This is a genomic window from Ramlibacter sp. G4-7 (assembly GCF_057784995.1).
The window spans coordinates 1-55,599 of record NZ_JBYNTT010000022.1 but is presented as its reverse complement, the minus strand read 5'-3'; the positions used below and the strand labels follow the sequence as shown (position 1 = coordinate 55,599).

Here is a 55,599-nt window from a genome sequence, read left to right as displayed (position 1 = left end):
CATGTCGCGCTCGCTCGCGACCGGCCTGTACCCGGACGCGACCGGCACCCACCAGGCCTTCGCCAACGAACGCCCCAATCCGGCCAACCCCTTGCAGATGGCGCGTCCGACCGCCGCCGTCGTGGCGGGCCTCGGCGAGGAAGGCAAGCTCAGCGCGGACAAGCTCGCCTTCACCGTGCGCCAGGCCGTGCTCGCGTACGCGCAGCGGCTGGCGGAGCAGCCAGGGCCGGCGCCGGCGACCTTCGAACTCAGCGCCACCCTGATCGGCAGCGGCGGCCTGCGCATCACGCCGGGCACGGCGGCGCAGTACGTCAGCCAGGGCGTGATCGACGCCAACGAGAAGCTGGCGGACACGGGCTGGCCGCGCGTGGTGCGGCTCACCTTCGTGGAGCTGTTCCTCGAGCGCGCCACGGAAGCCTGGCACGCACTGCGCCAGCAGCAGGCGGCCTGGGGCGGACGGCTGCTGCTGGAGGGCCAGGTGGAGGTCGAACAAGGCGGCATGCGGCGCTCGCTCGACGCCGGCTACCGCAGCACCACCTACGACTTCATCAGTGCGCTGTCGCAGCGCGACGCGCAAGGCAACATCTCCATCGCCTACGACCTCGACACCCGGCGGGCGCGCACCGAAGTGCGCGCACAGCACGCGCAGACGGCCCTGGTGCAGGAGCTGGTGGCCAGCGCGTCCAACCAGGCGAACACCGACCCGCTGATCGGCCGCACGCTGTTCAACCTGCTGGTGCCCGCGGAGATCGAGCCCTACCTGGCGGGGACCACGGAAATGGTGCTGGAGGTGGATGCGGGCACCGCCGTCATCCCCTGGGAGCTGCTCAAGTCCAACCCCGATGCGACCTTGGAGGACAGCCGACCCTGGGCCGTGCGCAGCCGCCTGATCCGCAAGCTGCGCACCGACGCCTTTCGCGAACGCGTGATGGACGCGACGCCGGACGACGCCGTGCTGGTCATCGGCGAGCCCGCCGCCCCGCCCGACTACCCGGCGCTCGATGGCGCGCGGGCCGAAGCGGAAGCGGTGATCGCGCACCTGGACGCGCAGCGCCCCCCGGTGGCGGTCAGTGCGCTGGTCGCGCGCAACGATGCGCGCACCGTCATCAACGAGCTGTTCGCGCGGTCCTACCGCATCATCCACGTCGCGGGCCACGGCGCGCCGGGCGCGGACGGCGGCGTCGTCCTGTCCGGCAACAGCTTCCTGGGCGCCAAGGAAGTGGCGGCGATGCGCACGGTGCCCGAGCTGGTCTTCCTCAACTGCTGCCACCTCGCGCACCGCGACGTGCAGGACCTGGGCCGGGCGCACGACCGGGCGCGCTTCGCCGCCAACATCGCCGAGAAGCTGATCGAGGTCGGCGTGCGCTGCGTCATCGCCGCCGGCTGGGCGGTGGAGGACGGGCCGGCGGAGATCTTCGCCACCCGCTTCTACGACGCGCTGCTGGCCGGGGCGCGCTTCATCGACGCGGTGGGCGCGGCCCGCGAGGCCGCGTGGAAGGCCAACCCCGGCGGCAACACCTGGGCTGCCTACCAGTGCTACGGCGATCCCACCTGGAGCTGGAGCCGCTCGCAGGAGGTGCGCAACGCCGGGCCGGCGCGCGAGGAAGGGCCCATTGCCTCGGCCTTCGGGCTGGAGCTGGCGCTGGAGAACATCGTGACGGAGGTCCGCTTCGGCTCGCGCACGCCGCAGGCGGCGCTGGACCGCATCCGCAGCCTGGAGGCCGAACACGGTGCGCACTGGGGCGCGCAGGGTGCGGTGGCCGAAGCCTTCGGCCTTGCGTACATGACGGCCGAGGCGGCCGAGCAGGCGCTGCTCTGGCTGGAGCGCGCCGTCGCCGCCGAAGACGCGGGCGCCACGCTGCGCGCCGCCGAACAGCTGGCCAACCTGCGCGCCCGCAGTGCCGAGAAATCGGACGACCCGCGCACGATCCGGCTGGGCATGCGCGAGTTGCGGCGGCTGGCCCAGGTGCATCCGACCCGCGAACGCCTGAGCCTCATCGGCTCGGCGTGCAAGCGGCTCGCCATGGTGGCCTGGCGCCGCGGCGAGGCCGAGGCGGCGGCGCAGGCCGCCTCCCAGGGCGCGCGCTGGTACCTGCAGGCGCAGGAGCGGGCCACCGCGGCCGGCGCGGTCGACGTGTTCTACCCGGCGCGCGCGGCCCTGATCTGCGAGATCGCCGCGGACATCATGGCGCGCCGCGCGCCCCGGGTGCCGCAGGAGCGGCTGGAGGCCGTCGAGCGCATGACGCGCACGGCCGCCGTCGCCGAGCCGGATTTCTGGTCGGTGGTCGGCATCGCCGAACTGCAGGTGCTCAAGGCGCTGGCCGGCGGCAGCCTGCTGGACAACCTGGACGGCGTGCTGGCGGAGCTGCGCGACCTGCAGGAACGGGTGCCGGCGCCCCACCACTGGGACTCGGTGCATGCGGAGGCGCGCTTCGTCCTGCAACCCTACCTGGCCCTGGACCTGGCCGAGGACGAGCGCGGCGCGGTCGGGGAGCTGCTGGACGTGCTGCGCGGATTTGCCGGCCGGACGCCCTAGTCGGCGCTCATTACCCGCACCGAAGTCATCAATAACCGCACTTCGCGCCCATCAATTACGCGCGAAGTTCGCAATACAGTAGCCGGCATGGAAAAACCCCGGGCCGTCCTGTTCGATGCCTACGGCACGCTGTTCGACGTGTACAGCGTGGGCCTGCTCGCCGAGCAGCTCTTCCCGGGCCAGGGCCAGGCCTTGTCCATCCTCTGGCGCGACAAGCAGATCGAGTACACCCGCCTGGTCACCACCTGCAACGATGGCGCCCACTACCGCCCGTTCTGGGAGCTCACACTCGCGGCACTGCGCCATGCCTGCAAGCGCCTGGGCCTCGCGCTGACCACCGAACGCGAACAGCAGCTGATGAACCAGTACCGGCACTTGTCGGCCTTTCCGGAGAACCGCGAGGTGCTGCAGGCCCTGAAAGCCAGGCGCGTGGCAACCGGCATCCTGAGCAACGGGGACCCCCAGATGCTGGGCATCGCCGTGCGCAGCGCGGGACTGGAGGATCTGCTCGATCACGTGCTGAGCGTGGACGCCGTGCGCAAGTACAAGACGCATCCCGCCGCCTACCGCCTGGGCACCGAGGCCACCGGCCTGGCGCCGGCACAGATCCTCTTCGTCAGCTGCAACGGCTGGGACGCGCTGGGCGCGACCTGGTTCGGCTACCGCACGCTGTGGGTCAACCGCTACCAGCTTCCCTTCGAGGAGCTTGGCACGCAACCGACCCGCACCGGCAGCACCTTGCGCGACGTGCTCGCCTTCTTCCCATCCTGAAAACTCCCGGAGAACAACCATGACCGAAAGAACGACCATCCACGGACTGCAGGTGGACACGCCGCTGAAGGGCTTCATCGACGAACAGGTGCTGCCCGCCGTCGGCGTCGACCGGGCGAAATTCTGGCAGGGCTTCGACCAGATCGTGCGCGAGTTGGCGCCCAAGAACGCGGCGCTGCTCGCCGAACGCGACCGGCTGCAGTCCGAGCTCGATGGCTGGCACAAGAAGAACCCCGGCCCCATCCGCGACATGGCGGCCTACCGCGGCTTCCTGGAGCAGATCGGCTACCTGGTGCCGCAGCCGCAGGGCGTGAAGGCGACCACGGCCAACGTCGATGCGGAACTCGCCCTGCAGGCCGGCCCGCAGCTCGTGGTGCCGATCCTGAATGCGCGTTATGCGCTCAATGCCGCCAACGCGCGCTGGGGCTCCCTGTACGACGCGCTCTATGGCACCGACGTGATCCCCGAGGACGGCGGCGCCGACAAGGGACCCGGCTACAACGAAGTGCGCGGTGCCAAGGTGATCGCCCGCGCGCGCCAGTTCCTGGACCAGGCCGCGCCGCTGGCGAGCGGCTCCCATGCCGACGCCACCGCCTACAAGGTCGAAGGCGGCCAGCTGAAAGTGGACCTCAAGGGCGGCAAGTCCTCCGGCCTGAAGGATCCCGCGAAGTTCGTCGGCTACCAGGGCGAGGCGAGCGCGCCGTCTTCCGTGCTGCTGAAGAACAACGGCCTGCACCTGGACGTCGTCGTCGACCGCGGCAACGCCATCGGCCGGACCGACGCGGCCGGCGTCGCGGACGTGGTCGTCGAAGCGGCGCTGTCCACCATCCTGGACCTGGAAGACTCCATCGCCGCCGTCGATGCGCAGGACAAGCTGCTGGCGTACCGCAACTGGCTGGGCATCCTGCAAGGCACGCTGACCGAGCAGGTGAACAAGGGTGGCAGGAGCTTCACGCGCGGGCTGAACAAGGACCGCGTCTACAAGGGTGCCGATGGCGGCGAAGTGCGGCTGCATGGCCGCTCGCTGCTGTTCCTGCGCAACGTGGGCCATCTCATGACCAACCCCGCCATCCTGTGGGACGGCGGCAAGGAGATTCCGGAAGGGATCATGGATGCGGTCATCACCACCGCGATCGCGATGGTCGACCTGCAGGGCAAGGGGGCGAACGGTGTGCGCAACTCGCGCACCGGCTCCGTCTACATCGTCAAGCCCAAGATGCACGGGCCGCAGGAAGTGGCCTTCGCCTCGGAACTGTTCTCGCGCGTGGAGCAGTTGCTGGGCCTGCCCGAGAACACGGTGAAGCTGGGCATCATGGACGAGGAGCGCCGCACCAGCGTGAACCTGCAGGCCTGCATCGCCGCGGCTGCCGCGCGGGTCGCCTTCATCAACACCGGCTTCCTCGATCGCACCGGCGACGAGATGCACACCGCCATGCACGCCGGGCCGATGATCCGCAAGGGCGACATGAAGTCCAGCGCCTGGATCCAGGCCTACGAGAAGAACAACGTGCTGGTGGGCCTGGCCTGCGGCCTGCGCGGGCGTGCGCAGATCGGCAAGGGCATGTGGGCCATGCCGGACCTGATGGCCGCGATGCTGGAACAGAAGATCGCGCACCCGAAGGCGGGCGCCAACACCGCGTGGGTGCCGTCGCCCACCGCTGCCACGCTGCACGCCTTGCACTACCACCAGGTCGATGTCGCCGCGGTGCAGCGGGAGCTGGAAAAGAGCGGCGACGGCGAACGCGCCAGCCTGCTGCAAGGCCTGCTCACGGTGCCGGTGGCCGCCGAGGCGAACTGGAGCGACGCGGAACGCCGCCAGGAAATCGAGAACAACGCCCAGGGCATCCTGGGCTACGTCGTGCGCTGGATCGACCAGGGCGTCGGCTGCTCCAAGGTGCCCGACATCCACAACGTGGGCCTGATGGAGGACCGGGCGACGCTGCGCATCTCCAGCCAGCACATCTGCAACTGGCTGCTGCACGGCGTCGTCAGCGAGCAGCAGGTGCGCGAGACCTTCCAGCGCATGGCCGCGGTCGTGGACAAGCAGAACGCGGGCGACCCGTCCTACCAGCCGATGGCCGGCAACTGGGAAACCTCCGCCGCCTACCGCGCCGCGCTGGACCTCGTGTTCAAGGGCAAGGAGCAGCCCAGTGGCTACACCGAGCCGCTGCTGCATGCCTGGCGGCTGAAGGTGAAAGCCGGCAAGCGTTGAACCGCGCAGGCCCCGGTGCCTGCAGGTCGTCGCCCGCCGGCGACCTTTCATCCTTGACACTTCGTAACAGCGGTGACGAAGGAGGCGCCCGTGAAGACTTGCTGGGCTGTTCTTCACGGGCCTGCCTAGACTCGGCCGCTCATGCTTGCCCCGTCCGCTCCCGCCCGCCAGTGCATGGACCTCGCCCTCGCGGCGGCGCCCGCGATGGTGGAGCGCTGCATCGACCGGGCGGTGACCATCCTGCAGGAGCAGGAGCGCCACTGCAGCGACGCGGCCGAGCGGCGCGAGCTCGCCGACGCCTGGCTGGAACTCACGCGCCGCCGCGCCGACTGGGCGCGCCGCCTTCCCGCACTGCTGCGGGAGGCGCAAACGACGGCCGCGGCCGTCAGCCCGGCGCTCGCGGGTGATGCGCAGGCGGACGAGCGCTCCGGCGACCTGAGCCTAGTGGACGAGGACGCGCTGGCGCAGGAGATCGAAAGCTCGCGCCTGCTGCAGCTCCTGGCGCCGCGCCTGGAGCAGCCGCTCGCGGAAGTCGATGTGCTCATGAGCACCGCCCTCGGGCTGGGCAGCGTTGAGCCCGAACGCAATCCCTTGCGGCCGCAGGTGTTCGCGCAGGCCCTGCGCTCCCTGATGCATCCCGCGCCGCAACCCGGCTGGCCCAGGCTCTGGAGCCAGCACCTGGCCGAACCCCTCGCGGGCGAAATCGCGGGCCTGTACCGCGAAGCGCTGAAGCTGCTGCGCGCGGCCCGCCTCACCGAAGCGAGCTACCGCGTGCTGCCTTCCGCATCCCAGCCGACCAAGCCTGCCGTCTGGGCGCCCGCACCCTCTTCTGCCGCCGCACCGGCAACTGCATCCGCAGGGGTCCCGGGTGGGCAGGACGGACGCGCCGGGGCGGCCGGCGTCCTCGAGCAGGCGCTCGGCACCACCGGCCCCCTGGGCGGAGCGGCGTGGGCCGACCTCTCGCACTACGCGCTGGCCGATGAACTGTTCCAGAACTTCCTGTTCTCGCGCGCGCAGCCTTCCTCGCAGCCGCTGGCGCCGGCCTTCTACGGCAAGGTGGACGCGCAGCTGCAGGGGATCGAGACGGCGCAGGAGGACTTCGCGCCTTTCGACGCGGAAGCAGTGCACCGCAACCGCGCCCTGCCGCCGGTGGAACGTGGCCACCGCGACGTCGGCACCGCGCGCGAACTGGAAGGCGCGACCTGGGGCCGCTGGGCGCCGGCGCGCGAGCGCGCCTTGCACCGCGCCCGGCTGAAGAAGCAGGCGCGCCAGGTCGGCCAGGTGCTGGGCCTGGAAGTGGTGCGCAAGCTGGTGGACCAGGTCGCCCGCGACCCGCGGCTGCTGGCGCCGGTGCGCGAGGCGATCGTGGCGATCGAGCCGGCGCTGGCGAAGCTGGCGCTGGTCACGCCGCGCTTCTTCGCCCACGAGGACCACGCCGGCCGCCGCCTGGTGGAACGCGTGGCCGAGCGCAGCTTCCGCTACAACGACGAATTCGCCAGCGAGTTCCAGGAGTTCTTCGCCGACGTCCGCACGACCTTCCGCGCGCTCAACGAACAGCACGTGGTGGACGACCAGCCTTTCGGCCAGGCGCTCGCCGAACTGGAGGACCGCTGGGCCGGCGAGGACCGCGTCGAGGAGCGCGGCCGCCAGGTCGCCGTCGACGCGCTGCACTTCGCCGAGGCGCGCGAGGCCGAAGCCGCGCAGATCGCCTGGAGCCTGTCGAAGCGATCCGACCTCGACGGCGTGCCGGCCGTCGTGCAGGACTTCCTCTATGGCCCGTGGGCGCTGGTGATGGCGCATGCGCGCCTGACCGACCCGCAGAAGCAGGTGGACCCGGGCGGCTGGAACACCGTCATCTCCGAGCTGCTGTGGAGCGTCAAGACCGAGCAGACGCTGCGCGACCCGGCGCGCCTGTTCAACACGGTGCCGGGCATGCTGGAGCGCCTGCGCGGCGGGATGAAACTGATCGGCCAGGAGCCGGCCCACCACGAGACCTTCTTCAACGCGCTGGAGAAACTGCACCGCCCCGTGCTCAAGCTGCGTGCACGCACGCGCCATGCGAGCCACACGGTGGCCGCCGAGCCCCAGCTCGATGCGGCGCTGCTGTCCACGCAACGGCAGCAACCCAAGGCCGCGGTGGGCGCGCCCTGGCTCACGCCGGGCGAACTGCAGGCCGCCGGTTTCGACGAGGAGCGCCCGAGCGCGCCCGTGCCGCTGGAAGATGCCGGTGGCCAGGACGGCGTCGATGTCGCGGCGGTGGTCGCCGGCCTGCAGCAAGGCTGCTGGGTGGACCTGCACGTGCGTGCCAAGTGGCGCCGCGCCAGCCTTACCTGGGTGAGCCAGCGCGCGACGCTCTTCCTGTTCCAGAGCCACGGCGGCGAGGTGCACACCATGACGCGCCGCAGCCTCGAGCGGCTCGTGCGCGAACGGCAGCTGCGCGCCGTGGAAGCCGGCGCCGTGGTGCCGCGCGCGATCGCCACGCTGTCGCAGCACGGGCAGCCTGCTGTCGGCACGCGCAAGGTCCAACGCGAGGACCACGCGACCGCCTGAACGCGCAACGCGGCCGCAGGGCGGCGCTACACTGCGCCCGTGCCGAACGAAGCCGCCCCCCTCGTGCCCACGCGCTGCCCGCTGTGCCGCGCAGCCAACCGCTGCGCGATGGAAGTGGAGCGCGAAACCGGCCAGGCGCAAGGCCCTTGCTGGTGCACGCAGGCGGACTTCGGCGCCGCACTGCTCGCGCGGGTTCCGGCGGTGGCGAAAGACCGCGCCTGCATCTGCCCGGACTGCGCGCGCGGCGCCGCCGCCGCGTGAGCGGCGCCAGCAGCATCGCCGAACTGAGCGCCCGCCACGGGCCGCGCTACCGCTGGCTGCTGATGCTGTCCGTCATGGTCGGCACGATGGCCTCGCTGATGTCGGCCACGGTGGTGAACGTCGCCATCCCCGGCATGAGCCACGCGTTCGGGCTCAACCAGGAACGCGCGCAATGGGTGTCCTCGGGCTTCATGGTGGCGATGACGGTGTCCATGCTCACGACGCCCTGGCTGCTCGCGCGCTTCGGCTACCGCCGCACCTACGACGGCACCATGGTGCTGCTGCTGCTCGGCGGCGTCGCGGGCGGGCTCGCGCCCTGGTTCCCGCTGGTGCTCGCCTCGCGCGTCGTCGAGGGCCTGGCCGCCGGCGTGGTCCAGCCGATCCCCGCAATCGTCATGATGCGCGCCTTCGCGCCCTCGGAGCAGGGGCGCGCCAGCGGCATGTTCGGCATGGGCGTGGTGCTCGCGCCGGCGCTGGGGCCCAGCATCGGCGGCATCCTGGTGGACCTGTGGGGCTGGCGCTCCATCTTCTTCATGGTCGTCCCTTTCTGCCTCGCATCGATCTGGCTGGCGCACCGCTACATCCCGGTGAACGCGCCGGGTGGCGGCGAAGCGGGCAAGCATGCCGCCGCCCTCGACTGGCGCGGGCTGCTGCTGGGCGCGAGCGGGACCCTGGCGCTGCTCAACGGCCTGCTGGAAATCCGTGGCGGCAACCGCTGGCTCGCCATCGGCCTGCTGCTGTTCGCCGTCGGGGCGTTCGTCGCCATGGCGGTCTGGCTGCGGCGCGCCAAGGCGCGAGGTCGGGATGCATTGCTCGACCCGGCGGTGTTCCGCCACCGCGCCTACGCGATCGGCAGCCTGGTCGCCTTCATCTACGGCATCGGGCTGTACGGTTCGACCTACCTGCTGCCGGTGTTCATGCAACTGGGCCTCGAACTGCCCGCATCGCACGTCGGGACCATCCTGCTGCCTTCGGGTTTCGTGCTCGCCGTCACCATCGGCATCGCCGGACGGCTGACGCGGCGCGTGCCCACGCACGTGATGGTGAGCGGCGGCCTCGCGCTGCTGGCCGCCTCGTTCGCGCTGATGCCCACCGTCAACCTGGGGACTGGCCTCACCTTGCTGGTCGCCTGGGCCATCCTGGGGCGCATCGGGCTCGGCTTCGTCCTGCCTTCGCTGAACCTGGGCGCCATGCGGCCGCTGGACAAGGGCGAGATCCCGCAAGGCGCCAGCCTCATCAACTTCCTGCGCATGCTGGGCGGCGCGGCAGGCGTGAGCCTGTGCGCGATCGTGCTGGAGTGGCGCCTGGCCGTGCACGGCGCCACCCTCTCAGGGCCGACCAGCACGCAGCGGCTCGCGGCGTTCAACGAGTCCTTTTTGATGCTCGCGGTGATCTGCGCGATCGCGATGGTGGCCGCCTGGCAGCTCAAGGGCCCCCCACAAGGCGATCCAAGTACCCAATAATCGGGTGATGTGCCAGCTGATGGGGATGAACTGCAACACGCCGACCGACGTGACGTTCAGCTTCGCCGGCTTCGCGCAGCGCGGCGGCCGCACCGACCACCACGCGGACGGCTGGGGCATCGCCTTCTTCGAGGGCAAGGGCCTGCGCCACTTCGTGGACCACCAGCCCGCCTGCGAATCGCCGGTCGCCGAGCTGATCCGCCGCTATCCCATCAAGAGCCGCAACGTCATCTCGCACATCCGCAAGGCGACGCAGGGCGAGGTCGCGCTGCAGAACTGCCATCCCTTCGTGCGCGAGCTGTGGGGGCGCTACTGGGTCTTCGCGCACAACGGCGACCTGCAGGGATTCGAGCCGCGCCTGCATGCGAACTTCCGGCCGGTCGGCACGACCGACAGCGAGCGGGCCTTCTGCTGGCTGATGCAGGAAATGTGGAAGTCCCACGCCGACACGCCCAGCGTCGAGGAGCTGACGCTCACGCTGCGCGAGCTGGCACCGCGCATCGCGAAACACGGTCGCTTCAACTTCCTGCTCTCCAGCGGCGACGCCCTGTGGGCCCACTGCTCCACCAACCTCTGGTACGTGGAGCGCAAGCACCCGTTCTCCCACGCGCAGCTCGCCGACGAAGACCTGAGCATCGACTTCTCCCAGCACACGACGCCCGGCGACAAGGTGGCCGTGGTGGTCACCTCGCCGCTGACGGTCAACGAGAACTGGACGCAGTTCCAGCCGGGCGAGCTGAAGGTGTTCGTGGACGGGGAGGTCCTTGCCACGTCATCCCGGCCTTGACCCGGATGCATGCGGCGGTCGACCGGCATCCCGCGGATTGCGGGCCAAGCCGGCAATGACGTTCAGATGACCGTGCGGTCCCGGTCGACCGCCTCCTCCAGCGCATCGATGAACATCGCCGGCACGTCGAAGCCGGTCTGGTTCGTGATCTCCTGGAAGCCCGTGGGACTGGTCACGTTGATTTCGGTGAGGCAGTCGCCGATCACGTCCAGGCCGATCAGCAGCAGCCCGCGCTCGGACAGCAGCGGCCCGATGGTTTCGGCGATCTCGCGGTCACGCTCGGAGATGGGCTGGGCGACGCCCTTGCCGCCGGCGGCCAGGTTGCCGCGGATCTCGCTGCCCTGCGGGATGCGCGCCAGGCAGAAGGGCGCCACCTTGCCGCCGATCACCAGCACGCGCTTGTCGCCCTGGGAGATCTCGGGCACGAAGCGCTGCACCATGAGGGTGGTGGCGCCGTGGCGGTTCAGAGTCTCGACGATGGATCCGAGATTCAGGCCGTCCGGGCCGACGCGGAAGATGCCCATGCCGCCCATGCCGTCCAGGGGCTTGAGGATGATCTCGCCGTGCTCCTCGTGGAAGCGGCGGACCTCGTCGCCCGAACGGGTCACCAGCGTGGGACTCACGAACTGGGGGAACTCCAGGATCGCCAGTTTCTCGGGATGGTCGCGCAGCGCCGCCGGCTTGTTGAACACCTTGGCGCCTTCGCGCTGCGCCTGCTCCAGCAGGTGCGTGGCGTAGAAGTACTCGGTGTCGAAGGGCGGATCCTTGCGCATCACGATCGCGTCGAAATCGCGCAGCGCGCGCCGCTCGCTGTGCCGCACCTGGAACCAGTCCTCCTCGGCCCCGGTGAGCGCGATCTCGCGCACCTGCGCATGGACCAGGTCGCCCGAACGCCAGCTCAGGTGCTGCGGCTCGCAGGCCCAGATGCGGTGCGCACGGCGCTGGGCCTCGCGCATCATGGAGAAGGTGGTGTCCTTGTAGGTCTTGAAGACCTCCAGCGGGTCGGCGACGAAGAGGATGTTCATTGCCCGCAACTGTTGCACAAAACGGCGGAATGCCTGCGGCGCGGCGGCGGGTCCCTCATTGTCGAGATGGATAAAATTGCCGCATGGATGCTGCCACCCTGAACCCCGTGCGCGAGCGCGTCGGCATCGTGCTCGCCTGCCAGGGCATGGGCGACTGCCTGTTCGCGCAGTCCGTGATCCGGGTGCTGGGAAAGACCTCGGACTACAGCTTCGACCTGTTCACGCACCACCCCGAGCTGTTCCGGTCCTGCCCGTACGTGGACGGCGTCTTCCCCATGGACGAAGCGCGCATCCAGGCCTATCCGCACAAGACGGCGACGCTGTTCGAGCTGGACAAGCTGCCGCACTGGCGCATGGACACCTTCGACTTCCTCAGCATCCCGCTCGGCCTGGGCGGCCTGAGCTTTCGCGAGAAGCAGCTGGAGTACTTCCCGAGCGAGCCGGACCAAGCGCAGGCCTTCGACGTGGTGCTGAACACCTCGAAGACCTGGGCCACGCGCAGCTGGCCGACCGAGTACTGGCAGCGCCTGGCCGACGAGCTGGTGGCCCGCAGCCTGAGCGTGGCGGTCGTCGGCAAGGACGTTCCGAGCCCCGCCGACAGGATGGTCAAGAGCTCGCCCGAGCTGCGCGGCGTGGTGAACCTCACCAACCGCCTGTCCCTGGACCAGACCTACTACACGCTGCGCAAGGCCGGCGTCTTCGTGACCGGGCAGAACGGCTTGTCCGTGCTCGCCGGCGCGACCGACACGCGCCTGGTGGTGCTGGGCATGTCGATCGAGTGGAGCAAGCGCGCCATCTACCGCCACGAGGACCCGCACTACAAGGTCAGCTACGTGAGCGGCACCTGCCAGACCTACTGCGGCCGGGCGTCGGACTGCCCGGTGCCCGAGCACCAGGGCGAGCTGCGCTGCGTGCCCGGCTACGAGGCGGTGCGCGACGCGGTGCAGGCAGCCATCGCGGCGGAAGATCTCTGAACGTCGCCGGCGCGGCGGCGCTCACGCGAGCGTGCGTCGCGCGATCCCTTCCAGCCAGGCGGCGACTTCCTGCGGGCGGGTGACCGGCAGCATGTGCCCGGCGCCGGAGATGAGCTCCAGGCTCGCGGACGGCAGCTTGCGCCGCAGCCCTTCGCCCTGGTTGCGCCAGTCGAGCACCCGGTCCCCGTCACCGAACATCACCCCCACGGGCAGGCGCAGTTCGCCGTAACGCTGCTGCTGGTAAGGCAGGTCGCCCTCCACCCCGAGCATGTCCTCGGACGCGGCGCAAAAAGCCGAGGGCCGCAGGCCCAGCAGCCCGCCTCCCCGCAGCGGAAAGTCGCGCGGCGCTGTTTCCGGCCCGAACATGAAGGCCAGCGCCCCGCGGCTGCTCAGGACGGCCAGCGGCACGGCGACCGTGTGCGCGATGAAGCGCCGCAGCCAGGTCCTGCGCAAGGCGAACAGCCGGAAGGGCTCGGGCACGTCGCGCGCCTGGTGCGTGAGGGGCGCGAGCAGGGCCAAGCCGGCGATCGCCCGCGGATCCTGCAGGGCGGCCGACAGCGCGATCGTGCCCCCCAGCGAATGGCCCACCAGCAGCGGCGGCTGCGGCAGTTGCAAGGCTCCGATGAAATCCAGCACCAGGCGGCCTTGCGCCGCGACGCCGGCCTTGCCTGCATCCACCCGCGGCGAGCGTCCCGAACCGGGGCGGTCGATCAGCACCAGCCGCCAGCGCTGCGCGAGCTCCGCCAGCGGGAGGTACTCGAAGTGCTTCATCTGGCCCGCCAGTCCGTGGACGAAGACGATGGCCGGCCCTTGCCCGAGCGAGCGGTAGTGGATGCGCTCGCCGTCGACCCCCACGAAGTCGCCCTCGGGCGGGAAGGCCTGCGTCACCTTGCGGGCCACGAAAGCGGTGAAGAGCGCGAAGCCGGCCAGCGCGACGAGCGCGACGAGCAGCAGCGTGATCAGCAAGTGCATGCCCTTCAGCGCACCGCTTCGCCCTGCCGGCCGAAGCGCAGGGCACCGTCGCGCAGGGGCGTGAACTTCAGGGACAGCAGGTCCAGCACGTAGTTCTGGTAGACGCGCCAGGGCTTGTGCGTGCCCTGGCGCGGCAAGGCGTCGGCGGCGCGCAGGATGTAGCCGGATTGCAGGTCCAGCGCCGGCCGGGTCTCGCCCGTCTCGCCTTCGTGCACCGGCATGGCGACGTCCAGCCGCTGGTCGCGCAGGTGGTTGAGCACGCGGCAGACCTGGCGCGCGATCAATTCCGCCTTGAGCGTCCAGGACGCATTGGTGTAGCCCATGGCCATGGCGAAATTCGGCACCCCCGCGAGCATCATGCCCTTGTACGACAGGGCCTGCGCCAGCTCCAGGGGGCGGCCGTCGACCGCGATGCGCGCGCCGCCGAACAGCTGCAGGCGCAGGCCGGTCGCGGTAACGACGATGTCGGCGGGCAGCTCCTCGCCCGAGGCGAGCTTCAGGCCGGAAGCCGTGAAGCGCTCGACCTGGTCGGTCACGATGGACGCACGGCCCGCGCGCAGCGCGGCGAACAGGTCCGCATCGGGAACGATGCACAGGCGCTGGTCCCAGGGCTGGTAGCGAGGCTGCAGGTGCCTGGCGTCCACGCCGCTGCTTCGCTGCGCCTGCCGCACCAACCACGCGCCCGTGGCTTGCGGACGGCGGCGCGCGAGCTGGTAGATCGCGCTCGCGAGGAGGATGTTCTTCCAGCGGATCAGGCGATACGCGAAGCGGCGCGGCAGCATGCGCTGCAAGGCGCGCCCGATCGCGTCGCGTCCCGGGATCGCCAGGATGTAGCTGGGCGAACGCTGCAGCATGGTCACGTGCGCGGCCTGCTGCGCCAGCGCCGGGATCAGCGTCACCGCGGTGGCGCCGCTGCCGATCACGACGATGCGCTTGCCCGCGACCTCCAGCCCCTGCGGCCAGTGCTGCGGATGCACCACGCGGCCCGCGTAACTGTCGCGGCCCGGGATCTCCGGCGCATGGCCGCGCGCGTAGTCGTAGTAGCCGCTGCAGAAGAAGAGGAAACGGCAGCGCAGCGTGCGCGGCTGGCCGCCGGCGTCGACCTGCACCGTCCAGCGCGCCTCGCTGCTGCTCCAATCCGCGGCGGTCACGCGGTGGCCAAAGCGCATCGCCGGCAGCAGGCCCTCCTCGCGCGCCGTGTCGTGCACGTAGTCGCGGATGGCCGCGCCCTGCGCGATCACGGCATCGCTCGTCCAGGGCCGGAAGGTGAAGCCCAGGGTGAACATGTCGGAATCCGAGCGCACGCCGGGATAGCGGAACAGGTCCCAGGTGCCGCCGATCGCCGCGCGGCCCTCCAGGATCACGAAGCTGCGGTCGGGGCATTGCGTGCGCAGGTAGTGGCCGGCGGCGATGCCGGAGATGCCGGCGCCGACCACGACCACATCGACGTCGTGCAGTTCCATCTCAACGCTCCGCGGCCAGCTGCCGCCAGCGCCGCACGAGCAGGGGCTGGTAGTTGGCGCCGAGCACGCGCTCCATCGCGTGCAGCGCATGCGCGTCCGGGCCTATGAGGATGCGGCGCGCGTTGCGGCGCACGCCCGCGAGGATGCGCTGCGCCGCCTGCGCCGGGGTGGTGACCTGCAGCAGGCGCTCGGAGCGCCGGCGAAAACCCGCCGCGTCGAGCCCCGCTGCTCGCAGCAGACCGTCGTCGACGCGCATGGACTGCGCGATGCGCGTGGAGATGCCGCCCGGATGCACGCAGCTGGCGCTCACGGGCGCGCCGGCCAGTTCCAGCTCCATGCGCAAGGCCTCGGTGTAGCCGCGCACGGCGAACTTGCTGGCGTTGTAGGCGGCCTGCGTGGGCATGGCGACGATGCCGGCGATGCTCGAGATGTTCACGATGTGCCCGTCGCCGCTGGCATGCAGGTGCGGCAGGAAGGCCTGCGTGCCGTGCACGACGCCCCAGAAATTGATCCCCATGATCCACCGGAAATCTTCGATGCCGACGCTGGAAGCGGCTGCCGCCAGCGCGACACCGGCGTTGTTGATCACGAGGTTGACCTGCGGATGCGCAGCCCTGCACTCGGCGGCCCAGGCGAACACCGCGTCCCGCTGCCTCACATCGAGGATGGCCGTGGTGCAGGCAGCGCCCAGCGCCCGCGCTTCGGCGGCTGTCCGCGCCAGCCCCTCCGCGTCGATGTCGCCCAGTGCCAGCCGCGCGCCGTCGGCGGCCAGTTGCAGGGCGAGCGCCCGGCCGATGCCCGAGCCCGCGCCCGTGATGGCGGCCACCTTGCCGCGGAAATCTTCCATGCGTCTCCTCCTGCGTCCCGGCGTGAACAATGACGCCCGCCCGCCACCGGTCGGCGCCGGGCGGCATGGAGATTTGTAATTATTTGTATGACGATGTGAACACTCTTTGGAGGAGTTCTCATGTCGCACACCAAGCTTTCCGCTCTCGCCCTGGCGCTGGCCTGCCTCGCAGCCCCCGCCGTGGCCGCCGACTACGACTTCGACGGCGCGCTTCAGTCCTATCGCAGCGGCCGCATGTCGGAAGCCTATGGCCGCATGCTGACGCTGGGCCTCAAGGGTGACCCGGACGCCGCCCGCATCGCTTTGTTCCTGGGCGAGCAAGGCCCCATGGTCTACGGCGCGCTCTGGGAACTGACGGACACCGACGCCCAGCAACTGCGCAAGGTCTCCATGCGCCCGTCGCTGCGCCCGCAGCCGCAGCCGGACCCCGCCGGCTACGACGCCACCGGCATCGGCCAGTGGCCGGTGCGCAGCGAAGCCCTCGCCGGCAAGTGAGCGCAGGAGTCTGGGCGGCAGGCAAACGGGCCCGCCTCCAGACTGCTTAGATCTCGACCTTGCTGCCCAACTCCACCACGGAGTTGTTCGGCAGGTTGAGGAAGTCCGCGGCAGCGCTGGCGTTGTGGTGCATCTGCGCGAACAGCTTCTCGCGCCACTGCGCCATGCCGCCCCCGATGGTGGGCACCACCACGTCGCGCGAGAGGAAGTAGCTGGTGGTCATGGGGTCGAGCTCGCAGCCGCGCGTGCGCACATGCTCCAGTGCGCGCGGCACGTCCGGGTCGTTCTTGAATCCGTAGTGCAGCGTGACCTGCCAGCAGTCGTGCCCCAGCGACTCGATTTCGGCGCGCTTGTCCAGGCCGACCCAGGGCACCGGATGGTTGCGCACCGTCACGAACAGGTTGTGGTCGTGCAGCACCTTGTTGTGCTTCAGGTTGTGCAGCATGGCATTGGGCACCGTGCCGGGTTCCGCGGTCAGGAAGACCGCCGTGCCGGGCACGCGCAGCGGCGGCGCGGTGAACACCGATTCCAGGAAGCTTCGCAGGTCGATGGCGTCGGTGCGCAACTTCTCGTTCAGGATGTCGCGGCCGCGCTTCCACGTCATCATCAGCGTGAAGACCATGCCGCCGATCATCAGCGGGAACCAGCCGCCATCGACCAGCTTGAGCAGGTTGGAGGCGAAGAAGGTGATGTCGACGACGAAGAACCAGCCCGTGGCGACGATGCACAGCCACAGCGGGTACTTCCAGCCGTAGCGGATGACGAAGAAGGTCAGCGTCGTCGTGATCAGCATGTCCAGGGTCACGGCGATGCCATAGGCCGAAGCCAGGTTGCTGGAGGAGCGGAACATCACCACGGCGATGACGATGGCGACGAACAGCCCCCAGTTCACCGCCGGCAGGTAGATCTGGCCGGTATCGCGCACGCTGGTGTGCTGCACGTTCAGGCGTGGCAGGTAGCCGAGCTGCACCGCCTGCTTGGTCACGCTGAAGGCGCCGGTGATCAGGGCCTGCGAGGCGATGACCGTGGCCGCGGTCGCCAGGACCACCAGGGGCACCAGGGCCCAGTCCGGCGCCATCATGTAGAACGGATTCTTCACCGCCTCGGGCCGCGCCAGCAGCAGCGCGCCCTGGCCGAAGTAGTTGAGGGTCAGGCAGGGCATCACCACGCTGAACCAGGCCAGCCGGATCGGCTTCTTGCCGAAGTGGCCGAGGTCGGCATAGAGCGCCTCGGCGCCGGTGACGCACAACACCACCGCGCCCAGGATGATGAAGGTCACGCCCGGGTTCGCCCACATGAAGCGCATCGCGTAGAGCGGGCTGATGGCCTTGAGGATCTCCGGATGCTTGACGATCTCCGAGACGCCCAGCGCGGCGATGGTGAAGAACCACACCAGCGTGATCGGGCCGAAGAACTTGCCGATGCCGCCGGTGCCGCGCTTCTGGACCAGGAACAGGCAAAGCAGCACGATCAGGGTGAGCGGAATCACCCAGTCCTCGAAGTTCGGCGACACGACCTTCAGGCCCTCGACCGCGGACAGCACCGAAATCGCCGGCGTGATGACGCCGTCGCCGTAGAACAGCGAGGTGCCGAAGATGCCCACCGCGAGCAGCACCGGGCGCAGCTTCGGCTTGTCCTTCACCGCCTGCGAGGCCAGCGCCAGCATGGCGATCAGGCCGCCCTCGCCGTTGTTGTCGGCCCGCAGGACCAGCACCACGTACTTGATGGAGACGATGACGGTCAGCGTCCAGAAGAAGATGGACAGGATGCCGTACACGTTGTTCGGGGTGAACGGCACGTGCCCGCCTCCGAACACCTCCTTCACGGCGTACAGGACGCTGGTGCCGATGTCACCGTAGACGACACCGATGGCGCCGAGGGTCAGCGCGGCAAGCGACGATTTCGAGTTCTGCACGAACAGCCCCGTCCCGGACAGGGTCCGGCGGGGTCTTGAACTTGGGGAGCGTTATTGTGCGCCCGCGCGGCCGGCTTGCCGGGCCGATGTTGCGGTGCAGCAACCGAGCCGGCGCGCCGTCAGTCGTAGACCTCGGCTTCGGGGTCCGTGGCTTCGAGCTCGTAGCTCGCCGCCAGCATGGCGAGGCGGCCGATCACGCCATACATATAGAAGCGGTTGGGCGCACTCGCTCCCGGCTTCTGGCCGGGTTGAGGTAAGCGCGTACTCTCCGCGAAAGCGAGCGGTACGAAGCTGGAGCCCGGCGCATTGAGGTTTTCGTCCGTGCCGCGCTCGGCGTGGATGCGGTAGAAGCCGCCCACCACGTAGCGGTCCATCAGATACACGACGGGCTCGGCCACGGCCTCGTTGATGCGTTCGGCCGTGAGCACGCCTTCCTGGATGATCACGTCGGTGATGGCCTGCCCGGTCTTGACCACCGGCGGCTTGTTCTTCGGCCGCTGGCGGATGGCATCGAGGTCCTTCACGTCGCGCACGGTCATGATGCCCATGCCGGAGGTCCCGTTGTCGGCCTTGACGACGACGAAGGGCTTCTCGTTGATGCCGTATTCCTTGTACTTCTTGCGGATCTTGGACAGCAGCGCGTCGACGTTGGAGCGCAGGCACTCCATCCCTTCCTGCTTGTGGAAATCGAGCTCGCCGCAGCGGTTGAACATCGGGTTCACCAGCCAGGGATCGATGCCCAGCATCTTGCCGAAGCGCTTGGCCACCTCCTCGTAGCTCTGGAAGTGGCGGCTCTTGCGCCGCACGGACCAGCCGGCGTGCAGCGGCGGCAGCAGGTACTGCTCGTGCAGGTCCTCCAGGATGCCGGGCGCGCCGGCCGTGAGGTCGTTGTTCAGGAGGATGGTGCAGGGGTCGAAGTTCTTCAGGCCCAGGCGCCGCTTGCTGCGCACCACCGGCTCCAGCGTGATCCTGTCGCCGCCGGGCAGCTCGATGGGCGTGGCCTTCTTGATGGCGGGATCGATGGAGCCGATCTTCACGTTGAGCCCCGCCATGCGGAAGATCTTCTGCAGCTGGGCGATGTTGCTCAGGTAGAAGGTGTTCCTCGTGTTCTCCGGTATGACCAGCAGGTTCTTGGCCTCCGGGCAGATCTTCTCGATCGCCGCCATCGCCGCCTGCACCGCCAGCGGCAGCATGTCGTTGGTCAGGTTGTTCCAGCCGCCGGGATACAGGTTGGTGTCCACCGGCGCCAGCTTGAAGCCGGCATTGCGGATGTCCACCGAGCAGTAGAACGGGGGCGTGTGCTCCATCCACTCCAGGCGGAACCAGCGCTCCACCGCCGGCATCGATTCCAGGATGCGCTGCTCGAGTTCGTTGATCGGGCCGGTCAGGGCCGTGATGAGATGCGGAACCATGCGGCCCTCTTGTTGTTGTGGGGGATCAGGTCCGCACTTCGCCGTTGCCCAGGACGATCCATTTCAGGGAGGTGAGGCCTTCGATGCCCACGGGGCCGCGGGCGTGGAACTTGTCGGTGCTGATGCCGATCTCCGCGCCCAGGCCGTATTCGAAGCCGTCGGCGAAGCGCGTGCTGGCATTGACCATCACGCTTGCCGAATCCACCTCGCGCAGGAAGCGCTGCGCGTGCAGGTGGTCGCGGGTGACGATGGCGTCGGTGTGGTGCGAGGAATAGCGGTTGATGTGGGCGATGGCCTCGTCCACGCCGGCCACCAGCTTGACGCTGATGATGGGCGCGAGGTACTCCTCGGACCAGTCCTGCTCGGTCGCGTCCTTCAGGTCGGCGCCGCGCACCTGCGCCAGGATGGCCCTGGCCTCCGGGTCGCAACGCATCTCCACGCCCTTGGCGGCGAAGATCGCGCCGATCTCGGGCAGGAAGGCCTTGGCCACGCCGCGCGCCACCAGCAGGCTTTCGCTGGCGTTGCAAGGGCTGTACTTCTGCGTCTTGGCGTTGTCCGCGAGGCTCACCGCCATCGCGACGTCGCAGGGATCGTCGACGTAGACATGGCAGTTGCCGTCGAGGTGCTTGATCACCGGCACCTTCGCTTCGCGCGAGATGCGCTCGATCAGGCCCTTGCCGCCGCGCGGGATGACCACGTCCACGTACTCGGGCATCGTGATCAGCTGGCCCACGGCCTCGCGGTCGGTGGTCTGCACCAGTTGCACCGCCTCCGCCGGCAGGCCGGCTTCGACCAGCGCCTGCTGCACCAGGCGCGCGAGCGCCTTGTTCGACTCGATCGCCTCCGAGCCGCCGCGCAGGATGCACGCATTGCCGCTCTTGATCGACAGGCTCGCGGCCTCGATCGTCACGTTCGGCCGGCTCTCGAAGATCATGCCGAAGACGCCCAGCGGCACGCGCATCTGGCCCACGCGGATCCCGCTGGGCTGCTGCTTCATGCCGAGCACCTCGCCGATGATGTCGGGCATCGTGGCGAGCTGCTCGCAGCCGACCGCGAGCGTCTCGATGGTCCTGGGCGTGAGCTTCAGGCGGTCGACCATCGGAGCGGACAGGCCGGCGGCGGTCGCGCGCGCGATGTCCTGGGCGTTGGCGGCCTGCAGCGCGTCACCGCTCGCGCGCAGCAGGGCGGCCAGCCCGCGCAACACCTGGCTCTTCTCGGCGGCCGACGCCGCGGCCATGCGAGCAGAAGCCGCCCGGGCCTGCAGCCCGAGGCCATGCATGTGCTCGGCGATATTCACGGCATTCATCTGTTCATTATCCGCGCGCCGGATGGGGCCTGCCGGAACACTCCAGGCACAGCCCCAGCGCGAGTTGGCGGAGGGCTTGCCAGCCGTCGGTTGGCCAGCCGGGCGCCTTCAGCCCCTTCACGATCCCGTCCACTACATGGGCGCCATGCAGCAGGTTTTCCAGTGCCGTGGTGGACAACCGGGGCAGGACGCGCTCGAACAGCTTTTCCTTCAGGCCCCAGACGCGCTGCTCGCGCAGCGCCATGGGCAGCGGCCGGCCCTCCGCCATGGCATCTTTCACGCGCTTGAGGGCGCGGATGTCCTCGGCCAGCGTGTAGTGCACCAGCACCTCCGCCTCGCCCTCGGCCTGCAGGCCGTCCAGCATGCGCTGCACGCGGGCCACCTGCCCGGCGAGCACCGCTTCCGAGAGCTTGAACACGTCGTAGCGGGCCACGTTCAGCACCGCGCTTTCGACCTGGTCGAAGCGCAGCTCGCCGGCGGGATAGAGCAGCGCCAGCTTCTGGATCTCCTGGTGGGCGGCCAGCAGGTTGCCCTCGACGCGGTCGGCGAAGAACTGCAGGGTACGCTGGCCCTCCTCGCCCGCGAGCACGCGCTGGTTGTTGCGGGCCAGGCGCTGGGAGATCCATTGCGGCAGCGCACTGCGCTCCACCGGCTGCACCTCGATGGCCACGCCGCCGTTCTCGAGCGCGGCGAACCAGGCCGATTTCTTCGTCTGGAAGTCCAGGCGCGGCAGCAGGACCAGCGTCAGGGTGCTGTCGTTGCCCTGCGCACCCTCGGCGACCTGCTGCAAGGCGGTGCTGCCGTCCTTGCCCGGCTTGCCCGAGGGAATGCGGATCTCCACGATCTGCTTGTCCGCGAACAGGCTGAGCGAACCGCCCGCGGCCAGGACCGCGCTCCAGTCGAAGTGGGCGCCGGCCACCGTGTGCACGGTGCGCTCGGTATGGCCCTGGGCGCGTGCCGCCGCGCGGATCGCGTCCGCGGCCTCCTGCACCAGCAGCGGCTCGTCGCCGTGCAGTGTGTACAGCGGCCGCAGGCCGCGTTCGAGGTGTTGGCTGAGTTGGGCAGGGGCAAGCTGCATGCCGGGAGTTTACCGGCCGCCCCCGTCAGGCCCGGGCCAGTCCGAGCTCCCGGTGTCGCTCCACCGCCACCTTGCGGAAGATCTCCACCGCCTTGTCCATCAAGGCGTGGGTGATGGTCAGGGGCGGCGCGAAGCGGATCACGGTGTCGTGCGTCTCCTTGGACAGCACGCCGGCCGCGGCCAGGCGCAAGACCAGGTCGCGCGCCGTGGTGCAGGACGGATCGATCTCCACGCCGATCCACAGTCCGCGGCCGCGCACGTCGCGGATCAGCGGCTTCACTTCCTCCTGCACCTCGCGCAGGCGCTTGAACAGGTACTCGCCCTTGGCCGCGCAATTGGCGACCAGGCCTTCCTCTTCCAGCACCTTCAGCCCTTCCAGGGCCACGGCCGCGGCCAGCGCATTGCCGCCGAAGGTGGAGCCGTGGCTGTTCGGCACGAAGACCTGCATCACCTTGTCGTCGGCGCAAAAGGCGCTCACCGGCAGCAGCCCCCCGCCCAGGGCCTTGCCCAGGATCAGCGCGTCGGGCCGGATGCCCTCGTGTTCGAAAGCGAACCAGGTGCCAGTGCGCCCCAGGCCCGCCTGCACTTCGTCGTCGATCAGCAGCACCTGGTTGGCGGTGCACCACGCGCGCAAGTCCCGGAAGAAGCCCGGCGGCGGCACCACCACGCCCGCCTCTCCCTGGATCGGCTCGATCAGCACGGCGCAGGTGTTGGCCGTGGCGGCGGCCTTGACGCTGGCCATGTCACCGTAGTCGAAATGCTGGAAGCCGCCGCAGAAGGGGCCGAAGCCCGCGCGGTACTCCTCCTCGCTGGAGAAGCCGATGATCGTGCTGGTGCGCCCGTGGAAGTTGCCGCGCGCGACCAGGATGCGCTGCTCGCCGTCCGGGATGCCCTTGACGCGGTGGCCCCAGCGGCGCGCGCACTTGATCGCGGTCTCCACCGCCTCGGCGCCGGTGTTCATGGGCAGGACGCGCTCGAAGCCCGTCACCTGGCTGAGTTTCTCCAGCAGGGGCCCGAGCGTGGTGCTGTAGTAGGCGCGGGACATCACCGCCACCTTCTCCATCTGGCGCTGCGCCGCCGCGACGATGCGCGGATGCAGGTGGCCGTGGCTCACCGACGAGTACGCGCTCATCATGTCGATGTATTCGCGCCCGTCCACGTCCCACACCAGGCAGTCCTTCGCGTGGTCGACCACCACCGGCACGGGAGCGTAGTTGCGCGCGCCGTAGTGCCCTTCCTTGACGATGTGCGACTGGGTGGACGAGGTTCCGGTGGCATCCATGGCGAAGCTCCCACGTGTAGCCCCAAGATGGGGCTGTCGGCTGCGCATCGCAAGTGCGCAAGCACGACAACAGCCGAAAGGTTCGCACCGCCGGACCGGCGGAGGTGTAGGACCGCGTCGCCGGCCCGGGGCTGGCGCGACAGTCCGCCTGTGGCGCCCCGTCCGACAGGCGCGCCCGGCCGCGCCCGGTCAGGCCTGCAGCGTGCGCAGGGCCGCCAGGCGCCGCATGAGCTGCCGCACCAGGTCGCTCTGCATGTCGCGGTACATCAGCGACTCCTCGGCTTCCTTGGCCAGGGCGGCGGATTCGTTGAAGGAAATGTCCCGGTGCTGTTCCAGCTCGGTTTCCGGAATCAGCTCCTGGCCCTGCGCGTTGCGCACGCGGAAGCGGATGCGGCTGCGCAGCTGGAATTCGGTCACCTGGCCGGTGGAGTTCAGCCCCACCACGGTCTTTTCGCGCAGTTCCTGCAGCAGGTCGAACACGACCTGGCTGGCGGCCGCGGGCGCCGCCGGGGCGGAAGCGGCGCCGCCGGCGGGCGTGGCGGCGGCAGCCGTCGCCAGCACGCGCACCTTGCCGTCCGAGGCGATCGAGCGCCGCAGTTCGGCCGCGAGCGGCGAGCTCTCCGGCGCGTTCAGCACGAGCGTGTCGAAGGCGAAGTCGGGCGCCTTGCGCAGATGGAAACCGCAGCCGGCCAGCAGGCTGGCGCCGAGGAGCGGAAAGACGTCCCTGCGCTTCATACGACCACGTTCACCAGGCGACCGGGCACGACGATCACCTTCTTGGGCGCCGCGCCGCCGCTGAACTTGGTGAAGCCTTCGCTGGCCAGGGCGATCTTCTCGATTTCGGCCTTGCCCGCGTCCGCGCGCACCAGGATCGAGCCGCGCAGCTTGCCGTTGACCTGCAGCATGAGCTCGACCTCGTCCTGCTTGAGCGCCCCTTCGTCGACCTTCGGCCAGGGTGCGTCGAGCAGATCGCCGTTCACGGCGGCATAGCCCAGCTCCTTCCACAGCCCGCAGGCGATGTGCGGCGTCACGGGATACAGCACGCGCAGCAGCAGGCCGAAGCCCTCGCGCAGCGCGGCCTGCGCCCCCGGCTCGCCCTCGCCCTTGAAGTCCTCCAGCGCGTTGAGCATCTTCATCGCGCCCGAGACCACGGTGTTGTACTGCATGCGCTGGTAGTCGTAGTCCACCTGGCGCAGCGCGGTGTGCAACTCGCGCCGCAGCGCCTGCGCCTGCTTGCCGTAGCTGGCGGCCTTCACCTCGCCGCCGGCGCCCAGCTTCGCGCCGAAGTTCCAGACGCGGCGCAGGAAGCGGTAGCTGCCTTCCAGGGCGGCGTCGTTCCACTCCAGCGTCGCCTCGGGCGGCGCCGTGAACATCGTGTACAGGCGGGCGGTGTCGGCGCCGTAGCGCTCGATGAGCTCCTGCGGATCGACGCCGTTGTTCTTGGACTTGGACATGGTGGTCCAGCCCTCGTAGGTCACCGGCTGGCCGTCGGCCTTCGCCGTGGCGGAGATCACCTTGGCGTGTTCGTCGCGCTGGATGTCCAGTTCGTGCGTCCAGAAATACTGCTTGCCGGTGGCGGTGCGCGAGAACGCTTCGTTGAGCACCATCCCTTGCGTCAGCAGCCGGGTGAACGGCTCGTCGATCTTCACCAGGCCCAGGTCGCGCATCACCTTGGTCCAGAAGCGCGCGTACAGCAGGTGCAGGATCGCGTGCTCGATGCCGCCGATGTACTGGTCCATCGGCATCCAGTACTGCGTGCCGCTAGCGACCATCTTCTCGTCGTTCCTCGGGTCGCAATAGCGCATGAAGTACCAGGACGAGTCCACGAAGGTGTCCATGGTGTCCGTCTCGCGGCGCGCGTCGCTGCCGCACACGGGGCACTTGCAGGCGAGGAAGTCCTCGCGCTTGTTCAGCGGGTTGCCGCTGCCGTCCGGCACGCAGTCCTGCGGCAGGACGACCGGCAGGTCCTTCTCCGGCACCGGCACGGCGCCGTGCACGTCGCAGTGGATGATCGGGATCGGCGTGCCCCAGTAGCGCTGGCGGCTGATGCCCCAGTCGCGCAGGCGCCAGGTGGTCTTCATCTCGCCCAGGCCCTTTTGCTGCAGGTGGTGCGCCACCGCCTTGACCGCCTCCTGGTACCGGAAGCCGCTGAAGATGTCGGAGTTGATCGTGACCCCGTTCTCCTTGTCGGCGTACCAGTCCTGCCAGTGCCGGTAGTCGTAGTCCTGGCCGTCGACGTGCACCACCTGCACGATCGGCAGGCCGTACTTCAGGGCGAAGGCGAAGTCGCGCTCGTCGTGGCCCGGCACGCCCATCACGGCGCCGTCGCCGTAGCCCATGAGCACGTAGTTGCCGACCCAGACCTCCACCGGCTCGTGGGTGAGCGGATGCATCACCTTCAAGCCCGTGGGCATGCCTTCCTTTTCGCGCAGCGCCAGTTCGGCTTCCGTGGTGCCGCCCTTCTTGCACTCCTCGATGAACTGCGCGAGCTTGGGATTCGACTGCGCCGCGTGCGTCGCCAGCGGGTGCTCGGGCGCGACCGCGCAGAACGTCACGCCCATGATCGTGTCCGCGCGCGTGGTGAACACGTACATGCGGCCGTCGCCGATCGGCTTGCCGTCCTGGCCGCGGATGTCGTGCGTGAAGGCGAAACGCACGCCCTCGCTGCGGCCGATCCAGTTCTCCTGCATCAGCTTCACGCGCTCAGGCCAGCCGTCCAGGTCCTTCTGCACGTACTCCAGCAGCTCCTGGGCGTAGTCGGTGATCTTCAGGTAGTAGCCCGGGATCTCGCGCTTTTCGACCACCGCGCCGGTGCGCCAGCCCTTGCCGTCGATCACCTGCTCGTTGGCCAGCACGGTCATGTCCACCGGGTCCCAGTTCACGACCTGGGTCTTGCGGTAGGCGATGCCCTTTTCCAGCATCTTCAGGAACAGCCACTGGTTCCACTTGTAGTAGCTCGGATCGCAGGTGGCGATCTCGCGCGACCAGTCGATGGCCAGGCCCATGGCCTGCATCTGGCCCTTCATGTACGCGATGTTCTCGTACGTCCACTTCGCGGGCGGCACCTTGTTCTTCAGCGCCGCGTTCTCCGCCGGCAGGCCGAAGGCGTCCCAGCCCATGGGCATCAGGACGTTGTAGCCGTTCATGCGCAGGTAGCGCGTCAACATGTCGTTGATCGTGTAGTTGCGCACGTGCCCCATGTGGAGCTTGCCCGAGGGGTAGGGCAGCATCGAGCAGGCATAGAACTTCTTGCGGCCCGCCTCCTCCGTCACGCGGTACGCGTCGCGCGCCGTCCACTCGGCCTGGGCGGCCTTTTCCACCGCCAGGTGGTTGTACTTGTCTTCCATGATCGCGAAATTGTAGGGGCGACCCCCTGCCCCGCCTTATTTGGAGGGTTCTGCGACGAACCCGATGCGGGACAGCCCCGCCCTGTGGGCAATGCCCATGACCTCCACCACCTTGCCGTACGGGACGCCCTGGTCGGCCCGCAGCTGGATCTCGGTGTCCGGATTCTGTTTCGCCGCGGCGGCGAGATGGGTAGCGAGTTGTTCCGGCGTGGCCGGCTTGTCGTTGAGGAAGACCTGCCCCGCCTTGTCCACCACCACGGTGACGAACTTCGGTGCATCGCCCGGTTGCGTGCCTTCGGCCCGGGGCAGGTCCAGCCGGATCGAGCTGGCGAGCAGGGGCGCGGTGATGATGAAGATGACCACCAGCACCAGCATCACGTCCACCAGGGGCGTGACGTTGATCTCGCTCATCGGCGGCTCGCCCTGGGTGCGTTCCAGCCGGCCGAAGGGCATGGCTACTCCGCCTCGACGGGCTGGCGGGCGCCGTGGGTCAGCAGTTCGCGCAGGTCGAAGGCGAAGCCTTCCAGGTCCGCCTCGATGCGGCCGATCAGGCGGCCGAAGATGTTGTAGCCCAGGACGGCGGGGATCGCCACCGCGAGCCCGGCGGCGGTCATGACCAGGGCCTCGCCCACGGGCCCCGACACCTTGTCGATCGTGATCTGGCCGGCGTTGGCGATGCCGGTGAGCGCGTGATAGATGCCCCAGACGGTCCCCAGCAGGCCCACGAATGGTGCAGTGGAGCCGACGGTGGCCAGCAGCACCTGCCCGAACTGCAGCTTGCCGAGCACGGCATGCAGGGCGTTGCGCAGCAGGCGCGTGAGCTGCTGCGAGCGGTCGCCGGCGGCAGCCAGCGAGCCGGAGGCGGTTTCCTCGCTGGCGACGATCAGCGGCAGCACGAGCGCCTCGCGGTCGAAGGCCTGCACCTTGCTGCGTGCTTCGGGCAGCGATCCGGCCTGCCAGAAGGCGGCCGTGCTGCGGGCGACACCGATGCGGGCGCGCTGCAGCATCCAGACCTTCCACAGGATCACGACCCAGCTCGCGACCGACATGGCGAACAGCAGGATCGCCACCGCCTGGGTGACGGCGTCGCCCTGGCGGAACAGGTCCGTGAAGCTCATGCGGCCCGCCGCCGGAGGCGGGCGCGCCTCCCTCGGGGAGGCAGGACGGGTGCGACGCAGCGACCGTGGGGGGTCATCGCCTCAACGCAGGCCGAGGACGTCGAACATGTCGAACAGCCCCTTCTGCTGGCCGGCGAGGAAGCGCACCGCCCGCAGGCTGCCCTGGGCGTAGGTCGCGCGGCTGGCGGAACGGTGGACGATCTCGATGCGCTCGCCGGTGCCGGCGAAGAGCACCGTGTGGTCGCCGACGATGTCGCCGCCGCGGATGGCGGAGAAACCGATGGTGGACGGGTCGCGCTCGCCGGTGTGCCCGTGGCGCTCGTACACCGCGCAGTCCTTCAGGTCGCGGCCGAGCGCCTGCGCGATCACCTCGCCCATCTTGAGCGCGGTGCCCGAGGGCGCATCCACCTTGTGCCGGTGGTGCGCCTCGATCACCTCGATGTCGTAGCCCGTGGCCAGCGCCTTGGCGGCCATCTCCAGCAGCTTCATGGTGACGTTCACGCCCACGCTCATGTTGGGCGCCATCACGATGGCGATGTCCTTGGCGGCCTCGGCGATCTGCGCCTTCTGCGCGTCGGTGAAACCGGTCGTGCCGATCACCGCCTTCACGCCGTGCTCGCGGCAGACCCGCAGGTGCGCCAGCGTGCCTTCGGGCCGGGTGAAGTCGATCAGGACCTGCGCGTGCGCCAGCCCCGCGGCGATCTCGGCGGTCACGGGCACGCCGCTGGCGTGTCCCAGGAAGGCGGCGGCGTCGTTGCCGATCGCGGGGCTGGAGGCCATGTCCAGCGCGCCGGCGAGGCGGCAGTCCTCGGAAGCGCGGATCGCCTCGATCAGCATGTGGCCCATGCGCCCGGAGGCGCCGGCCACCGCCACCTGGTGCTGGGTGCTGCCCGCGGGCGGCGGCTGCACCGCGCCGCTCACGGCGACCGTCCGCAAAGCCTGTGTGCTCTTGCCCATGGCGCCCTCAACGCGGCGCCGACTCGAGCGGCGGGTAGCTGGTGGGCGCCGCGGCCGCGGCGGCGGGGGCTGCCGCCGCGGGGGACGTGGACGCTGCCGCGGCTGCCGCCGCCTGGTTCTTGGACTGGAAGGCCTTGAGCTCCTCCTCGGTCGCCTCCAGGCGCGGCACCTTGCCGACCTTGCGCGTGGTGTCCAGGGTGGTCACGAACTCGGACTCGCTGGGCATGGTGTCGCCTTCGACGCGGTCCATCGCGTCGTCCTTGAAGAAGACGGCCAGGTGGCGCTTCTGCGCGTCGGTGCCGCGGCGCTTGAGCGTGAACACATAGTCCCAGCGGTCGCCGTGGAACAGGCTGGTGACCAGCGGCGTGCCCAGGACGTTGCGGACCTGCTCGCGGCTCATGCCCTTCTGCAGCGCGTCGACCTGCTCGCGCGAGATGAAGTTGCCCTGCACCACTTCCACCCTGTACGGCGTGATGGAGTTGAGCAGACTGTGCGAATAACCATCCACGGTGCTGCAGCCGCCGAGGGCGGCAAGCAACGCGGCGGCGGCCAGGACGCGGTGCCTCTGGCTCAGGGGCATGGCAGGCATGGGAGGGGCAGGCGATATGATCGGGCCATTGTAGCGGCAGCACCATGGCGAACATCGACGAACTCAAGAGCACCGGACTCAAGGCCACGCTGCCGCGGCTGAAGATCCTCGACGTCTTCCACAAGGGCGAGCAGCGCCACATGACGGCCGAAGACGTCTTCCGCGTGCTGCTGGAAGAACGCACCGACATCGGCCTGGCCACCGTCTACCGCGTTCTCACGCAGTTCGAGCAGGCCGGCATCCTGAGCCGCAGCCACTTCGAGAGCGGCAAGGCGGTCTACGAACTGAACGAAGGCCAGCACCACGACCACCTCGTGTGCCTGGACTGCGGGCGGGTCGAGGAGTTCTACGACGCCGAGATCGAGCGGCGCCAGAACGACGTGGCCAAGCTCAAGGGCTTCGAGATCGCCGACCACGCCCTGAGCCTGTACGCCCACTGCACCAAGGTCGGCTGCCCGAACCGGCCGAAGTAAACGTCTTGCCCGCAGAGGCCCGGAGGGGCTGCACTAGCTGCCCTTTTCCATCGCGCGGCGGTGGCGCTCGACGAACTCCTGGTAGGTGTCCACGCCGCGCAGCTGCAGGATCGTGTTGCGGACCGCCGCTTCCACCAGCACGGCCATGTTGCGGCCGGCGACCACCGGGATGACGGCCTTGCGCACGGGCACGCCCAGCACGTCCTGCGTGAGCGGCTCGTAGGGCAGGCGCTCGTACTCGCGCTCCATGGTCTCGCGCCGTACCAGGTGCACGATCAGGCGCAGGCGCATCTTGCGCCGCACCGCCGTCTCGCCGAAGATCGCGCGGATGTCGAGCAGGCCGATGCCGCGCACCTCCAGCAGGTTCTGCAGCAGCTCGGGACAGCGGCCCTCGATGGTCGTCTGGTTCACGCGGTAAAGATCCACCGCGTCGTCGGCCACCAGGCCGCTGCTGCGGGTGATCAGCTCCAGCCCCAGCTCGCTCTTGCCCAGGCCCGACTCGCCCGTGATCAGCACGCCCAGCCCCAGGATGTCCATGAACACGCCGTGCATGGACGTGCGTTCGGCGAAGTGCTTGGACAGGTAGGCCCGCAGCACGTCGATCACGAAGGCCGAGGGCTCGGCGGTCGAGAACATGGGGATCTGCGCCCGCTCGCACATGGACAGCAGCGCGTCGGGCGCCTGCTGGCCATCGGTGAGCACCAGCACCGGCGGCTCCAGCGTCACGATGCGGGAGATGCGGCGCGCGCAGTCTTCCTGGGTGGCGTTCGTGAGGTAGGCCACCTCGCGCTCGCCCAGGATCTGCACCCGGTAAGGGTGGATGTAATTGAGGTAGCCGACCAGGTCGGCGCCGGAGCGCGCCTTGCGCACCGCCACCTCGTCGAAGCGCCGCTCGGAAGCGCCCAGGCCCGCGACCCATTCCCACTTGAGCTGGGCCCGGTGGTCCTCGAACAGGACGTCGGCGCTGACGACGGTGGGTTTCAAACGCGCGCGCGCCTTACTGCGGCTGGGCGGACTGCCAGTCGGCGATCAGCTGGTGCAGCTGCCTGGCGTCGGCACTGTGGCGGATCTTCTCGCGCAGGGGCGCGTCGCTCAGCAGCTCGGCGATCTCGGACAGGATTTCCAGGTGCTTCTGCGTCGCCGCCTCGGGCACCAGCAGGAAGATCAGGAGGTTGACCGGCTGCTCGTCGGGGGCGTCGAAGCCGATCGGGCTGCCCAGCTGGAACAGGGCCGCCATGGGCGACTTCAGGCCCTTGATGCGGCCGTGCGGGATGGCGACGCCGTGGCCGAGGCCGGTGGAGCCCAGGCGCTCGCGGGCGAACAGGCTGTCGGTGATGAGCGCGCGGGACAGGCCGTGCAGGTTCTCGAACAGCAGGCCGGCTTCCTCGAACGCGCGCTTCTTGCTCGTGGCGTCGACGCCGACCAGGACCTGGGCGGGCGGCAGGATGGACGCGAGGCGGTTCATGGTTAGGTGGGCGGATTATGCACTCGTGACCGTGCACTGCCCCCAAACGGCCGACCTGCCTGAGCCGATGACGAAAAAGGCCCGCAAGGGGCCCCGTTGTCGTTTGCTTTACATCACCCGTTTCGGGGCGTCGCAGTGGTGGTCCTGCATGCGCGTCTTGTGGCGGCCCACCTGGCGATCCAGCTTGTCGACCAGTTCGTCCAGGGCGGCATAGAGGTCGTGATGGGCGCTCTCGGCAAAGAGGTCGTTGCCCTTCACGTGGATCCTGCACTCCGCGCGCTGCCTTCGTTCCTTTTCCTTCTGCTTTTCGACGGTGAGAAGTACCTTGATGTCCACGACCTGTTCAAAGTGACGGGTGATGCGATCGAGCTTGGTGGTCACGTAATTCCGGAGAGCGGGGGTAACTTCGAGGTGGTGACCGCTGATCGTCAGGTTCATGGAGCCTCCTGGTGGATGGAAACACGGGCGCCGTTGGCGGCGCGGGGGAAGGAAGTCGCTGTCGGTGTCTGCGACCCACTATGCCCGCCGCCTGCGACGAAGTCCATGGATATCCCTCAAGGCTCAGGCGCGAATTGCAAGCGGGATGGGGCACGCGCAAGGACCTGTGACGCCAGGCATTGCGCATGCGCATGCGGGCGGTTCCACCAGGAGACCAGAAATGCAAACGGCCCTCGAAAGGGCCGTGCAAGCACGAGCAGCGGCCGCGGGGGCCGCTGTCGCGAGAGAGGATCAGGACATGCGGATCAACGCACGCGCCAGAGCGCGGCGGCGTCGAGGCGGTTCCACTGGCCGGCCGCCTTGGGGTGCGCCTGCGCGCCCGGGCGCTCCAGGTTGCCGTGCTCGACACGTTCGGCCTGCGGTTTGTCGCGGGGCGTGTCGTTGAAGCGGTTGGTGGACTTGGGTTCCTTGTACATGATGGCTCCGTGCGAGGGCGGCTCAGCTGCCGCTGTCGCTGCTGGGGGTGCGCTTCGTTTCCTGCGAGGAGGGCGTCCGTTCCACGTACATCTGTGCGATGAACGGCCAGGCGTGGCCGCTGCGGGGACGGTGGCCGGCCAAGGTGCTGTCCTTGGCGTCGGCCGCGGCGGGACGCCAGTTCGAGCGGCTGGCATTGGGGTCGGTCGCTAGCTGGATCATCTCGGCTCCTTGCGGGGTCTATACCGGGCGGGGACCCGGGGGGATGAAGCCAATGTAGGGCGAGCTCCTGAGCTGTGGTGTCGGACGTTCTGGCCCAGCCGTGTAGGATTTGTCCTGCGATTGCGCCTCAACAGTGGCAGGCCTCTTGACCGACCAACGGAAAACACTGGACGTTTGGCCATACCCGGGCCGCCGGACGCCGCTGGGCGGGGGCTCGCGCGGCATAATCCTGGGCTTCCCAACCCCCGGGAGAGCGCTCCTTGGAAACCTACCCTAGTCGGTAGCTTTCAACGCCCGTGCCGCGGCGCGTTGGAAGCCCCCCAGCCACCGCCAGACCACAACACGAACGCACGGGACGGGAGCCATGCTCAACATCTTCACGCTCGCCAACGGCCGGCTCGTCCAGGAAGAGATCGAGTCGCTGGAGGAGCTCTCGCGCTTCCAGCCGATCTGGGTCGACCTCGAGGCGCCCACGATCGAGGAGAAGCGCTGGATCAAGCAGTACTACGGCCTGTCCATCCCGGAAGACGCGATGGACGAGGACATCGAGGAGTCCGCGCGCTTCTATGAAGAGGACAACGGCGACCTCCACATCCGCAGCGACTTCCTGATCGCCGGAGCCGGCGACGAACCGCGCGCCGTGCGGGTCGCCTTCATCCTCAACCTGATGAACAGCAGCCTCAAGAGCCATGGCGTGCTGTTCTCCATCCACGACGAGGACGTGCCGGTGTTTCGGCTGCTGCGCCTGCGTGCGCGGCGCGCGCCCGGCCTGATCGAGGATGCGAAGGAGGTGCTGCTCAAGCTCTTCGATGCGGACGCCGAATATTCGGCCGACACGCTGGAAGGCATCTACGACGAGCTCGAGGCGGTGAGCAAGCAGGTACTTTCCGGCGAGGTCACGGACACGCTGGCCGGCGAGTCGCTGGAGGCGATCGCGCGGCAGGAGGACATGAACGGGCGCATCCGCCGCAACGTGATGGACACGCGCCGGGCGGTGAGCTTCATGATGCGCAGCCGCATGCTGACCGCCGAGCAGTTCGAGGAGGCGCGGCAGATCCTGCGCGACATCGAATCGCTGGACAACCACACGGCCTTCCTGTTCGACAAGATCAACTTCCTGATGGACGCCACGGTCGGCTTCATCAACATCAACCAGAACCGCACCATCAAGATCTTCTCGGTGGCGAGCGTCGCGCTGCTGCCGCCGACCCTGGTCGCGAGCCTGTACGGCATGAACCTGCAGTTCCCCGAGCTGCAGGCGCTGGGCCGTGGCGCCTACCCCTACGTGCTGGTGCTGATGATCGCCAGCGCCCTGGTGCCCATGTGGTACTTCCACAAGCGCGGCTGGCTGCGCTAGCCGGCCCGGTCGTATGATGCGGCCCGCCATGGCCTTCGCCGCCTTCCGCTCCGCGCACCGCAGCCGCCGCTTGGGCTGGCTGCTCGCGTTCGCGCTGTGGCTGCCGGTGGCGCAATGGGCATCGGCGTCGCATGCGCTGCTGCACCTGCACGCGAGCGTGAAGGAACAGCGCGACCCGGCATCCCTGGCCGCCAGCGCCTGCGACCTGTGCGTGGTCGCGGCTGCCCTGGGCAGCGGGGCGCCGGCGCCGGTCACCGCCGCGCCGGCGGCCATCGGGCTGCCCCACGCCACGCCCTCCTTCGCCCCCCGCGCGCACCACATCGGCGCGCCCGCGCGTTTCTACGCCAGCCGCGCGCCCCCGTCCTCGCACGCCTGAAACCCGTTGCCGCGCGCCACGCGCGCGCGGCGCCCGCTTTCTTTCGTGCAGGAGGTCCTCATGGGCCGTGGATTGCGCCAGGCAGGATGGATCCTGTGCCTGGCTGCGGGGAGCGCGCTGGCGCAGCCCGCCCCTTCTTCTTCCGACACCCAGGCGCTGCGGCGCGAGCTGGACGCCATGCGCGCCGAGTACGAGCAGCGCATTCGCGCCCTCGAGCAGCGGCTGCAGGCGGCCGAACGGGCCGTCGCGACACCGGCCGCATCCGCGGTGCCGGCGTCGCCAGGACCCGTGCCTGCACCGGCGCCCGCGCAGGCCGTCGCGGTCACGCCGGCGCCTGTCCCGGCGCCCGCCAGCGGTGGCGGCTTCCAGCCGGCCCTCTCGCTGATCCTGTCCGGCGGCTATTTCAACAGCTCCCAGGATCCGGCGAACTACCGCATCCGCGGCTTCCCCCTGCCGCCGGACGCGGAGATCGGGCCGGGCGTGCGCGGCTTCAGCCTGGCCGAGTCGGAGCTGGGCATCGCCGCGAACATCGACCCGTGGTTCCGTGGCGCAGCCTCCATCGCCTTCGCCCCCGACAACAGCGTGTCGGTGGAGGAAGCCTTCGTCGAGACCACCTCGCTCGGCAAGGGGCTCACGCTGCGCGCCGGCCGCTTCTTCTCCGGCATCGGCTACCTCAATTCGCAGCACGCGCATGTCTGGGACTTCGCCGATGCGCCGCTCGCCTACCAGGCCATGCTGGGCGGCCAGTACGCGGACGACGGCGTGCGGCTGACCTGGCTGGCCCCGACCGACCGCTACCTGGAGCTGGGCGCCGAACTCGGGCGGGGCCGCAGCTTCCCCGGTAGCGACAGCTCGCGCAACGGCCGCGGCATGCTCTCGCTCTCCGCGCACACCGGCGGCGACATCGGCGAGAGCCACAGCTGGCGCGCCGGCCTGTCCTGGCTGGACACCCGGGCGCAGGACCAGGAACTGCTCGCCTCCGATCCGGCCGGCGCCGACCTGCCCACCTTTTTCAGCGGCACGACCCGCGCCTGGATCGCGGACGCGGTGTGGAAGTGGGCACCGGGGGGCAACGCCACGCGCACCAGTTTCCAGCTGCAGGGGGAATACATCCAGAGCCGGCGCGAAGGCAGCCTGCGCGTCGGCGCGTTGCCGGATGCGGGCGATTACCGCGTCACGCAATCGGGCTGGTACCTGCAAGGCGTCTACCAGTTCATGCCGCGCTGGCGCGTGGGCCTGCGCACGGAGCGTCTTTCCCCCGGAACGCCGGACTACGGCAGCAACACCGGGCTGGTCGCGGTGGACGGCGGCTCGCCCGGCAAGAACACGCTGATGCTGGACTGGAACCCGAGCGAGTTCTCGCGCGTGCGCTTCCAGGTGGCGCGCGACCGCGCCCGTCCCGCCGGCCTGACCGACACCCAATGGCTGCTGCAGTACCAGATGAGCCTGGGCGCGCATGGCGCGCACCGCTATTGAAGGAGACGATCATGAAGTTCCCGCATCCATCCCTGTTCGCCGCCGCCCTCGCCCTGGGGGCCCTGGCTGCCCCGGCACAGGCGGCCGTGCGCATCTTCGCCTGCGAACCCGAGTGGGCCGCGCTGGCGCAGGAGCTGGGCGGCAAGCTGGTCGAGGCCAGTTCCGCGACCACCGCCCTGCAGGACCCGCACCAGGTCCAGGCGCGCCCCAGCCTGATCGCGCGCATGCGCTCGGCCGACCTGCTGGTGTGCACGGGCGCCGAACTGGAGGTGGGCTGGCTGCCGGTGCTGCAGCAGCAGTCGGGCAACGAGAAAGTCCAGGCGGGGCAACCCGGCTCCTTCGCGGCGGCGGACTTCGTCCGCAAGCTCGAAGTCCCCGGCTCGGTCGACCGCTCCCAGGGCGACGTCCATGCCGCGGGCAACCCGCACATCCAGACCGATCCGCGCAACGTCGCGGCGGTCGCCCTGCAACTGACGGCGCGCCTGCAGCAGGTGGACGCGGCCAACGCGGCGCAATATGCGCAGCAAGGCGCCGCCTTCCAGCAGAAGTGGCAGCAGGCGATGGCGCGCTGGAACACCCAGGCCGCGCCGCTGCGCGGCCTGGCCGTGGTCTCGCAGCACAAGGCCTTCGCCTATCTCTACGACTGGCTGGGCCTCAAGGAGGTCGCCGTGCTGGAGCCCAAGCCCGGCGTGGAGCCGAGTGCCGCGCACCTGCAGGCGGTGCTCGCCACGCTGAAGGCCTCGCCGGCGCGCATGGTCGTCTACGCGGCCTACCAGAGCCCCCGCGCCGCCGAATGGCTGTCGACCAACGCCGGCATCCCCGCGGTGAAGGTCCCGTTCACGGTCGGCGGCAGCGATGCGGCCAAGGACCTCGTCGGGCTCTACGACGACACGCTCGCGCGCCTGCTGGCCGGCCTGAACGCGAAATGAACTGGGGCGCGATCGACCTGGCCATCCTCGGCCCCGCGCTCGTGGCGGGCCTGCTCGTGCTCGCCAGCCACGTGCCGCTGGGCATGCAGGTGCTGGACCGCGGCATCGTCTTCATCGACCTGGCGATCGCGCAGATCGCGGGCCTGGGGGTGATCGCGGCCGACGCGCTGGGCCTGCCGGAACACGGCGTCGCGGTGCAGGCCGCCGCGCTCGCCGCAGCCCTGCTCGGGGCGGCGCTGCTCACGTGGACCGAGCGCAAGGCGCCCGCGCAGCAGGAGGCGCTGATCGGGGTCCTGTTCGTGCTCGCCGCCTCCGTCGGGCTGCTGCTGCTCGCGGGCAACCCGCACGGCGGCGAACACCTGAAGGACCTGCTCGTGGGCCAGATCCTGTGGGTGGCCACGCCGCAGCTGCTGGCGCTCGCCGCGGTGAGCGCCCTGCTCGTTCTTGCCCTCGCGCTCGGCTGGACCCGCCGCCTGCGCTTCGGCTTCTACGCCGCCTTCGCCCTGGCCGTGACCGCCTCGGTGCAGCTGGTGGGCGTGTACCTGGTCTTCACCAGCCTGATCGTGCCCGCGCTCGCCTCGCTGCGCTGGCAGGGCCGCGGCCGCCTGGCCGTCGGCTACGGGGTGGGCGCCCTGGGGTATGCGATCGGCCTGGCCCTGTCCGCGGTCTGGGACCTGCCTTCCGGCCCCACCGTCGTCTGCGCACTCGCGGTCGTCGCCTTGCTGACGGCGCAGTTCGCCGGACCGCGTGCCTGAAGGCATGATGCGTGCGGCCGCCCGCGGCGGCGGCATCGGAGGGGCATGAAGGCGAGCAGATCGGCGCGGCTTGGCGCCGCCATCCTGGTGACCTGCGCCTGCGGCAGCGCGCAGGCCGCCGGCGGCCACCACGCGGTCGACGATGCCGCGATCCTGTCGCGGGGCGAGTGCGAAGGCGAGACCTGGTTCAGCGGCGAGGCCGGCGGCCGGCGGTTGCTGCACGCAGGCACGAATTGCCGCGTGGGGCCGGTCGAACTCGGCGCGGCGGGCGAGTACGCACGCGGCGACGGCCCATCGGCCACCGCCTGGAATCTCGAGGTGAAGTGGGCGCGCAAGGTCGCGCAGGGCTTCAGCGTGGGGCTGGACCTGCAGCCCCAGTGGAGCGCGCACCAGCATCCACGCTACGCGGGCACCCGCTTCGCCGCGCTGGCGACCTGGAGCGCCTCGCCGGCCTGGGCGCTGCACGCCAACGCCGGCCGGGATTTCCTGCGCGGGGACCGCGACCTGGCCAACGGCGGGCTTGCGGTCGAATGGACGGCCATCCCGCGCTGGTCCTTCGTCGCCGAGCGTTACCTCGAGTCCGGCACGCACTACGTGCGCGGGGGCGCCCGCTGGGCGGCGGGGCGATCGTGGAGCGTGGACCTGAGCCATGCCCACAGCCTGGCCGGCCCCTTGCCCTCCTTCTGGACGCTGGGCCTCACCATCGACATCGACGACGACTGATCAGGCTGCCTGCAGGAAGGCCTGGACGATGGCCGCGGAGTGGCGGCTCGCCACCTGGTCGATGAAGCTGAGGAAGTCGCCGTGCGCCGCGTCATCGGCACGGTCGGACACGGTGCGCACCGCCGCGAAGGGCACGCCGTAGTCGCGGCACACCTGCGCGAACGCGGCACCTTCCATCTCGACGGCGAGCGCCTCCGGCAAGGCCCGCTGCAAGGCCAGGCTCTCGGCGAGGCTGGACACGAAACGGTCGCCGCTGACGACCAGGCCGCGGTGCACGTGCGTGCCGTGCAGCGCCTGGCGCACGGCGGCGGCCAGCTTCGCGGTGAGCCCGGGATCCGTGGCGAAGCGGTCCGTGCCATACAGCGGCACCTCGTAGCGCGGGAAGATCGGGGAGGCGTCGAGGTCGTGCTGCAGGAAGGCGTCGGCAATCACCACGTCGCCGCGGTTCACCTCCGGCGCGACGCCTCCCGCCACCCCCGTGAACAGGATGCGGTCGACGCGAAAGCGTTCGATGAGGGCCGTGGCCGTGGTCGCCGCCGCCACCTTGCCGATGCGCGAGAGCACGGCGACGACCTCCTGCCCGTGCAGGTGCCCGACCCAGAACTCGCGGCCGGCCGCCACCTGCTTGTGCTCGTCCGGCAAGAGCGCGAGGACGGCCGAGAGTTCCTCGTGCATGGCGGAGACGATGGCGGTGCGCATGCGTCGATTGTTCGTCATTCCCGCGGAGGCGGGAACCCGGGCCGCCCAAAAAAGAAGCGGCCCGGAAGGGCCGCTCGCGCCGGGCCCCTGCCTGCGCGGGGGCGGCGGTGGACTACTTGATGTCCACGCCGTAGAAGTTGTGCCGGCCGAAGGGCGACAGCTTGAAGTCCACTACTTCCTTGCGCACCGGCTTGAGCTGCACGGCATGGGCGATGGTGAACCAGGGCGCCTGCTCCTTGAAGATCACCTGCGCCTTCTTGTACAGCGCGTCGCGGTCCGCCGGCTTGGTGACCTGCTTGGCCTTCTGGATCAGCTCTTCGAACTGCGGGTTGCAGAACTTGGCAACGTTGGACCCGTTGGTCTTGGCCGACTCGCACCCGAGCAGCACGGCCAGGAAGTTGTCCGGGTCGCCGTTGTCGCCGGTCCAGCCCAGCATGCCCATCTGGTGCTCGCCCGCCTGCATGCGCTTGCGGTACTCGCCCCACTCGAAGGTCTTGATCTCCGCCTTGATGCCCACCTTGGCCAGGTCGGCCTGCATCAGTTCAGCGATGCGCTTGGCATTGGGGTTGTAGGGGCGCTGCACCGGCATGGCCCAGAGGTCGGTGGTGAAACCGTCCTTGAAGCCGGCCTGCGCCAGCAGCTTCTTCGCGCCTTCCGGATCGTAGGGGTCGTCCTTGATCGTGTCGTTGTACGCCGACATCGAGGGCGGCAGCGGGTTCTTGGCAGCGATGCCGGTGCCCAGGTACACGCCGTCCAGGATGGCCTTCTTGTTGATCGCCATGTTAACGGCCTTGCGCACGCGGGCATCGTCGAACGGCTTCTTGGTGACGTTGTAGGCCAGGTAGCCGACGTTCAGGCCCGGCTGCTCCAGCACCTGGACGTTCGGGTCCTTGCGGATCGCTTCCAGGTCGGCCGGGTTCGGGTAGGGCATGACATGGCACTCACCCTTTTGCAGCTTGGCCCAGCGCACCGAAGCGTCCGGCGTGATCGCGTACACGAGGTCGTCGATCTTGGCCTTGCCGCCCCAGTACTGCGGGAAGGCCTTGTAGCGGATCACGGCGTCCTTCTGGTACTGCACCAGGTAGAACGGGCCGGTGCCGATCGGCTCCTGGTCGAGCTTCTCCGGCGTGCCGGCCTTGAGCATGGCGATCGCGTATTCCTTGGACTGGATCGCCGCGTAGGGCATCGCCAGGTTGGCCAGGAACGGCGCCTCGGGCGTGTTCAGCGTGATGCGGACGGTGTAGTCGTCCACCTTGTCCACGCTCTTCAGCGTCTTGGGCATGCCCATGTCGTTGAAGTACGAGTGGTTGCTGCTGGTGACCTTGAAGTAGGGGTCGGATTCCTTCCACTGCCGCTCGAAGGCGAACACGACGTCATCGGCGTTGAAGTCGCGGGAAGGCTTGAAAGAGCGGTGGCTGTGCCACTTGACGCCCTTGCGCAGGTGGAAGGTGTAGGTCAGGCCGTCCGGCGAGATCTCCCACTTTTCCGCCAGGCCCGGCACGACCTTGGTGCCGCCGCGCTCGAATTCGACGATGCGGTTGTAGATCGGCTCGTTGCCGTCGAACGAGGTCCCGGTGGTGTTGACGCCGGGATAGAAATTTTCCGGGCTGCCTTCGGAACAGAACACCAGCGTCTTGGCGCCGGCGCCGGTCGCGGCCGCCAGGGCCAGTGCCGCCACCGCGAAGTGCTTGCGGATCGTGATGCGCTTCATAGCGAACTCCTGTTGTCGTGGGTCCGGCTCAGCCGGGAAGGCTTGCATTATGGTCAACCGCCTCTTCGGGGAAACCCTTGGCGAAGAAGTCGTCCGCGAAGTGACAGGCCACCAGCCGGCCGTCCACGGGCCGGGGCAGCGGCCGCTCGCGACGGCAGACCTCCTGCGCGTAAGGACACCGGCTGGAGAACACGCAGCCCGCGGGCGGATGCAGCGGTGAGGGCAGTTCGCCCTGCAGCACGATGCGCTTGCGGCTGCGCGGGCCGATGCCGGGCGTGGACGCCAGCAGCGCATGCGTGTAGGGATGCAGCGGCTGCGCGAAGATGCGCGGCTTGGGGCCCTGCTCCATCACGTGCCCCAGGTACATCACCAGCACGTCGTGCGCGATGTGGCGCACGACGGCCAGGTCGTGCGAGATGAACAGGTAGGCGAGCCGGAACTGCTGCTGCAGGTCCGCCAGCAGGTTGAGCACCTGCGCCTGGATCGACACGTCCAGCGCCGACACCGGCTCGTCGGCCACCACCAGCTTGGGGCCGGGCATCAGCGCCCGCGCGATCGCGATGCGCTGCCGCTGGCCGCCCGAGAACATGTGCGGATAGCGGTTGGCGTACTCGGGGCGCAGGCCGACCTGTTGCAGCATGGCGCGCGCGCGCTCGGCGCGCTCGGCGGGTTGGAGCTCGGTGTTGATCTCCAGCGGCGCCTCCAGCACCGCGGAGATCTTCTTGCGCGGGTTGAGCGAACCGTACGGATTCTGGAACACCAGCTGCACCGCCTGGCGCAGGCGCCGGCGGTCGGCGGCGGGCGTGTGCACCGCGTCCGTTCCGTCCAGCACCAGGGAGCCCTCGGTGGGCTTCTCGATCAGGGCCACCATGCGGGCGAGCGTGGACTTGCCGCAGCCGGATTCGCCGACCACCGCCAGCGTCTTGCCTTCTTCCAGGGTGAAGGAGACGCCGCCGACGGCCTGCAGCTGCGCCGGCTCGCGGAACATGCCGCGGCGGATGGGGTAGACCTTGCGCAGGCCCTTCGCTTCGACGACGACCCGGCTCATGCCGCCGCCTCCACGCCCAGCGGCCCGTCCTGCGCGATGCGTTGCTGCCGCGAGGGGTCGCCCAGCGGATAGTGGCAGCGCACCTGGCCGCCCTTCCACGCGCGCAGCGGCGGCCGCACCGCTTGCGAGTGCGCCGTGGCATAGGCGCAGCGCGGCGCGAACAAGCAGCCGCCCGGACGGTCGAACACGCCGGGCACCACGCCGGGGATGGTGGCGAGCCGGTGGCCGGCCTCGCCCTGCTCCGGCAGCGCCGCCAGGAGCGCCTCGGTGTACGGGTGCTGCGGGCTGGCGAACAGCGTGTCCACCCGCTGCTGCTCCATCACCTGCCCGGCGTACATCACGGCGATGCGCTGGGCCATCTCGCTGACCACCCCCATGTTGTGCGTGATCAGCACCAGGGCCATGCCGCGCTCCTGCTGGAGATTGCGCAACAGGTCCAGGATCTGCGCCTGGATGGTGACGTCCAGCGCGGTGGTCGGCTCGTCCGCGATCAGCAGGCGCGGGTTGCAGGAGATGGCCATCGCGATCATCACGCGCTGGTTCATGCCGCCCGAGAGCTGGTGCGGGTAGTCGTTCATGCGCTGGGCCGCGGCGGGGATGCCGACTTGTTCCAGCAGCTCGATGGCATGCCGCTGGGCGTTGCGCTTGTCCAGCGGCGAGTGCTGGACAAGCGCTTCCACCAGCTGGTAGCCGATGGTGAAGCAGGGGTTCAGGCTGGTGGTCGGCTCCTGGAAGATCATGGCCATGTCCTTGCCCACCAGGCGCCGCCGCTCCTTGTCGGAGATGCCCAGCAGGTCGTGGCCCAGGAAGCGCAGCGTCTTCGCCCGCACCCGCCCGGGATAAGCGATGAGCCCCATCAGGGCCATCATGGTCACGCTCTTGCCCGAGCCCGACTCGCCCACGATCCCCAGCACCTCCCCCTGCTCCACCGTGAGGCTCACGCCATCGACGGCATGCATGACGCTGCCCTGCGTGGGGAAGTCGACGTGGAGGTCTTCGATTTCCAGGAGAGGTGTGGTCATGCGGAAAGGCTGTTTCTCATCGCTTCAACTTCGGGTCCAACGCGTCCCGCAGTCCATCGCCCAGCAGGTTGAAGGCCAGCACGGCGGCCAGGATCATCAGGCCGGGGAAGGTGACGACCCACCAGGCGCGCAGGACGAACTCGCGCGCGTCGGCGAGCATGGTGCCCCACTCGGGGGAGGGCGGCTGGGCGCCCAGGCCCAAGAAGCCGAGCGCGGCGGCGTCCAGGATGGCGGTGGACACGCCCAGCGAGGCCTGCACGATCAGCGGCGCCGCGCAATTGGGCAGCACCTCGCTGAACATGAGGCGCAGCGTGCCGGCGCCGCCCACGCGCGCGGCGGTCACGTAGTCGCGCGAGATCTCGGCGATGACGGAGGCGCGCGTGATGCGCACGTAGTGCGGCAGCACCACGACGGCGACGGCCAGCATCGCGTTCACCAACCCGGGGCCCAGGATCGCCACGATCACGATCGCCAGCAGCAGGCTGGGCAGCGTCAGGACGATGTCCATCAGCCGCATGATCGCGATCTCGGTCACGCCGCGCGCGAAGCCGGCGATCAGGCCCAGCGCGATGCCCGCCGCCACCGAGATCATGACGACCGCGATGCCGATGGACAGCGACAGGCGCGAGCCCCAGATCAGCCGCGAGAGGATGTCGCGGCCGATCGCGTCCGTGCCCAGCGGGTACTGCCAGCTGCCGCCCTGCTGCCAAGCCGGCGGCTTGAGGAAGACGGCGCTGTTGGTCAGGTCCGGCGCGTGCGGCGCGACCCAGGGCGCGAACAGCGCGAGCAGCAGCAGGAAGCCGACCACCACCAGCCCCGCGACCGCGCCGCGGTTGGCCGAGAACGAGATCCAGAACTCGCGCCAGGGGCCGGGTGGCGCCTGGTTCACCGGCGCGGAGGGGGGAAGCACGGCGGCCATCTCAATGCCCTCCTTGCCGGATGCGGGGGTTGATGAAGCCGTAGGTCAGGTCCACCAGCAGGTTCACGGTCATGACCACGACCCCCAGCAGCAGCATGCCGCCCTGCAGCACGGGATAGTCGCGCCGGTTGATCGCCTCGATCAGCCACTTGCCGACGCCGGGCCAGGAAAAGATGGTCTCGGTCAGGATGGCGCCGGTGAAGAGCACGCCGACCTGCAGGCCGATCACCGTGACCACGGGGATCAGCGCATTGCGCAGCGCGTGCACGCCGATCACGCGCAGCGGCGGCAGGCCCTTGGCGCGCGCGGTGCGGATGTAGTCCTCGCCCAGCACCTCCAGCATGGCGGAGCGCGTCATCCGCGCGACCACGGCCAGCGGGTTGGTGCCGAGCACGATGGTGGGCAGGATCAGGTGCTGGAGCGCCGACCAGAAGGCGCCCTTGTCGTCGGACAGCAGCGAGTCGATCAGCAGGAAGCCGGTCTTCGGCTCGATGAAGTACTGCACCGCGAGCCGTCCCGACACCGGAGTCAGCCCCAGCTGCACCGAGAACAGCAGGATCAGCAGCAGCCCCCACCAGAAGATCGGCATGGAGTAGCCGGTGAGCGAGGTGGCCATGACGCCGTGGTCGAACACCGAATTGCGCCGCACGGCCGCCACGATGCCGGCCGGGATGCCCAGCAGCAGCGCGAACAGGATGGCGCACAGGGCCAGCTCGATGGTCGCCGGGAACAGCGCCCCGAACTCGCGGATCACCGGCTCCTGCGTGATGATCGATTTGCCCAGGTCGCCCTGCAGCACGCGGGCGATGTAGATGCCGTACTGCGTCAGCACGGGCTTGTCGAACCCGTACTCCTGCACCAGCTTGGCATGCCGCGCCGCGTCGATGCCGCGCTCGCCGGCCATCGTCTCGATGGGGTCGCCGGGCACCAGCCGGATCAGGAAGAACGCCAGCAGCGTCATCCCGAAGAAGGTCGGGATGACCAGCGACAGGCGGGTCAGGATGAAACGGAACATGGGGCGCGATTGTCCGCTGGCTCAGCGGCTTGTCATCAGGGGAAAAGCACTCGGATCACGGCCGGGACAGCAGGAATCACGCCCGCGGACCGGACAACCGGACTCAGGGGGCGCAAGAACCGGGCAAAGGACGCAAAAGGGCCGAGGAAAACTCCAGAAGGTTTTCTTCCACGCCCCTGGCGTCCGGATGCCCGTCCTTTTCAGCGCTTGTCCCGCAGCTCCCGGCGCAGGATCTTGCCCACTGGCGTCTTCGGCAGGTCGGTGCGGAATTCGATCACGCGGGGCTGCTTGTAGCCGGTGAGGTTGGCGCGGCAGAACTCCTTGACCTTGTCCTCGGACAGGGCCGGGTCGCGCTTGACGATCACCAGCTTGACGGCCTCGCCGGTCTTCTCGTCGGGAACCCCCACCACGGCGCATTCGGCCACGCCGGTCAGTTGCATCACCACGTCTTCCACCTCGTTCGGGTAGACGTTGAAGCCGGAGACCAGGACCATGTCCTTCTTGCGGTCGACGATCCGGAAGTAGCCTCGCTCGTCCATGACGCCGATGTCGCCGCTCTTGAAGAAGCCGTCGGCCGTCATGACCTTCGCGGTCTCGTCCGGGCGCTGCCAGTACCCGGCCATCACCTGCGGGCCCTTGATCGCGATCTCGCCTGGCTGGCCAAGCGGCACCTCGATGCCGTTGTCGTCGATGCACTTCATCAGCGTGGAGGGCAGCGGCACGCCGATGGTGCCGGTGAACTCGGTGCTGGTCACGGGGTTGCAGCTCGCCGAGGGCGAGGTCTCCGACAGGCCGTAACCCTCGCAGATCGGGCAGCCCGTCTTTTCCAGCCACAGCTTGGCCACGGCGCCCTGCACCGCCATGCCGCCGCCCACCGACACCTTCAGGTTGGACCAGTCGACCTTGCCGAAGTCCGGGTGGTTGGCCAGGCCGTTGAACAGCGTGTTGACTGCCGGAAAGGTGTGGAACTTGTACTTCGAGAGTTCCTTGAGCACGGCGGGCAGGTCGCGCGGGTTGGGGATCAGGATCAGCTTGGCGCCCGTGCGCAGCGACAGCATCATCCCGACCGTGAAGGCGAAGATGTGGTACAGCGGCAGCGCGCAGATGCCCGTGGGCTGCTCGCCGGCGGGCACCTTGTCCATCGCCGGCTTGTTCCAGGTCTCGGACTGCAGGACGTTGGCGATGACGTTGCGATGCAGGAGCACGGCGCCCTTGGACACGCCGGTGGTGCCGCCCGTGTACTGCAGCACCGCCACGTCGTCGGGCTTGATCTCGGGCTTGCGCAGCGTGCCGCGCTGGCCGCGGTCGATCGCGTCCCTGAACTTCACGGCGCCGGGCAGGTTGTAGGCCGGCACCATCTTCTTGACCTTGCGCACCACGTAGTTGACCAGCGAGCCCTTCAGGCCGCCGAGCATGTCGCCCATGGTCGCCAGCACCACGTGCTTGACCGGCGTCGCCGCGATGCACTGCTGCAGCGTGTTGGCGAAGTTCTCGATGATGACGATGACCTTGGAGCTCGAGTCCTTGAGCTGGTGCTCCAGCTCGCGCGGCGTGTACAGCGGGTTGACGTTCACCACGACGAAGCCTGCGCGCAGGATGGCCGCCACGGCCACCGGGTACTGCGGCACGTTGGGCATCATGATCGCGACCCGGTCGCCCTTGGCCAGGCCGAGGCCCTGCAGGTAGGCGGCGAATGCGCGGCTGAGGGAGTCCGTTTCGCCGAAGCTCACTTCCTTGCCCATGAAGGCATAGGCGGTGCGCGCCGCGTACTTGGTGAAGCTCTCCTCCATGACCTGCACCAGCGAGTGGTACTGCACGGCTTCGATGTCCGCGGGCACGCCTTGCGGGTAGGCGGCCAGCCACGGGCGGTTGTTCATGCCTCTTGTCTCCTGTTCTTTTCTTATGGTTTCAGCGCGGCCCGCACCTCGTCCAGCATCTTCTTGGCGTCGCCGAACAGCATGCGGTTGTTGTCCTTGTAGAAGAGCGGATTGTCCACGCCGGCGTAGCCGGACGCCATGCTGCGCTTCATGACGATGGAGTTCTTGGCCTTCCACACTTCGAGCACCGGCATGCCCGCGATGGGACTGGTGGGATCTTCCTGAGCGGCCGGATTCACGATGTCGTTGGCGCCGATCACCATGGCCACGTCCGTCTCCGGGAAGTCCTGGTTGATCTCGTCCATCTCCAGCACGATGTCGTACGGCACCTTGGCCTCGGCGAGCAGCACGTTCATGTGGCCCGGCATGCGGCCGGCCACGGGGTGGATGCCGAAGCGCACCTTGACGCCCATTTCACGCAGCTGCTTGGTGATCTCGAACACCGTGTGCTGCGCCTGCGCCACCGCCATGCCGTAGCCGGGCACGATGATGACGCTCTTGGATTCGCGCAGCAGCTCCGCCGTCTCGACCGCGCTGATCGGCGACACCTCGCCGGCCGGTTCGGACGCGTCGCCCTTGGCCGCCGGGGCGCCGCCGCCGGTGCCGAAGCCGCCGGCGATCACGCTCAGGAAGTTGCGGTTCATCGCGCGGCACATGATGTACGACAGGATGGCGCCCGAGGAGCCCACCAGCGCGCCCACCACGATCAGCAGGTCGTTGCTCAGCATGAAGCCGGTGGCCGCCGCGGCCCAGCCCGAATAGCTATTGAGCATGGAGACCACCACCGGCATGTCGGCGCCGCCGATGGCCATCACCATGTGCACCCCGAACAGCAGGGCGACGATGGTCATCACGATCAGCGGTGTCATGCCCGCCTCGATCGTCTCCGCGTGCAGGAAGACGCGGCCGAACCAGATCACGATCAGCAGGCCGGCCAGGTTGAGCAGGTGCCGCCCGGGCAGCAGCACGGGCTTGCCGCCGATCTTGCCGGAGAGCTTGCCGAAGGCGATGAGGGAACCGGAGAAGGTGATGGCGCCGATCAGGATGCCGATGTAGATCTCCACCTCGTGGATGGACTTCTCGGCCGGCGTCGGAAAGACGGTGGACGTGTCGACGTAGCTGGCGAAGCCGACCAGGCAGGCGGCCAGGCCGACCAGGCTGTGCATCAGCGCGACCAGCTCGGGCATCTGCGTCATCTGCACCTTCTTCGCGGCGAAGAGGCCGACGGCGCCGCCGACGACCAGCGCCGCGATGATGTAGGCATAGCCGGTGGGCGTGACGCGCGGGCTGAACACCGTGGCCAGCACGGCGATGGCCATGCCGATCATGCCGAACACGTTGCCGCGGCGCGCGGTCTCGGGGTTCGACAGGCCGCCCAGGCTCAGGATGAACAGGATGGTGGAACCGATGTAGGAGACGGTGGCAAGGTTTGCGTTCATGGGCGTCTCCTGCTTACTTGCGGAACATGGCCAGCATGCGCCGCGTGACCGCGAAGCCGCCGAACATGTTGACGGCCGTGAGCGCGAGAGCGAGCACGGCCATGCCCAGGATCAGCAGGTTCGGCCGGTTGGCGCCCCCGTCGGCCAGCGGCGGCGCCACCTGGATCAGCGCGCCGATGGCGATGATCGAGGAGATGGCGTTGGTCACGCTCATGAGCGGCGTGTGCAGCGAGGGCGTCACGTTCCACACCACCATGTAGCCGACGAAGCAGGCCAGCACGAACACGACGAAGTGCGACAGGAAGGCGGCGGGCGCGTACAGGCCCACCAGCAGGAACAGCACTGCGCCGACGCCGAACACGATGGCCAGCGACTGCAGCGACATGGGTTCGCCCGCACCGTGGCCGTGCCCCTTGGGCGCGGCGACGACCGCGGCCGGCCGGGGCTTGGCAGCCGCCGCCGGAATCTTGGGCGGCGGGGGCGGCCAGGTGATGTTGCCTTCCTTGATCACGGTCAGCCCCCGGATGGCGTCGTCGTCCATGTTGACGTCGATGCGGCCGTCCTTGGTCTTGCACAGCTCCTCGGTCAGGCGCAGCAGGTTGTTCGAATAGAGCGTGGACGACTGCTTGGCCAGGCGGCTGACCAGGTCCGTGTAGCCGACGATGGTGACGCCGTGCTTGACCACGGCCTGGCCGGGCTCGGTCAGTTCGCAGTTGCCGCCCTGCTCGGCGGCCATGTCGACGATCACGCTGCCCGGCTTCATGCTGCGCACCATCTCCGCCGTGATCAGCTTGGGGGCCGGCTTGCCCGGGATCAGGGCGGTCGTGATGATGATGTCGGCGTCCTTGGCCTCGCGCGCGTACATGTCGCGCTGCGCCTGCTGGAAGCCTTCGCTCATCACCTTGGCATAGCCGCCGCCGCCCGAGCCTTCTTCCTCGTAGTCGACCTTGACGAATTCGCCGCCGAGCGAGACCACCTGGTCGGCAACCTCGGCGCGCGTGTCGTTGGCGCGCACGACGGCGCCCAGGTTGGCCGCCGTTCCGATCGCCGACAGGCCCGCCACGCCCGCGCCCGCGATGAACACCCGCGCCGGCGGGATCTTGCCCGCGGCGGTCACCTGGCCGTTGAAGAAGCGCCCGAAGGCATTGGCCGCCTCGATCACGGCGCGGTAGCCGCTGATGCCCGCCATGGACGTCAGCGCATCCATCTTCTGCGCGCGCGAGAGCTGGCGCGGCAGCGAGTCGATCGCCAGCACGGTCACGCGGCGTGCCGCCAGCTGCTCCATGAGCCCGGGGTTCTGCGCGGGCCAGATGAAGCCGATCAGCGTGGCGCCTTCGCGCAGCAGCTGCACTTCCTCCGGCGTGGGCGGGCGCACCTTGAAGACGATGTCCGCGCGCGACCAGAGCTGCGCCGCGGACGGCACCACCTCGGCGCCGACGGCGCGGTAGGTGTCGTCGGCGAAGTTGGCCGCATCGCCGGCGCCGCTTTCCACCGCGACGGCGAAACCGAGCTTGACCAGCTTGGCGACCACCTCGGGCACGGTGGCGACACGTTTCTCGCCCGGCGCGGTTTCCTTGGGGACCCCGATCAGCAGGGGCGGCCGGGCCGGAGCCGGCGCGACGGCAACGGCGGGTTCGCTCGCCGACGGCGCGGCGGGAGCAGCGGTTTGCATGGACTCTTCTCCTCGAGGGGGCGAGCTGTTGATCTTCTGGCGCTGAACCCAAGCTTACATGAAGGCTTGTCGGGTCCCTCGGCCACTCGGAAGCCCGCTCGCGCGCGAAACGCCCCAGCTCCCCGCCTGCCTGGCCGCTGCGCACCTAACATGTGTTCCTTCAAGCGTCGCCGGGCTCTGGCCCGGCGGCGCACCTGCCTCCACCATGTCCCTCGGCACCGTCCTCGCTCTTTCCGCGGCCCTCCATTTCTATATCGGCGCCCGGCTCGTGCCTGCCCTGCCCGACGCAGCCGGCTGGGTGCTGGCCGCCTGGCTTCTTGCATCGGCCGTCCTGGTGCCCGCCGGCCTGCTGGCGCGCCGTGTGTTGCGTCCGCCCGCGGCCGACCGGCTGACCTGGATCGGCATGCTGTGCATGGGCCTGTTCTCCTCGCTGTTCGTCCTCACCGCGCTGCGGGACCTGCTGCTGCTCGTGCTGCACCTGGCCGGCGGGCCGGCGTGGGGCGAGCCCAGCGCCGTGGCCGTGCCCCTGCTGGCCCTGGCGTTCACGGGCGTCGGCTTCCTCAATGCGCGCCTGCCCGCGCGCGTGAAACGCGTGACCGTGCCCCTGCCTGGGCTGCCGCCCGCGCTGGCGGGCTTTCGCATCGTCCAGATCAGCGACATCCACGTGGGCCCGACCATCAAGGCCAACTACCTGCAAGCCATCGTCGACCGCGTCAACGCGCTGCAGCCCGACGTGGTCGCGATCACGGGCGACCTCGTCGATGGTTCGGTGGCCGAGCTGCGCGCGCATGTCGCACCGCTGGCCCGCCTGCAGGCAAGGCACGGGACGTACTTCGTGACGGGCAACCACGAGTACTACTCCGGCGTGCATGGCTGGGTGGAGGAGCTGCAGCGCCTGGGCATCCGCGTGCTGCACAACGAGCACGTGGTGCTGCAGCACGGCAGCAGCGCGCTGGTGCTCGCAGGCGTCACCGATTACGGCGGCCACCACTTCGATCCCGCGCACCGCAGCGACCCCGCCGCGGCGGTCGCCGGCGCGCCCGAGGGCGCTCCGCGCGTGCTGCTCGCGCACCAGCCCCGCACCGCGGCGGCCGCGGCGCTGGCGGGCTTCGACCTGCAGCTGTCCGGGCACACGCACGGCGGCCAGTTCCTGCCCTGGACCTTCTTCGTCCCGCTCCAGCAGCCTTATACGGCCGGGCTGCATCAGCTCGGCCGTTTGCGCATCTACGTCAGCCGTGGGACCGGATATTGGGGTCCACCCAAGCGTCTCGGTGCACCATCTGAAATTGCCGAGCTGCGTCTGGCGCCGTCCGCCTGAGTCCTACAGGCCGGCGGCGTCTTGTCTGACGCGGCTGAGCTTGATCTCTACCGAACACTGGCCGGATGGCACGTGCTGCTTTCCTTCCTTTCCCCCTCGCCGGGGCCAGCGCCACCAACGTGGTCTACCTCGGCGCGGCCTTGTGCCGCCGAAAATTCGAGCTTTACTACCCCGACGGATTCGAGGACGAGACCTACCTCGTCGCCGAGCGCTCGCACAAGGAGCGCGCCCACCTGGAGTGGGAGACGGAGCTCGCGCCCGCGAGCTTTCGCAAGCTGCTCGCACGCGGCGAGTTCCGCGCGATCTCGGATGCCGCGGTGCGCATCGAGGCGCGCGCCAACCTGCTGTTCTCGTTCGAGCGCATGGCTCTGCGGGACGCGGTGAAGACGCCCGCCGGCGCCCGGCTGTTCGCCACCGAGCTGCATGCCTTCCTGTACGGCCACGGCTCGCCGCAGCGCCGGTTCAACGACTGGATCGAAGCGCTGTCCGACCTGCCGCAACGCAAGAGCCGTGTCCTGACCTGGCCGGTGGCCACCGTCTTCGGCTTCATCGCGCGCCCGGACAAGCACCTGTTCTTCAAGCCGCGCGCCACGCGCAAGGCGGCACAGCTGTACGGCTACGCGCTGCAGCACGGAACCCTGCCGGCGTGGCCGCAGTACCAGGACCTGCTGACCTTCGCCGCGGTGCTGCGCCGCGACCTGGACCGCAAGCCCGGCTTCAAGGCGCGCGACATGATCGACCTGCAGTCCTTCATGTGGGTCCAGGGCGCGCCGGAATACGACGCCTAGCCGTTCACCTCAGGAAGTCGCAGGCGACTTCCTGATGGGGCCTGGCGCCGTCCTCACGCCCGCCCCGCCCGCCAGCAGCGCCAACCCTCTTCGGCCATCGGCACGACGTTGAGCGCGAAGATCGCGATGGCCATGCCGCCCAGGTAGCTTGCCGGCCACGGCGGGTTCTTGGCGCGCAGCGCGAAGTCCGGCGCAGCGCCGGCATCGAACAGCGCCAGCGCCTCGTCCCACTGCATGACCGCCACCACCGCCAGCACCAGCAGCGGCAGGATCTCCATGAAGCTGTGCACCATCTGCTCGAAGGGACGCACCTCCCGCCGCGGCACCGTGTAGTGCAGTTCCACGAAGGTGGTGGCCTCGTGCGCCAGGAAAGCGGCGAACACCAGGACCAGCACGGCCGCGTTGATCCCCAGCAGCGCCACGGCCAGCAGGCCGATGCCGGCTTCCCCCAGCAGGAGCCAGTGGAAGGCGTTCTCCGTCCTGCCGCTGGTGCGCTCGATGTCCGTGCGGCGGTGGCACCACCAGTCCGCCAGGCCCGCGAGGATCCACAAGGGCACCACGACCCACATCAGCACGAGTTCGGCCGCGTCCTGCATCCTCACTGGAACTGCTCCATCCCCACGATCCCGATCTTCTGCAGGTTCTGCCGCTGGGCGCTGGTCAGCGCCGCGGCCACCGCCTCGTACTTCGCGCGGCGGTCGGGACGCACGTGGATCTCGGGCTGTTGCGCCTGGGCGGCCGCGTCGCGCAGCTTCGTCTCCAGCGCGGCGCGGTCCGCGAGCGGCTCGCCGTTCCACAGGAAGCGGCCGGCCGCATCGATGTCGAGCTGCACGACCACGGGTGGCGCGGGCGGCCGCGGCGCATTGCGTCCCGGCATCTCCAGGCTCACGGCCTGCAGCTGGATCGGGATGGTGATGATCAGCATCACGATCAGCACCAGCAGCACGTCCACCAGCGGCGTCGTGTTGATGTCGACGATGGGCTCGGCTTCCGCCTCGGTGCCGGCGCGGATGTGCATGTCAGCGCGCCGGTGGTTCGGTGAGGAAGCCGATGCGGGCGATGCCGGCCTGCTGCGCCGCGAGCACCACCCGGCCGACCGCGTCGTAGTCCGCGCGCACGTCGCCGCGGATGTGCAGCTCGGGCTGCGGTTGCATGGCCGAGATCTTCACGAGCAGTTGCCGCAGCGCTTCGCCATCGGGCAGGCGCGTCTCGAACCACCAGGTGCCGCCGCTCGCATCGACGGTGACGATCACGTTTTCCTGCTGCGCATCGCGCTGCTGGTTCTGCTCGCGCGGGAGGTTGACGGCGACGGTGCTGTTCACCACCGGGATGGTGATGAGGAAGATGATCAGCAGCACCAGCATCACGTCCACCAGCGGCGTGGTGTTGATGCTGGCGATCAGCGCATCCTCGCCCTGCCCGGGCTCGCGGAACTGGATGGCCAACTCAGGCCCCCTTGCCGCCCGTGGCGAGCAGCACGGTGTGCAGGTCCGAGCCGAAGGCGCGCACGGTGTCCATGGCGACCTTGTTCCGGCGCACCAGCCAGTTGTAGCCGAGCACGGCGGGAACGGCGACGGCCAGCCCGATGGCGGTCATGATCAACGCCTCGCCCACCGGCCCCGCCACCTTGTCGATGGACGCCTGGCCCGAAGCGCCTATGCGCACCAGCGCGTTGTAGATCCCCCAGACCGTGCCGAACAGGCCGACGAAGGGCGCGGTGGACCCCACGGTGGCCAGCACGGCCAGGCCATCCTGCGTGCGGCTGTGCACCGTGCCCACCGCGCGTTCTATGCTTTGCGCCACCCAGGTGTTCAGGTCCACCTTGCCGATGAGGCCGTCGTGCTTGCGCGTCGCCTCGATCGCGGACTCGGCGATGAACCGGTAAGGGCTGCCGGGCTGCAATGCCGCCGCCCCCTGCTGCACCGTGTCGGCCTTCCAGAAACGCTCGTTGGCGACGCGGCCCTGGCCTCCCATGCGCGACTGCGCCAGCAGCTTGGCGACCAGCACGTACCAGCTCGCCAGCGACATGAGCACCAGCAGCACGATGGTGGTGCGGGAAACGATGTCGCCCTGCGCCCAGAGCGCGGCCAGCCCGTAGGGGTTGGCGGCGGCCGCCGGCGCCTGGATGGGCGGCAGGCTGGATTGCGCCGCGGCAGGCAGGGCGGCGAGCGTGGCGAGCAAGGCGGCAGCGGTTCGGAGCATGGAGCGGGGGGAGCCTGGCGAGCCCCCATTCTGCTGAAGGACAAGATAATGCACCATGGACAACCGTTGGCGACCGAGCGTCACCGTGGCCGCCGTGATCGAGCGCGACGGCCGCTTCCTGATGATCGAAGAAGAGACGTCGGAGGGATTGCGCATCAACAATCCCGCCGGCCACCTGGACCCGGGCGAGACGCCGGCCGAGGGCTGCGCGCGCGAGGCGCTGGAGGAAACCGCCTGGCATTTCCGGCCCACCGGGCTGCTGGGCGTCTACATCTCCCGCTTCCAGCGCTCCACCACCGGCGAGGACATCACCTACCTGCGTTTCGCCTTCACCGGCGAACTGGTCGCGGAGGAGAAAGGCCGGCCGCTGGACCATGGCATCGTGCGGACGCTGTGGATGACGCCGGACGAACTGCGCGCGACGGCGGATCGCCACCGCAGCCCGCTGGTGCTCAAGTGCGTGGAGGACTACCTGGCCGGCGTGCGTTACCCGCTGGATGCGGTGTACTCCGATCCGAGCATCCGCGGACCGGGCTGGGAGCGGGATGAGGAAAGCGGTGACGGGGAAGGCCGGTAAGGTGTCCCGGGCCTGACCCCGGATCCCTGCGACACCTGGTCGGGGCCATGGATTGCGGGTCAAGCCCGCAGTGCCAAAGGCGGGAGGATGCCGGCCTCAATCCGCCTTGATCTGCGCTCGCTTGACGATGTCCTTCCAGATCGTCTGCTCGCGCGCGATGAAGGCGGCGAACTCCTGCGGCGGGCCGCCCCCGCCGACGGCGTTGTCGGTGGCGAAACGCTCCGTCACGGCGCTGGAGCGCAGCGCCTTGTGCGACTCCTCCTGGAGCCGCCGGACGATGTCGGGCGGCGTGCCGGCGGGCGCCAGGATGCCGTACCACTGCGAGGTCTCGAAGTCCTTGTAGCCCATCTCCTGCACCGTCGGCACGTCCGGCAGCGCGGGGATGCGCTGGTGCGTGCCGACCGCGATCGCGCGCAGCTTGCCGGAACGGATGTGGGCGCCCAGCGCCGGCATGCCGGCTGACGAAGCCTGCGTGCGGCCGGCCAGCAGGTCGGTGAGCTGGGGGCCGGTGCCGCGGTACGGGATGTGCGTGATGTACATGCCGGTCACCAGCTTCAGGTACTCCATGGCGAGGTGCCCCGCGCTCGCGTTGCCGGCGGAGCCGTAGCTCAGCTTGCCCGGATTCGCCTTTGCGTACGCCACGAACTCCTTGAAGTTCTTCGCCGGCACGTCCGGGTGGATCACGAACACGTTGGGCACCTTGGCCAGCAGCGTGACCGGCACGAAGTCCTTGTTCACGTCGTACGGCTGGTTCGCCAACATATAGGGATTCACGGCGAGGGTGCCGACGTGCCCGAGGATGATGGTGTGCCCGTCCGGCGGGGCGTGCGCCGCTTCCGCCATCGCGACCACGCCGGCGCCGCCCGGCTTGTTCTCCACGTACACGCTCTGGCCCAGTTGCTTGCTCAGTTCGGCGGCCACCGAGCGCGCGACGATCTCCGAGGTCCCGCCCGGCGCGAACGGCACCAGGAAGCGCACGGGCTTGGTCGGCCAGGTGCCTTGCGCCGCCGCCCACGGCAGGGCCAGCGCAGCGCCGGCTCCCGCCACGAAAGTGCGTCGACGCAATACGGAAGTTCTCGTCATGCCTGGATCTCCTGGTGGGTGAAGCACGGTGGGGTTCGCGGCGCGCACCGTCCGCGGCTTCGCCGCGCCACCCTTGTATTGTTCATGATTGAATTTCCAGAGTTCGGCGAGAGCCGAGCGGAGCGGGTGTACGCCGTCGCCACCCTTTGGACCTGAGCCTGAGCTGTAGATCAAGCGGCAC

The 55,599-nt window shown here is 69.3% G+C and carries 53 protein-coding genes (1 of these 53 only partly in view); 19 read left to right on the top strand and 34 right to left on the bottom strand.

Features of this window, described 5'->3' with window-relative positions; translation table 11 throughout:
• From AC3EGR_RS22935 to AC3EGR_RS22905, 7 genes are all read left to right on the top strand, one after another.
• Positions 1–2,536 carry the final stretch of a DUF7379 domain-containing protein gene (locus AC3EGR_RS22935; protein ID WP_488548844.1) on the top strand. 2,945 nt of this gene lie to the left of the window's left edge, so only the last 2,536 of its 5,481 coding nucleotides appear in the window; the start codon falls outside the window, past its left edge; its stop codon occupies positions 2,534–2,536.
• Positions 2,537–2,623: 87 nt separating this feature from the next.
• On the top strand, positions 2,624–3,307 hold the full coding sequence (locus AC3EGR_RS22930) for a haloacid dehalogenase type II (protein ID WP_488548843.1): 684 nt from the start codon (positions 2,624–2,626) through the stop codon (positions 3,305–3,307).
• Positions 3,308–3,326: 19 nt separating this feature from the next.
• Positions 3,327–5,519 carry a malate synthase G gene (locus AC3EGR_RS22925; RefSeq protein ID WP_488548842.1) on the top strand — a complete coding sequence of 731 codons (2,193 nt, stop codon included), beginning with the start codon at positions 3,327–3,329 and terminating at the stop codon, positions 5,517–5,519.
• Between the two features lie 141 nt (positions 5,520–5,660).
• Positions 5,661–8,069: a DUF1631 family protein gene (locus AC3EGR_RS22920; protein ID WP_488548841.1), complete on the top strand. Its 2,409-nt coding sequence runs from the start codon at positions 5,661–5,663 to the stop codon at positions 8,067–8,069.
• A gap of 39 nt (positions 8,070–8,108) precedes the next feature.
• Positions 8,109–8,330, top strand: coding sequence for a cysteine-rich CWC family protein (locus tag AC3EGR_RS22915; RefSeq protein WP_488548840.1), 222 nt, complete (start codon positions 8,109–8,111; stop codon positions 8,328–8,330).
• Between the two features lie 62 nt (positions 8,331–8,392).
• Positions 8,393–9,793 carry an MFS transporter gene (locus tag AC3EGR_RS22910; RefSeq protein WP_488548855.1) on the top strand — a complete coding sequence of 467 codons (1,401 nt, stop codon included), beginning with the start codon at positions 8,393–8,395 and terminating at the stop codon, positions 9,791–9,793.
• A gap of 7 nt (positions 9,794–9,800) precedes the next feature.
• Entirely contained in the window at positions 9,801–10,580 is a 780-nt protein-coding gene (locus AC3EGR_RS22905) for a class II glutamine amidotransferase (protein ID WP_488548839.1), read from the top strand.
• Positions 10,581–10,642: 62 nt separating this feature from the next.
• Here AC3EGR_RS22905 and gshB read toward each other — a convergent pair whose 3' ends face one another.
• Positions 10,643–11,605: a glutathione synthase gene (gshB, locus tag AC3EGR_RS22900; RefSeq protein WP_488548838.1), complete on the bottom strand. Its 963-nt coding sequence runs from the start codon at positions 11,603–11,605 to the stop codon at positions 10,643–10,645.
• An 83-nt stretch (positions 11,606–11,688) separates the two neighbouring features.
• Here gshB and AC3EGR_RS22895 point away from each other — a divergent pair, with 83 nt between their 5' ends.
• Entirely contained in the window at positions 11,689–12,579 is an 891-nt protein-coding gene (locus AC3EGR_RS22895) for a glycosyltransferase family 9 protein (RefSeq protein WP_488548837.1), read from the top strand.
• Between the two features lie 21 nt (positions 12,580–12,600).
• Here the strand turns inward: AC3EGR_RS22895 and AC3EGR_RS22890 are convergent, their stop codons facing one another.
• The 3 genes from AC3EGR_RS22890 to AC3EGR_RS22880 are packed head-to-tail and all read right to left on the bottom strand — an operon-like array spanning position 12,601 to position 15,861.
• Positions 12,601–13,551 (bottom strand): alpha/beta fold hydrolase, encoded by a 951-nt coding sequence (locus AC3EGR_RS22890; protein WP_488548836.1) that lies wholly within the window; start codon positions 13,549–13,551, stop codon positions 12,601–12,603.
• Positions 13,552–13,556: 5 nt separating this feature from the next.
• Positions 13,557–15,104: a flavin-containing monooxygenase gene (locus AC3EGR_RS22885; protein ID WP_488548835.1), complete on the bottom strand. Its 1,548-nt coding sequence runs from the start codon at positions 15,102–15,104 to the stop codon at positions 13,557–13,559.
• On the bottom strand, positions 15,016–15,861 hold the full coding sequence (locus AC3EGR_RS22880) for an SDR family NAD(P)-dependent oxidoreductase (protein ID WP_488548834.1): 846 nt from the start codon (positions 15,859–15,861) through the stop codon (positions 15,016–15,018). Before AC3EGR_RS22880 ends, AC3EGR_RS22885 begins: the two co-directional genes overlap by 89 nt.
• A gap of 120 nt (positions 15,862–15,981) precedes the next feature.
• On the opposite strand from AC3EGR_RS22880, the gene AC3EGR_RS22875 reads away from it, so the two are divergent.
• Complete coding sequence (locus AC3EGR_RS22875; protein WP_488548833.1) at positions 15,982–16,356, top strand: hypothetical protein; 375 nt, start codon at positions 15,982–15,984, stop codon at positions 16,354–16,356.
• A 46-nt stretch (positions 16,357–16,402) separates the two neighbouring features.
• Here the strand turns inward: AC3EGR_RS22875 and AC3EGR_RS22870 are convergent, their stop codons facing one another.
• The 11 genes from AC3EGR_RS22870 to AC3EGR_RS22820 all read right to left on the bottom strand — a co-directional run bounded on the left by AC3EGR_RS22870 (position 16,403) and on the right by AC3EGR_RS22820 (position 29,360).
• Positions 16,403–18,271 carry a potassium transporter Kup gene (locus AC3EGR_RS22870; RefSeq protein WP_488548832.1) on the bottom strand — a complete coding sequence of 623 codons (1,869 nt, stop codon included), beginning with the start codon at positions 18,269–18,271 and terminating at the stop codon, positions 16,403–16,405.
• A 119-nt stretch (positions 18,272–18,390) separates the two neighbouring features.
• A complete protein-coding gene (gene gshA, locus AC3EGR_RS22865; RefSeq protein WP_488548831.1) occupies positions 18,391–19,683 on the bottom strand; it encodes a glutamate--cysteine ligase in 1,293 nt (430 codons plus the stop codon).
• A gap of 25 nt (positions 19,684–19,708) precedes the next feature.
• Positions 19,709–20,989: a glutamate-5-semialdehyde dehydrogenase gene (locus AC3EGR_RS22860; protein ID WP_488548830.1), complete on the bottom strand. Its 1,281-nt coding sequence runs from the start codon at positions 20,987–20,989 to the stop codon at positions 19,709–19,711.
• 7 nt (positions 20,990–20,996) lie between these two features.
• Positions 20,997–22,067, bottom strand: coding sequence for a DNA polymerase III subunit delta (gene holA / locus AC3EGR_RS22855; RefSeq protein WP_488548829.1), 1,071 nt, complete (start codon positions 22,065–22,067; stop codon positions 20,997–20,999).
• A 25-nt stretch (positions 22,068–22,092) separates the two neighbouring features.
• On the bottom strand, positions 22,093–23,349 hold the full coding sequence (rocD, locus tag AC3EGR_RS22850) for an ornithine--oxo-acid transaminase (protein WP_488548828.1): 1,257 nt from the start codon (positions 23,347–23,349) through the stop codon (positions 22,093–22,095).
• A 189-nt stretch (positions 23,350–23,538) separates the two neighbouring features.
• Entirely contained in the window at positions 23,539–24,084 is a 546-nt protein-coding gene (locus tag AC3EGR_RS22845; RefSeq protein ID WP_488548827.1) for an LPS-assembly lipoprotein LptE, read from the bottom strand.
• On the bottom strand, positions 24,081–26,696 hold the full coding sequence (gene leuS / locus AC3EGR_RS22840) for a leucine--tRNA ligase (protein WP_488548826.1): 2,616 nt from the start codon (positions 26,694–26,696) through the stop codon (positions 24,081–24,083). The genes AC3EGR_RS22845 and leuS overlap by 4 nt, the downstream gene beginning before the upstream one ends.
• A gap of 36 nt (positions 26,697–26,732) precedes the next feature.
• Entirely contained in the window at positions 26,733–27,149 is a 417-nt protein-coding gene (locus AC3EGR_RS22835) for an ExbD/TolR family protein (protein WP_488548825.1), read from the bottom strand.
• A 2-nt stretch (positions 27,150–27,151) separates the two neighbouring features.
• On the bottom strand, positions 27,152–27,814 hold the full coding sequence (locus AC3EGR_RS22830) for a MotA/TolQ/ExbB proton channel family protein (protein WP_488548824.1): 663 nt from the start codon (positions 27,812–27,814) through the stop codon (positions 27,152–27,154).
• 81 nt (positions 27,815–27,895) lie between these two features.
• Positions 27,896–28,771 (bottom strand): 4-hydroxy-tetrahydrodipicolinate reductase, encoded by an 876-nt coding sequence (dapB, locus tag AC3EGR_RS22825; RefSeq protein WP_488548823.1) that lies wholly within the window; start codon positions 28,769–28,771, stop codon positions 27,896–27,898.
• Between the two features lie 7 nt (positions 28,772–28,778).
• Positions 28,779–29,360, bottom strand: coding sequence for an outer membrane protein assembly factor BamE (locus AC3EGR_RS22820; protein ID WP_488548822.1), 582 nt, complete (start codon positions 29,358–29,360; stop codon positions 28,779–28,781).
• Between the two features lie 44 nt (positions 29,361–29,404).
• Here AC3EGR_RS22820 and fur point away from each other — a divergent pair, with 44 nt between their 5' ends.
• A complete protein-coding gene (fur, locus tag AC3EGR_RS22815) occupies positions 29,405–29,833 on the top strand; it encodes a ferric iron uptake transcriptional regulator (protein ID WP_488548821.1) in 429 nt (142 codons plus the stop codon).
• Positions 29,834–29,866: 33 nt separating this feature from the next.
• On the opposite strand, the gene hprK is transcribed toward fur, so the two are convergent.
• From hprK to AC3EGR_RS22790, 5 genes are all read right to left on the bottom strand, one after another.
• Positions 29,867–30,817: an HPr(Ser) kinase/phosphatase gene (gene hprK / locus AC3EGR_RS22810; protein ID WP_488548820.1), complete on the bottom strand. Its 951-nt coding sequence runs from the start codon at positions 30,815–30,817 to the stop codon at positions 29,867–29,869.
• A 13-nt stretch (positions 30,818–30,830) separates the two neighbouring features.
• The gene (locus AC3EGR_RS22805) at positions 30,831–31,298 is read right to left on the bottom strand and encodes a PTS sugar transporter subunit IIA (RefSeq protein WP_488548819.1); all 468 of its coding nucleotides are present in this window, start codon (positions 31,296–31,298) and stop codon (positions 30,831–30,833) included.
• Between the two features lie 108 nt (positions 31,299–31,406).
• Positions 31,407–31,736 carry a ribosome hibernation-promoting factor, HPF/YfiA family gene (gene hpf / locus AC3EGR_RS22800; RefSeq protein WP_488548818.1) on the bottom strand — a complete coding sequence of 110 codons (330 nt, stop codon included), beginning with the start codon at positions 31,734–31,736 and terminating at the stop codon, positions 31,407–31,409.
• A gap of 305 nt (positions 31,737–32,041) precedes the next feature.
• Entirely contained in the window at positions 32,042–32,212 is a 171-nt protein-coding gene (locus tag AC3EGR_RS22795) for a hypothetical protein (protein ID WP_488548817.1), read from the bottom strand.
• 22 nt (positions 32,213–32,234) lie between these two features.
• Positions 32,235–32,432, bottom strand: a complete 198-nt coding sequence (locus AC3EGR_RS22790; RefSeq protein WP_488548816.1) for a hypothetical protein — start codon at positions 32,430–32,432, stop codon at positions 32,235–32,237.
• Positions 32,433–32,796: 364 nt separating this feature from the next.
• On the opposite strand from AC3EGR_RS22790, the gene AC3EGR_RS22785 reads away from it, so the two are divergent.
• Genes AC3EGR_RS22785 through AC3EGR_RS22760 form a run of 6 tightly spaced genes read left to right on the top strand, consistent with a single transcriptional unit; the run spans position 32,797 to position 38,048 of the window.
• Positions 32,797–33,789, top strand: a complete 993-nt coding sequence (locus tag AC3EGR_RS22785; RefSeq protein ID WP_488548815.1) for a magnesium and cobalt transport protein CorA — start codon at positions 32,797–32,799, stop codon at positions 33,787–33,789.
• A 28-nt stretch (positions 33,790–33,817) separates the two neighbouring features.
• Positions 33,818–34,165, top strand: coding sequence for a hypothetical protein (locus AC3EGR_RS22780; RefSeq protein WP_488548814.1), 348 nt, complete (start codon positions 33,818–33,820; stop codon positions 34,163–34,165).
• A gap of 60 nt (positions 34,166–34,225) precedes the next feature.
• The gene (locus AC3EGR_RS22775) at positions 34,226–35,641 is read left to right on the top strand and encodes a hypothetical protein (RefSeq protein WP_488548813.1); all 1,416 of its coding nucleotides are present in this window, start codon (positions 34,226–34,228) and stop codon (positions 35,639–35,641) included.
• 11 nt (positions 35,642–35,652) lie between these two features.
• Positions 35,653–36,570: a metal ABC transporter substrate-binding protein gene (locus tag AC3EGR_RS22770; RefSeq protein WP_488548812.1), complete on the top strand. Its 918-nt coding sequence runs from the start codon at positions 35,653–35,655 to the stop codon at positions 36,568–36,570.
• The gene (locus tag AC3EGR_RS22765) at positions 36,567–37,325 is read left to right on the top strand and encodes a metal ABC transporter permease (RefSeq protein ID WP_488548811.1); all 759 of its coding nucleotides are present in this window, start codon (positions 36,567–36,569) and stop codon (positions 37,323–37,325) included. The genes AC3EGR_RS22770 and AC3EGR_RS22765 overlap by 4 nt, the downstream gene beginning before the upstream one ends.
• Before the next feature lie 45 nt (positions 37,326–37,370).
• Positions 37,371–38,048: a hypothetical protein gene (locus AC3EGR_RS22760; RefSeq protein ID WP_488548810.1), complete on the top strand. Its 678-nt coding sequence runs from the start codon at positions 37,371–37,373 to the stop codon at positions 38,046–38,048.
• On the opposite strand, the gene AC3EGR_RS22755 is transcribed toward AC3EGR_RS22760, so the two are convergent.
• From AC3EGR_RS22755 to AC3EGR_RS22715, 9 genes are all read right to left on the bottom strand, one after another.
• Positions 38,049–38,747 (bottom strand): 5'-methylthioadenosine/adenosylhomocysteine nucleosidase, encoded by a 699-nt coding sequence (locus tag AC3EGR_RS22755; protein WP_488548809.1) that lies wholly within the window; start codon positions 38,745–38,747, stop codon positions 38,049–38,051. It lies immediately after the preceding gene.
• Positions 38,748–38,859: 112 nt separating this feature from the next.
• The gene (locus AC3EGR_RS22750; RefSeq protein WP_488548808.1) at positions 38,860–40,458 is read right to left on the bottom strand and encodes an ABC transporter substrate-binding protein; all 1,599 of its coding nucleotides are present in this window, start codon (positions 40,456–40,458) and stop codon (positions 38,860–38,862) included.
• Between the two features lie 28 nt (positions 40,459–40,486).
• Complete coding sequence (locus tag AC3EGR_RS22745; protein WP_488548807.1) at positions 40,487–41,506, bottom strand: dipeptide ABC transporter ATP-binding protein; 1,020 nt, start codon at positions 41,504–41,506, stop codon at positions 40,487–40,489.
• Complete coding sequence (locus AC3EGR_RS22740) at positions 41,503–42,528, bottom strand: ABC transporter ATP-binding protein (RefSeq protein ID WP_488548806.1); 1,026 nt, start codon at positions 42,526–42,528, stop codon at positions 41,503–41,505. The genes AC3EGR_RS22745 and AC3EGR_RS22740 overlap by 4 nt, the downstream gene beginning before the upstream one ends.
• A 16-nt stretch (positions 42,529–42,544) precedes the next feature.
• Entirely contained in the window at positions 42,545–43,447 is a 903-nt protein-coding gene (locus AC3EGR_RS22735) for an ABC transporter permease subunit (protein WP_488548805.1), read from the bottom strand.
• 1 nt (position 43,448) lies between these two features.
• Entirely contained in the window at positions 43,449–44,462 is a 1,014-nt protein-coding gene (locus AC3EGR_RS22730) for an ABC transporter permease subunit (protein WP_488548804.1), read from the bottom strand.
• Between the two features lie 200 nt (positions 44,463–44,662).
• The gene (locus AC3EGR_RS22725; protein WP_488548803.1) at positions 44,663–46,339 is read right to left on the bottom strand and encodes a long-chain-fatty-acid--CoA ligase; all 1,677 of its coding nucleotides are present in this window, start codon (positions 46,337–46,339) and stop codon (positions 44,663–44,665) included.
• Between the two features lie 23 nt (positions 46,340–46,362).
• Positions 46,363–47,778: a Re/Si-specific NAD(P)(+) transhydrogenase subunit beta gene (gene pntB / locus AC3EGR_RS22720; RefSeq protein WP_488548802.1), complete on the bottom strand. Its 1,416-nt coding sequence runs from the start codon at positions 47,776–47,778 to the stop codon at positions 46,363–46,365.
• Positions 47,779–47,791: 13 nt separating this feature from the next.
• Positions 47,792–49,450, bottom strand: a complete 1,659-nt coding sequence (locus AC3EGR_RS22715; RefSeq protein WP_488548801.1) for a Re/Si-specific NAD(P)(+) transhydrogenase subunit alpha — start codon at positions 49,448–49,450, stop codon at positions 47,792–47,794.
• 205 nt (positions 49,451–49,655) lie between these two features.
• Between AC3EGR_RS22715 and AC3EGR_RS22710 the strand changes: the two genes are divergently transcribed.
• Together AC3EGR_RS22710 and AC3EGR_RS22705 are read left to right on the top strand one after the other, a co-directional pair.
• Positions 49,656–50,768 carry a metallophosphoesterase gene (locus tag AC3EGR_RS22710; protein ID WP_488548800.1) on the top strand — a complete coding sequence of 371 codons (1,113 nt, stop codon included), beginning with the start codon at positions 49,656–49,658 and terminating at the stop codon, positions 50,766–50,768.
• A gap of 65 nt (positions 50,769–50,833) precedes the next feature.
• Entirely contained in the window at positions 50,834–51,556 is a 723-nt protein-coding gene (locus AC3EGR_RS22705) for a hypothetical protein (RefSeq protein WP_488548799.1), read from the top strand.
• A 53-nt stretch (positions 51,557–51,609) separates the two neighbouring features.
• Here the strand turns inward: AC3EGR_RS22705 and AC3EGR_RS22700 are convergent, their stop codons facing one another.
• Genes AC3EGR_RS22700 through AC3EGR_RS22685 form a run of 4 tightly spaced genes read right to left on the bottom strand, consistent with a single transcriptional unit; the run spans position 51,610 to position 53,758 of the window.
• Positions 51,610–52,152 (bottom strand): diguanylate cyclase, encoded by a 543-nt coding sequence (locus tag AC3EGR_RS22700; RefSeq protein WP_488548854.1) that lies wholly within the window; start codon positions 52,150–52,152, stop codon positions 51,610–51,612.
• Positions 52,153–52,154: 2 nt separating this feature from the next.
• Positions 52,155–52,574: an ExbD/TolR family protein gene (locus tag AC3EGR_RS22695; RefSeq protein ID WP_488548798.1), complete on the bottom strand. Its 420-nt coding sequence runs from the start codon at positions 52,572–52,574 to the stop codon at positions 52,155–52,157.
• Position 52,575: 1 nt separating this feature from the next.
• A complete protein-coding gene (locus AC3EGR_RS22690; protein ID WP_488548797.1) occupies positions 52,576–53,001 on the bottom strand; it encodes an ExbD/TolR family protein in 426 nt (141 codons plus the stop codon).
• A 1-nt stretch (position 53,002) separates the two neighbouring features.
• Positions 53,003–53,758 (bottom strand): MotA/TolQ/ExbB proton channel family protein, encoded by a 756-nt coding sequence (locus AC3EGR_RS22685; RefSeq protein ID WP_488548796.1) that lies wholly within the window; start codon positions 53,756–53,758, stop codon positions 53,003–53,005.
• A 55-nt stretch (positions 53,759–53,813) separates the two neighbouring features.
• Here AC3EGR_RS22685 and AC3EGR_RS22680 point away from each other — a divergent pair, with 55 nt between their 5' ends.
• Positions 53,814–54,335, top strand: coding sequence for an NUDIX hydrolase (locus tag AC3EGR_RS22680; protein ID WP_488548795.1), 522 nt, complete (start codon positions 53,814–53,816; stop codon positions 54,333–54,335).
• Between the two features lie 96 nt (positions 54,336–54,431).
• Here the strand turns inward: AC3EGR_RS22680 and AC3EGR_RS22675 are convergent, their stop codons facing one another.
• A complete protein-coding gene (locus tag AC3EGR_RS22675) occupies positions 54,432–55,418 on the bottom strand; it encodes a Bug family tripartite tricarboxylate transporter substrate binding protein (RefSeq protein ID WP_488548794.1) in 987 nt (328 codons plus the stop codon).
• Between the last annotated feature and the right edge of the window lie 181 nt (positions 55,419–55,599).

Coding starts and splice junctions, on each gene's coding strand:
- AC3EGR_RS22710 (WP_488548800.1), top strand. CDS start 49,656: ATGTCCCTCGGCACCGTCCTCGCTCTTTCCGCGGCCCTCCATTTCTAT.
- gshA (WP_488548831.1), bottom strand. CDS start 19,683: ATGGTTCCGCATCTCATCACGGCCCTGACCGGCCCGATCAACGAACTC.
- AC3EGR_RS22805 (WP_488548819.1), bottom strand. CDS start 31,298: ATGAACCGCCTCGCGTCCATCCTGCCGCCCGCCCAGGTCCTGGTCGGC.
- AC3EGR_RS22715 (WP_488548801.1), bottom strand. CDS start 49,450: ATGCAAACCGCTGCTCCCGCCGCGCCGTCGGCGAGCGAACCCGCCGTT.
- AC3EGR_RS22760 (WP_488548810.1), top strand. CDS start 37,371: ATGAAGGCGAGCAGATCGGCGCGGCTTGGCGCCGCCATCCTGGTGACC.
- leuS (WP_488548826.1), bottom strand. CDS start 26,696: ATGGAAGACAAGTACAACCACCTGGCGGTGGAAAAGGCCGCCCAGGCC.
- AC3EGR_RS22895 (WP_488548837.1), top strand. CDS start 11,689: ATGGATGCTGCCACCCTGAACCCCGTGCGCGAGCGCGTCGGCATCGTG.
- AC3EGR_RS22705 (WP_488548799.1), top strand. CDS start 50,834: ATGGCACGTGCTGCTTTCCTTCCTTTCCCCCTCGCCGGGGCCAGCGCC.
- AC3EGR_RS22755 (WP_488548809.1), bottom strand. CDS start 38,747: ATGCGCACCGCCATCGTCTCCGCCATGCACGAGGAACTCTCGGCCGTC.
- AC3EGR_RS22920 (WP_488548841.1), top strand. CDS start 5,661: ATGCTTGCCCCGTCCGCTCCCGCCCGCCAGTGCATGGACCTCGCCCTC.
- AC3EGR_RS22765 (WP_488548811.1), top strand. CDS start 36,567: ATGAACTGGGGCGCGATCGACCTGGCCATCCTCGGCCCCGCGCTCGTG.
- AC3EGR_RS22820 (WP_488548822.1), bottom strand. CDS start 29,360: ATGCCTGCCATGCCCCTGAGCCAGAGGCACCGCGTCCTGGCCGCCGCC.
- AC3EGR_RS22930 (WP_488548843.1), top strand. CDS start 2,624: ATGGAAAAACCCCGGGCCGTCCTGTTCGATGCCTACGGCACGCTGTTC.
- AC3EGR_RS22750 (WP_488548808.1), bottom strand. CDS start 40,458: ATGAAGCGCATCACGATCCGCAAGCACTTCGCGGTGGCGGCACTGGCC.
- AC3EGR_RS22795 (WP_488548817.1), bottom strand. CDS start 32,212: ATGTACAAGGAACCCAAGTCCACCAACCGCTTCAACGACACGCCCCGC.
- AC3EGR_RS22790 (WP_488548816.1), bottom strand. CDS start 32,432: ATGATCCAGCTAGCGACCGACCCCAATGCCAGCCGCTCGAACTGGCGT.
- hpf (WP_488548818.1), bottom strand. CDS start 31,736: ATGAACCTGACGATCAGCGGTCACCACCTCGAAGTTACCCCCGCTCTC.
- gshB (WP_488548838.1), bottom strand. CDS start 11,605: ATGAACATCCTCTTCGTCGCCGACCCGCTGGAGGTCTTCAAGACCTAC.
- AC3EGR_RS22875 (WP_488548833.1), top strand. CDS start 15,982: ATGTCGCACACCAAGCTTTCCGCTCTCGCCCTGGCGCTGGCCTGCCTC.
- AC3EGR_RS22845 (WP_488548827.1), bottom strand. CDS start 24,084: ATGAAGCGCAGGGACGTCTTTCCGCTCCTCGGCGCCAGCCTGCTGGCC.
- AC3EGR_RS22910 (WP_488548855.1), top strand. CDS start 8,393: ATGCTGTCCGTCATGGTCGGCACGATGGCCTCGCTGATGTCGGCCACG.
- AC3EGR_RS22925 (WP_488548842.1), top strand. CDS start 3,327: ATGACCGAAAGAACGACCATCCACGGACTGCAGGTGGACACGCCGCTG.
- AC3EGR_RS22905 (WP_488548839.1), top strand. CDS start 9,801: ATGTGCCAGCTGATGGGGATGAACTGCAACACGCCGACCGACGTGACG.
- AC3EGR_RS22695 (WP_488548798.1), bottom strand. CDS start 52,574: ATGCACATCCGCGCCGGCACCGAGGCGGAAGCCGAGCCCATCGTCGAC.
- AC3EGR_RS22745 (WP_488548807.1), bottom strand. CDS start 41,506: ATGAGCCGGGTCGTCGTCGAAGCGAAGGGCCTGCGCAAGGTCTACCCC.
- rocD (WP_488548828.1), bottom strand. CDS start 23,349: ATGGATGCCACCGGAACCTCGTCCACCCAGTCGCACATCGTCAAGGAA.
- AC3EGR_RS22780 (WP_488548814.1), top strand. CDS start 33,818: ATGGCCTTCGCCGCCTTCCGCTCCGCGCACCGCAGCCGCCGCTTGGGC.
- holA (WP_488548829.1), bottom strand. CDS start 22,067: ATGCAGCTTGCCCCTGCCCAACTCAGCCAACACCTCGAACGCGGCCTG.
- AC3EGR_RS22775 (WP_488548813.1), top strand. CDS start 34,226: ATGGGCCGTGGATTGCGCCAGGCAGGATGGATCCTGTGCCTGGCTGCG.
- AC3EGR_RS22680 (WP_488548795.1), top strand. CDS start 53,814: ATGGACAACCGTTGGCGACCGAGCGTCACCGTGGCCGCCGTGATCGAG.
- AC3EGR_RS22890 (WP_488548836.1), bottom strand. CDS start 13,551: ATGCACTTGCTGATCACGCTGCTGCTCGTCGCGCTCGTCGCGCTGGCC.
- AC3EGR_RS22725 (WP_488548803.1), bottom strand. CDS start 46,339: ATGAACAACCGCCCGTGGCTGGCCGCCTACCCGCAAGGCGTGCCCGCG.
- AC3EGR_RS22685 (WP_488548796.1), bottom strand. CDS start 53,758: ATGCTCCGAACCGCTGCCGCCTTGCTCGCCACGCTCGCCGCCCTGCCT.
- AC3EGR_RS22740 (WP_488548806.1), bottom strand. CDS start 42,528: ATGACCACACCTCTCCTGGAAATCGAAGACCTCCACGTCGACTTCCCC.
- AC3EGR_RS22735 (WP_488548805.1), bottom strand. CDS start 43,447: ATGGCCGCCGTGCTTCCCCCCTCCGCGCCGGTGAACCAGGCGCCACCC.
- AC3EGR_RS22835 (WP_488548825.1), bottom strand. CDS start 27,149: ATGCCCTTCGGCCGGCTGGAACGCACCCAGGGCGAGCCGCCGATGAGC.
- fur (WP_488548821.1), top strand. CDS start 29,405: ATGGCGAACATCGACGAACTCAAGAGCACCGGACTCAAGGCCACGCTG.
- AC3EGR_RS22730 (WP_488548804.1), bottom strand. CDS start 44,462: ATGTTCCGTTTCATCCTGACCCGCCTGTCGCTGGTCATCCCGACCTTC.
- AC3EGR_RS22770 (WP_488548812.1), top strand. CDS start 35,653: ATGAAGTTCCCGCATCCATCCCTGTTCGCCGCCGCCCTCGCCCTGGGG.
- AC3EGR_RS22880 (WP_488548834.1), bottom strand. CDS start 15,861: ATGGAAGATTTCCGCGGCAAGGTGGCCGCCATCACGGGCGCGGGCTCG.
- AC3EGR_RS22785 (WP_488548815.1), top strand. CDS start 32,797: ATGCTCAACATCTTCACGCTCGCCAACGGCCGGCTCGTCCAGGAAGAG.
- pntB (WP_488548802.1), bottom strand. CDS start 47,778: ATGAACGCAAACCTTGCCACCGTCTCCTACATCGGTTCCACCATCCTG.
- AC3EGR_RS22675 (WP_488548794.1), bottom strand. CDS start 55,418: ATGACGAGAACTTCCGTATTGCGTCGACGCACTTTCGTGGCGGGAGCC.
- AC3EGR_RS22700 (WP_488548854.1), bottom strand. CDS start 52,152: ATGCAGGACGCGGCCGAACTCGTGCTGATGTGGGTCGTGGTGCCCTTG.
- dapB (WP_488548823.1), bottom strand. CDS start 28,771: ATGGGCAAGAGCACACAGGCTTTGCGGACGGTCGCCGTGAGCGGCGCG.
- AC3EGR_RS22830 (WP_488548824.1), bottom strand. CDS start 27,814: ATGAGCTTCACGGACCTGTTCCGCCAGGGCGACGCCGTCACCCAGGCG.
- AC3EGR_RS22860 (WP_488548830.1), bottom strand. CDS start 20,989: ATGAATGCCGTGAATATCGCCGAGCACATGCATGGCCTCGGGCTGCAG.
- AC3EGR_RS22885 (WP_488548835.1), bottom strand. CDS start 15,104: ATGCGCTGCACGCGATGGAGCGCGTGCTCGGCGCCAACTACCAGCCCC.